The 57,671-nt window shown below is 35.1% G+C and carries 50 protein-coding genes, 3 tRNA genes and 1 riboswitch (1 of these 54 running past the window's edge); of the genes, 28 read left to right on the forward strand and 25 right to left on the reverse strand.

Translation table 11 applies throughout. From position 1 onward, the window contains the following. Together C8P70_RS03985 and C8P70_RS03990 are read left to right on the forward strand one after the other, a co-directional pair. Positions 1-2,826 (forward strand): MBG domain-containing protein (locus C8P70_RS03985; RefSeq protein WP_133712050.1); only part of this gene is annotated, 2,826 nt, incomplete at its 5' end. A 136-nt stretch (positions 2,827-2,962) separates the two neighbouring features. Then, entirely contained in the window at positions 2,963-3,841 is an 879-nt protein-coding gene (locus tag C8P70_RS03990) for an outer membrane beta-barrel protein (protein WP_208293378.1), read from the forward strand. Here the strand turns inward: C8P70_RS03990 and C8P70_RS03995 are convergent. Both C8P70_RS03995 and C8P70_RS04000 read right to left on the reverse strand, forming a co-directional pair. Continuing rightward, entirely contained in the window at positions 3,838-4,326 is a 489-nt protein-coding gene (locus C8P70_RS03995) for a PH domain-containing protein (RefSeq protein WP_133712052.1), read from the reverse strand. The genes C8P70_RS03990 and C8P70_RS03995 overlap by 4 nt on opposite strands. After that, complete coding sequence (locus C8P70_RS04000; protein ID WP_133712053.1) at positions 4,316-5,551, reverse strand: BaiN/RdsA family NAD(P)/FAD-dependent oxidoreductase; 1,236 nt, start codon at positions 5,549-5,551, stop codon at positions 4,316-4,318. Before C8P70_RS04000 ends, C8P70_RS03995 begins: the two co-directional genes overlap by 11 nt. Before the next feature lie 122 nt (positions 5,552-5,673). Here C8P70_RS04000 and C8P70_RS04005 point away from each other — a divergent pair, with 122 nt between their 5' ends. Then, a complete protein-coding gene (locus C8P70_RS04005; protein ID WP_133712054.1) occupies positions 5,674-6,222 on the forward strand; it encodes a hypothetical protein in 549 nt (182 codons plus the stop codon). A 40-nt stretch (positions 6,223-6,262) separates the two neighbouring features. Here the strand turns inward: C8P70_RS04005 and C8P70_RS04010 are convergent, their stop codons facing one another. Then, positions 6,263-7,168 (reverse strand): GYDIA family GHMP kinase, encoded by a 906-nt coding sequence (locus C8P70_RS04010; RefSeq protein WP_133712055.1) that lies wholly within the window; start codon positions 7,166-7,168, stop codon positions 6,263-6,265. Positions 7,169-7,173: 5 nt separating this feature from the next. Next, the gene (locus C8P70_RS04015; protein WP_133712056.1) at positions 7,174-8,490 is read right to left on the reverse strand and encodes a hydroxymethylglutaryl-CoA reductase, degradative; all 1,317 of its coding nucleotides are present in this window, start codon (positions 8,488-8,490) and stop codon (positions 7,174-7,176) included. Positions 8,491-8,702: 212 nt separating this feature from the next. Here C8P70_RS04015 and C8P70_RS04020 point away from each other — a divergent pair, with 212 nt between their 5' ends. The 3 genes from C8P70_RS04020 (at position 8,703) to C8P70_RS04030 (ending at position 14,256) form a co-directional block, all read left to right on the forward strand. Then, positions 8,703-10,868 (forward strand): S9 family peptidase, encoded by a 2,166-nt coding sequence (locus tag C8P70_RS04020; RefSeq protein WP_133712057.1) that lies wholly within the window; start codon positions 8,703-8,705, stop codon positions 10,866-10,868. Positions 10,869-10,933: 65 nt separating this feature from the next. Then, positions 10,934-12,700: a peptide MFS transporter gene (locus C8P70_RS04025; RefSeq protein WP_133712058.1), complete on the forward strand. Its 1,767-nt coding sequence runs from the start codon at positions 10,934-10,936 to the stop codon at positions 12,698-12,700. 71 nt (positions 12,701-12,771) lie between these two features. Beyond that, on the forward strand, positions 12,772-14,256 hold the full coding sequence (locus C8P70_RS04030) for a peptide MFS transporter (RefSeq protein ID WP_133712059.1): 1,485 nt from the start codon (positions 12,772-12,774) through the stop codon (positions 14,254-14,256). A gap of 356 nt (positions 14,257-14,612) precedes the next feature. Here C8P70_RS04030 and C8P70_RS04035 read toward each other — a convergent pair whose 3' ends face one another. Next, the gene (locus C8P70_RS04035) at positions 14,613-15,179 is read right to left on the reverse strand and encodes a hypothetical protein (RefSeq protein ID WP_133712060.1); all 567 of its coding nucleotides are present in this window, start codon (positions 15,177-15,179) and stop codon (positions 14,613-14,615) included. A gap of 658 nt (positions 15,180-15,837) precedes the next feature. Here C8P70_RS04035 and C8P70_RS04040 point away from each other — a divergent pair. Genes C8P70_RS04040 through C8P70_RS04050 form a run of 3 tightly spaced genes read left to right on the forward strand, consistent with a single transcriptional unit; the run spans position 15,838 to position 20,140 of the window. Next, positions 15,838-17,493 (forward strand): MFS transporter, encoded by a 1,656-nt coding sequence (locus tag C8P70_RS04040; RefSeq protein ID WP_133712061.1) that lies wholly within the window; start codon positions 15,838-15,840, stop codon positions 17,491-17,493. A gap of 60 nt (positions 17,494-17,553) precedes the next feature. Then, positions 17,554-19,659: a peptide MFS transporter gene (locus tag C8P70_RS04045; RefSeq protein ID WP_133712062.1), complete on the forward strand. Its 2,106-nt coding sequence runs from the start codon at positions 17,554-17,556 to the stop codon at positions 19,657-19,659. A 28-nt stretch (positions 19,660-19,687) separates the two neighbouring features. After that, complete coding sequence (locus C8P70_RS04050) at positions 19,688-20,140, forward strand: thioredoxin family protein (protein ID WP_133712063.1); 453 nt, start codon at positions 19,688-19,690, stop codon at positions 20,138-20,140. 6 nt (positions 20,141-20,146) lie between these two features. Here C8P70_RS04050 and C8P70_RS04055 read toward each other — a convergent pair whose 3' ends face one another. From C8P70_RS04055 to surE, 6 genes are all read right to left on the reverse strand, one after another. Next, positions 20,147-22,165, reverse strand: a complete 2,019-nt coding sequence (locus C8P70_RS04055) for a ComEC/Rec2 family competence protein (protein WP_133712064.1) — start codon at positions 22,163-22,165, stop codon at positions 20,147-20,149. A gap of 76 nt (positions 22,166-22,241) precedes the next feature. Beyond that, positions 22,242-22,907 carry an ATP-binding cassette domain-containing protein gene (locus tag C8P70_RS04060; protein WP_133712065.1) on the reverse strand — a complete coding sequence of 222 codons (666 nt, stop codon included), beginning with the start codon at positions 22,905-22,907 and terminating at the stop codon, positions 22,242-22,244. A gap of 359 nt (positions 22,908-23,266) precedes the next feature. Further along, entirely contained in the window at positions 23,267-23,935 is a 669-nt protein-coding gene (locus C8P70_RS04065; protein WP_243832660.1) for an NlpC/P60 family protein, read from the reverse strand. Between the two features lie 26 nt (positions 23,936-23,961). Further along, on the reverse strand, positions 23,962-25,083 hold the full coding sequence (lpxB, locus tag C8P70_RS04070; protein WP_133712066.1) for a lipid-A-disaccharide synthase: 1,122 nt from the start codon (positions 25,081-25,083) through the stop codon (positions 23,962-23,964). After that, complete coding sequence (locus tag C8P70_RS04075; RefSeq protein ID WP_133712067.1) at positions 25,084-25,368, reverse strand: hypothetical protein; 285 nt, start codon at positions 25,366-25,368, stop codon at positions 25,084-25,086. Further along, positions 25,365-26,135 carry a 5'/3'-nucleotidase SurE gene (gene surE / locus C8P70_RS04080; protein ID WP_133712068.1) on the reverse strand — a complete coding sequence of 257 codons (771 nt, stop codon included), beginning with the start codon at positions 26,133-26,135 and terminating at the stop codon, positions 25,365-25,367. The genes C8P70_RS04075 and surE overlap by 4 nt, the downstream gene beginning before the upstream one ends. 180 nt (positions 26,136-26,315) lie before the next feature. On the opposite strand from surE, the gene C8P70_RS04085 reads away from it, so the two are divergent. Together C8P70_RS04085 and C8P70_RS04090 are read left to right on the forward strand one after the other, a co-directional pair. Continuing rightward, positions 26,316-28,547, forward strand: a complete 2,232-nt coding sequence (locus C8P70_RS04085) for a carboxy terminal-processing peptidase (protein WP_133712069.1) — start codon at positions 26,316-26,318, stop codon at positions 28,545-28,547. 3 nt (positions 28,548-28,550) lie between these two features. After that, on the forward strand, positions 28,551-29,636 hold the full coding sequence (locus tag C8P70_RS04090; protein WP_133712070.1) for an ABC transporter permease: 1,086 nt from the start codon (positions 28,551-28,553) through the stop codon (positions 29,634-29,636). A gap of 8 nt (positions 29,637-29,644) precedes the next feature. Here the strand turns inward: C8P70_RS04090 and C8P70_RS04095 are convergent, their stop codons facing one another. From C8P70_RS04095 to C8P70_RS04105, 3 genes are all read right to left on the reverse strand, one after another. Next, entirely contained in the window at positions 29,645-30,538 is an 894-nt protein-coding gene (locus C8P70_RS04095; RefSeq protein WP_133712071.1) for a GH25 family lysozyme, read from the reverse strand. Positions 30,539-30,591: 53 nt separating this feature from the next. Next, on the reverse strand, positions 30,592-31,431 hold the full coding sequence (locus C8P70_RS04100; RefSeq protein WP_133712072.1) for a mechanosensitive ion channel family protein: 840 nt from the start codon (positions 31,429-31,431) through the stop codon (positions 30,592-30,594). A gap of 104 nt (positions 31,432-31,535) precedes the next feature. Beyond that, positions 31,536-31,617, reverse strand: a tRNA-Leu gene (locus C8P70_RS04105). Between the two features lie 120 nt (positions 31,618-31,737). On the opposite strand from C8P70_RS04105, the gene C8P70_RS04110 reads away from it, so the two are divergent. Further along, entirely contained in the window at positions 31,738-33,126 is a 1,389-nt protein-coding gene (locus C8P70_RS04110) for a dipeptidase (protein ID WP_133712073.1), read from the forward strand. A gap of 23 nt (positions 33,127-33,149) precedes the next feature. Here the strand turns inward: C8P70_RS04110 and C8P70_RS04115 are convergent, their stop codons facing one another. Beyond that, positions 33,150-34,412, reverse strand: coding sequence for a glycosyltransferase (locus C8P70_RS04115; RefSeq protein WP_133712074.1), 1,263 nt, complete (start codon positions 34,410-34,412; stop codon positions 33,150-33,152). A 90-nt stretch (positions 34,413-34,502) separates the two neighbouring features. Here C8P70_RS04115 and miaE point away from each other — a divergent pair, with 90 nt between their 5' ends. Further along, positions 34,503-35,084, forward strand: coding sequence for a tRNA-(ms[2]io[6]A)-hydroxylase (gene miaE, locus C8P70_RS04120; protein WP_133712075.1), 582 nt, complete (start codon positions 34,503-34,505; stop codon positions 35,082-35,084). Between the two features lie 56 nt (positions 35,085-35,140). Here the strand turns inward: miaE and C8P70_RS04125 are convergent, their stop codons facing one another. Then, on the reverse strand, positions 35,141-35,671 hold the full coding sequence (locus tag C8P70_RS04125) for a hypothetical protein (RefSeq protein WP_133712076.1): 531 nt from the start codon (positions 35,669-35,671) through the stop codon (positions 35,141-35,143). A gap of 147 nt (positions 35,672-35,818) precedes the next feature. Between C8P70_RS04125 and C8P70_RS04130 the strand changes: the two genes are divergently transcribed. Genes C8P70_RS04130 through C8P70_RS04145 form a run of 4 tightly spaced genes read left to right on the forward strand, consistent with a single transcriptional unit; the run spans position 35,819 to position 38,632 of the window. Continuing rightward, positions 35,819-36,241, forward strand: a complete 423-nt coding sequence (locus tag C8P70_RS04130) for a hypothetical protein (RefSeq protein WP_133712077.1) — start codon at positions 35,819-35,821, stop codon at positions 36,239-36,241. Then, positions 36,238-36,606: a BlaI/MecI/CopY family transcriptional regulator gene (locus tag C8P70_RS04135; RefSeq protein WP_133712078.1), complete on the forward strand. Its 369-nt coding sequence runs from the start codon at positions 36,238-36,240 to the stop codon at positions 36,604-36,606. Before C8P70_RS04130 ends, C8P70_RS04135 begins: the two co-directional genes overlap by 4 nt. Before the next feature lie 3 nt (positions 36,607-36,609). Continuing rightward, a complete protein-coding gene (locus C8P70_RS04140) occupies positions 36,610-37,845 on the forward strand; it encodes a M56 family metallopeptidase (RefSeq protein ID WP_133712079.1) in 1,236 nt (411 codons plus the stop codon). Beyond that, positions 37,838-38,632 carry a hypothetical protein gene (locus C8P70_RS04145; RefSeq protein WP_133712080.1) on the forward strand — a complete coding sequence of 265 codons (795 nt, stop codon included), beginning with the start codon at positions 37,838-37,840 and terminating at the stop codon, positions 38,630-38,632. Before C8P70_RS04140 ends, C8P70_RS04145 begins: the two co-directional genes overlap by 8 nt. Before the next feature lie 45 nt (positions 38,633-38,677). On the opposite strand, the gene C8P70_RS04150 is transcribed toward C8P70_RS04145, so the two are convergent. The 4 genes from C8P70_RS04150 to ruvC are packed head-to-tail and all read right to left on the reverse strand — an operon-like array spanning position 38,678 to position 41,506. Beyond that, positions 38,678-39,043, reverse strand: a complete 366-nt coding sequence (locus C8P70_RS04150) for an MmcQ/YjbR family DNA-binding protein (RefSeq protein ID WP_133712081.1) — start codon at positions 39,041-39,043, stop codon at positions 38,678-38,680. A gap of 3 nt (positions 39,044-39,046) precedes the next feature. Next, positions 39,047-39,814, reverse strand: a complete 768-nt coding sequence (locus C8P70_RS04155) for a cyclase family protein (RefSeq protein ID WP_133712082.1) — start codon at positions 39,812-39,814, stop codon at positions 39,047-39,049. Positions 39,815-39,818: 4 nt separating this feature from the next. Beyond that, positions 39,819-40,952 (reverse strand): radical SAM family heme chaperone HemW, encoded by a 1,134-nt coding sequence (gene hemW / locus C8P70_RS04160; RefSeq protein WP_133712083.1) that lies wholly within the window; start codon positions 40,950-40,952, stop codon positions 39,819-39,821. After that, on the reverse strand, positions 40,952-41,506 hold the full coding sequence (gene ruvC / locus C8P70_RS04165; RefSeq protein WP_133712084.1) for a crossover junction endodeoxyribonuclease RuvC: 555 nt from the start codon (positions 41,504-41,506) through the stop codon (positions 40,952-40,954). The genes hemW and ruvC overlap by 1 nt, the downstream gene beginning before the upstream one ends. A 62-nt stretch (positions 41,507-41,568) precedes the next feature. On the opposite strand from ruvC, the gene C8P70_RS04170 reads away from it, so the two are divergent. Next, positions 41,569-42,555: a hypothetical protein gene (locus C8P70_RS04170; protein WP_133712085.1), complete on the forward strand. Its 987-nt coding sequence runs from the start codon at positions 41,569-41,571 to the stop codon at positions 42,553-42,555. Here C8P70_RS04170 and C8P70_RS04175 read toward each other — a convergent pair. Continuing rightward, positions 42,506-42,991, reverse strand: a complete 486-nt coding sequence (locus C8P70_RS04175) for a hypothetical protein (protein WP_133712086.1) — start codon at positions 42,989-42,991, stop codon at positions 42,506-42,508. The two genes, C8P70_RS04170 and C8P70_RS04175, sit on opposite strands and share 50 nt — an antisense overlap. A gap of 49 nt (positions 42,992-43,040) precedes the next feature. Between C8P70_RS04175 and C8P70_RS04180 the strand changes: the two genes are divergently transcribed. The 5 genes from C8P70_RS04180 (at position 43,041) to C8P70_RS04200 (ending at position 47,655) form a co-directional block, all read left to right on the forward strand. Next, positions 43,041-43,541, forward strand: a complete 501-nt coding sequence (locus C8P70_RS04180) for a DUF456 domain-containing protein (protein ID WP_133712087.1) — start codon at positions 43,041-43,043, stop codon at positions 43,539-43,541. Positions 43,542-44,028: 487 nt separating this feature from the next. Beyond that, positions 44,029-44,997, forward strand: coding sequence for an ABC transporter permease (locus tag C8P70_RS04185; protein ID WP_133712088.1), 969 nt, complete (start codon positions 44,029-44,031; stop codon positions 44,995-44,997). Further along, entirely contained in the window at positions 44,990-45,940 is a 951-nt protein-coding gene (locus C8P70_RS04190; protein WP_133712089.1) for an iron chelate uptake ABC transporter family permease subunit, read from the forward strand. The genes C8P70_RS04185 and C8P70_RS04190 overlap by 8 nt, the downstream gene beginning before the upstream one ends. Next, positions 45,937-46,695: an iron ABC transporter ATP-binding protein gene (locus C8P70_RS04195; protein ID WP_133712090.1), complete on the forward strand. Its 759-nt coding sequence runs from the start codon at positions 45,937-45,939 to the stop codon at positions 46,693-46,695. Before C8P70_RS04190 ends, C8P70_RS04195 begins: the two co-directional genes overlap by 4 nt. Positions 46,696-46,704: 9 nt before the next feature. Continuing rightward, positions 46,705-47,655: a siderophore ABC transporter substrate-binding protein gene (locus tag C8P70_RS04200; RefSeq protein ID WP_133712091.1), complete on the forward strand. Its 951-nt coding sequence runs from the start codon at positions 46,705-46,707 to the stop codon at positions 47,653-47,655. A 659-nt stretch (positions 47,656-48,314) separates the two neighbouring features. Here the strand turns inward: C8P70_RS04200 and C8P70_RS04205 are convergent. Beyond that, on the reverse strand, positions 48,315-48,923 hold the full coding sequence (locus C8P70_RS04205; RefSeq protein ID WP_133712092.1) for a hypothetical protein: 609 nt from the start codon (positions 48,921-48,923) through the stop codon (positions 48,315-48,317). Positions 48,924-49,114: 191 nt separating this feature from the next. Between C8P70_RS04205 and C8P70_RS04210 the strand changes: the two genes are divergently transcribed. From C8P70_RS04210 to C8P70_RS04230, 5 genes are all read left to right on the forward strand, one after another. Then, positions 49,115-50,845 carry a helix-turn-helix domain-containing protein gene (locus C8P70_RS04210; protein WP_133712093.1) on the forward strand — a complete coding sequence of 577 codons (1,731 nt, stop codon included), beginning with the start codon at positions 49,115-49,117 and terminating at the stop codon, positions 50,843-50,845. 92 nt (positions 50,846-50,937) lie between these two features. Next, positions 50,938-51,118: riboswitch (cobalamin riboswitch) on the forward strand. A gap of 114 nt (positions 51,119-51,232) precedes the next feature. After that, positions 51,233-53,299 (forward strand): TonB-dependent receptor, encoded by a 2,067-nt coding sequence (locus C8P70_RS04215; protein ID WP_133712094.1) that lies wholly within the window; start codon positions 51,233-51,235, stop codon positions 53,297-53,299. Continuing rightward, positions 53,296-54,441, forward strand: a complete 1,146-nt coding sequence (locus C8P70_RS04220) for a YncE family protein (protein WP_133712095.1) — start codon at positions 53,296-53,298, stop codon at positions 54,439-54,441. The genes C8P70_RS04215 and C8P70_RS04220 overlap by 4 nt, the downstream gene beginning before the upstream one ends. A gap of 5 nt (positions 54,442-54,446) precedes the next feature. After that, positions 54,447-55,670 carry a cell surface protein gene (locus C8P70_RS04225; protein WP_133712096.1) on the forward strand — a complete coding sequence of 408 codons (1,224 nt, stop codon included), beginning with the start codon at positions 54,447-54,449 and terminating at the stop codon, positions 55,668-55,670. Positions 55,671-55,697: 27 nt separating this feature from the next. Continuing rightward, entirely contained in the window at positions 55,698-56,789 is a 1,092-nt protein-coding gene (locus tag C8P70_RS04230) for a DUF4465 domain-containing protein (protein WP_133712097.1), read from the forward strand. 220 nt (positions 56,790-57,009) lie between these two features. Here the strand turns inward: C8P70_RS04230 and C8P70_RS04235 are convergent. The 3 genes from C8P70_RS04235 to trxA all read right to left on the reverse strand — a co-directional run. After that, a tRNA-Asp gene (locus tag C8P70_RS04235) sits at positions 57,010-57,086 on the reverse strand. An 83-nt stretch (positions 57,087-57,169) separates the two neighbouring features. Beyond that, positions 57,170-57,243 (reverse strand) — tRNA-Asp (locus tag C8P70_RS04240). A 229-nt stretch (positions 57,244-57,472) separates the two neighbouring features. After that, positions 57,473-57,671: the 3' portion of a thioredoxin gene (gene trxA, locus C8P70_RS04245; protein WP_133712098.1), read on the reverse strand. 119 nt of this gene lie beyond the right edge of the window; the window shows 199 of its 318 coding nt (coding positions 120-318); its start codon lies beyond the right edge, outside the window; it ends in the stop codon at positions 57,473-57,475.

Here is a 57,671-nt window from a genome sequence, read left to right on the forward strand (position 1 = left end):
TTAGATGACAACAGCATCCTAAGCGGAGCGTTGAGCAGAACCGCCGGAGAAAACGTCGGTACTTATCCGATCACTCAAGGCGATTTAAGCGCAGGATACAACTACGAGATTGACTTTACAAGAGCAGACTTTGAAATTACCAAAGCCACGCTTACCGTTATTGCTGACAGCGGACAAAGCAAAGTGTACGGCGAAGCTGATCCCATGCTGACCTATACCGTTAGTGGTTTCCAAGGCGCAGATGACGAAACTGTCCTGACGGGTTCTCTAAGCAGAACTGTAGGAGAAGACGTCGGTACCTATCCGATCACTCAGGGTGATTTAAGCGCAGGGGCGAATTACGTGATTGACTTTACAGGAGCAGACTTTGAAATTACCAAAGCTACGCTGACCGTTATTGCCGATGACAACCAAGGCAAAATATATGGCGAAGCTGATCCCGTATTGACTTATACCGTTAGCGGTTTCCAAGGCTCGGATGACCAGACTCTTTTAATCGGTGCATTGAGCAGAACCGCCGGAGACGATGTCGGTACTTATCCGATCACTCAGGGTAATTTAAGCGCAGGAGACAACTACGAGATTAACTTTACAGGGGCAGACTTTGAAATTACCAAAGCCACATTGATCGTAATTGCCGATAGCGGACAAAGCAAAGTATACGGCGATGCCGACCCAATAGTTACCTATACCGTTACAGGCTTTAAAGGTTCGGATGATGAGAGCATCTTAACCGGAGCTTTGGACAGAACAGCAGGCGAAGACGTCGGTACTTATCCAATCACTCAGGGTGATTTAAGCGCAGGAGCAAATTACGTTATTGACTTTATAGGCGCAGACTTTGAAATTACCAAAGCCACATTGATCGTTACTGCCGATGCAAATCAAAGCAAAGTGTACGGCGAAACCGATCCAGTGCTGATATATACCGTTTCGGGTTACCAACGTTTAGATGACAACAGTATCCTAAGCGGAGCGTTGAGCAGAGCCGCCGGAGAAAACGTCGGTACCTACCCGATTACCCCAGGCGATTTAAGTGCAGGAGCGAATTATGAGATTGACTTTACAAGTGCGGATTTTGAAATTACCAAAGCCACATTGACCATAACTCCACATAGCGGACAAGGCAAAACCTATGGCAGCACCAACCCGGTATATCCATACGATATTTCAGGTTTCGTGCTTGGGGATACGGCAGCAGTTATCAATGGGGCACTTGGACGTCAATCCGGTGAAAATGTGGGCACATACCTGTATAATGCAGGGAGTTTAACAGCACAAAATTATACTTTTGTAATAATAGAAGAATACTTTGCCATTACCCCTGCTCCTATTGAAGTGCACGTTAACTCTGGGCAGAGTAAAGCTTACGGAGCAGCTGATCCGGTATTGACTTACACCGCAAACGGTCTGGTTAACGGTGATGCGCAGGCAAACGCCTTTACGGGAAGTCTGCATCGGGTTCCAGGTGAAAACACCGGTGTGTATGCCATTAAGCAGGGAACGCTGCAACCAAATGCAAACTACCAGCTGACAAGTTTTACCGGTGCTGACTTTGAAATCAAAAAGGCAGTAATAACGGGAATCAAACTCGAAAACGCCGCTTTTGTGTACGATGGAACTCCTAAATCGCTGTATATAACCGGAAATATTCAGCCAGGGGCGCAGGTCTCCTATACCGGCAACGGACAAACCGAAGCAGGAGAATACACTGTAGCCGCAACCGTTGATTATGGCAGCAATTACGAAATATTGGTTTTGACGGCCAAACTAAAAATTGTTCCGGCAGAACAAACCATTGTTTTTGAACTGGAATCTCCTCTGACTTTAGAGGATACGCCTGCTGTTCAACTCAGTGCAACAGCTTCTTCCGGATTGGCAGTTTACTACTCCTTTACTTACATTGAAAATCATCCGGCAATGGTCAGTTCTGACGGACACGTAGTACTGATGGAACCGGGAACGGTAGAAATAACGGCCCATCAGGATGGAAACAACAATTATAAAGCAGCACAGTCCGTAACGCGTACCTTGGTGGTAGAAAGCAGAGACAGCAGAATCTGGGAGCTGTACATAGACGGAGAAAAATACGAAAATCCTTCACAGGAAACACGGGTTATCAAAGGCTGTGACGACACCGACAGTCCGTTTGTTGAAATACAAGTGGAAACGCAAGCAGGTGCTACGGTATCTCCTTCGGAAGTTATTGTTGTGCCAACACCGGAATACGGTACTTATGAAGTGGAAATGATTGTTACTTCTCCGAACGGCAAACACAGTCAGACCTATAAAATTATCATCGAAAAACGTTTACCGTGGGAAGGAGTACTGATGCAAAAATACGACAATCTGGTATTTGTAAACAACAATCCGGCAACAAACGGCGGGTATAAATTTGTCAGATATCAGTGGTATAAAAACGGGATGAAAGTAGCTGACCACAAAGTTTTTTCAGAAGGAGCTGCTATGGATGATCTATTGGATCCTGAGGCAGAATACCACGCCGTACTCTACACGCAAGACGGGCAAGTGTTAACAACCTGTACAATGGGAATCCGGCTCAGACATGATTATGCGCTATCGGTATATCCAAACCCCGTGGCAAAAAAACAATCTTTAAACGTGAGGGTAGACGATCCTGAAAAGGGGTTTGAACAGAGTGATTATTCCATTTATTCTCAAACCGGACAGCTGATTCAAAGGGGCAAATTAACACAGGCGTTGTCTGCAATAGCGCTTCCTCCAACGATACAGGCGGGAACTTACATTCTGGTGTTAAAGATTGACGGAGAGTACAAGTCGGTTCACTTTGTAGTCAAACCATAGCCAATAGCAACAAAGAAAAATAACACAAAAGAGAGAACGCCTTAAGGCTATAACGAATATAAATTGGGTTGGTATATTCAAGGTTCTCTCTTTTTAAGTTTAGACAAAATAGTTTATGAAAAAATACGCTTTTAAAATGACAGCAAAAAAAACATATACATTAATCTTGCAAAACCTGATCGTTATAACGGGATTGTTCTGGTCTTCGATAGCGCAGGGACAGCACAGCCAGTTAAATCAAAAGCATCAATTTGGGATTGCAATCGGAGCCGGGATATACAGCACAGTCGGAAAGCTGCCTCTGGAGATGGAAAAAAAAGGACAGGCAGGGTTTTCTCTGGAGGCAGATTACCAGTATAACCTGGCGCCCAACTGGGGAATCAGTTTGGGGATCGGTTACGAGTATGCCCAAATTCAATACGGCAAAAAAGCACTGGAAAACAGAGAAGAGTATATTGATTTGGACGGGGAATCGTTCACTTTTCAGTATCATACACAAAACTATAGGGAAACCTGGAGCATGCAACAAATCAACCTGCCGGTGATGATAGAATACAGTGGTGCAGGAAAAACAGCCTTTTACGCAAAAACGGGAATTAAGTATTCCATGCAGCTTAAAAATGAAGTGGAAATGCATTACAGCGCTTTGCAAACCTCGGGGTATTTTCCGCAATGGCAGCTGGAACTGACGGAGCCTGAATTTGCAGGCTTTGGAAAGTTTGACCGTTTCAGTGCTGCCAAAGAAATAAAGCTTCATAACAGATGGGCGTGGATCGCAGAAGCCGGAATTAAACAGGAACTGACCTCTAAACAAAAGCTGTATATAGGACTCTATCTGGATCTGGGATTAAACGACCAATCCAAAGCAGTTGATAAATCTCAAAGCGATCTGCTAATCTATAACCCCGAACCCGGAAATGCCTTAAAACCCATGAGCCTGGCACAAACCAATAGAAAATACAAATCACAAATAAAAACATATGCCCTGGGAATCAAAATAAAATATGCCTTTTAAGTAGCGGAGAACATGAATTTATTTAACAAAATACCAATCTGTTTTCTGTACTGTATGCTTATATAATTTTCTCCGATTAGTGCACTAAACATAAACATCGGATTTGGAGGAAACTCATCCGTTGTTCTGAACAGCAAAAAATAGTTTTTACCCTCATAGCCTGCTTGTATCCAATCCCGGTAATTATAGTAATCCGGCGCCGAACGACGTTGGCGTACTACTATCAATATATCTTTTACCTGATTCCAGCTAATATGTTTGCTATAAAACAAACTTTTGTATGTAACTCCTTCTTCATCCATAGCAATACTAATAAAGGTACATTTATACAAAAACACCAAAAACAAAAATAGCAGAACAACGCCTAAAAAAAGGGTTATAGGACTACCTATCACAAGAAACAAGACACTCGTAGATAAAAATGGCAATAAACAAAATATACACAGCAATATTCGGTTGGTGCGGTTATAATAATTAAATTTCATCTTTATTATTTTGAGCATTTTCGACAATAGCCTGGGCAGCAATAAATCCGGTTGTCCAGGCATTTTGAAAATTAAATCCTCCGGTTATGGCATCAATGTTTAAAACTTCGCCTGCAAAATACAAATGCTGAAATAGTTTGCTCTGCATCGTTTTAAAATCTATTTCCTTTAATTCTATACCGCCTGCTGTCACAAATTCTTCTTTAAAAGTACTTTTACCATTTACCTTAAACTCAGCTTCTGTAAGTTGTGATACCAGTTGATTGAATTGTTTAGCTGATAAATCTGCCCACTTTGTGTTTCTTTCTATATTTGCAGCTTCAACAATTTTATCCCACAAACGACTGGGCAGCGTAATTTCTGTTCTTTTGCTGACTGCTTTTTTACCGTGCTCTTTTTTAATCGTTAGCAATTGTTCTTTTACCGCTTCTTTTGTAGTATTTGGTAGCCAATTGACCTGAATAGCAAACTGATAGTTTTTTTGTGCTAATATTCTGGCTCCCCATGCAGATAGCTTCAATATTCCCGGACCGCTCATTCCCCAGTGGGTAATTAATAAAGATCCCTCTGCTGTTAACTTTTCTCCTTTTACTTCAACCAAAGCCGGGGTAGAAACGCCCATTAACTCTTCAAGCCGTTTATCTTTTATATTAAAAGTAAACAAAGACGGAACGGGCTCTACTACCTTATGTCCTAAATGACTGAGCATTTCCCACGTCTTGGGGCTGCTGCCCGAAGCAAAGACAAGATATTGACATTGAAAGCTTCCTTTTTTTGTTTCTACTTTCCAGCTATTTTCTTTTTTAAATATGCTCTGTACAGCAACTCCTTTTAGTACTTCTACATTATACTTTTTAGCAGTACCGGTTAAACAGTCAATAATAGTTTGTGAAGAATCTGTATCTGGGAATATGCGATTGTCTTCTTCTATTTTCAAGTTAACCCCATGCTCCTCAAACCAAGAAATAGTATCGCCTGAACAGAACCGATGAAAAGGTCCTAACAGCTCTTTTTCTCCTCTGGGATAAAAAAGCGTAAGCTCCTTGGGATCAAAACAAGCATGTGTAACATTGCACCTGCCTCCTCCGGATATTTTTACTTTAGACAGTACCTCAGACCCTCTTTCTAAAATCGCAATCTTCAGCTTTTTCTGGTGTTCTGCTATGTTAACTGCTGTAAAAAAACCGGCTGCTCCACCGCCAATAATAACTACATCCCAATTCATATTACATGACTTTTTTAAACTTTTAAAGCTTGTACACTTTTTTATTCGCTCGTAAAAAATTAACTTTACCGCACAAAGATACTTACTTACGACCGCATCCCTATCATCGTTAATTTAAGAAAATGAAAAAAATACCCTTTTTAGCATTAATCGTTTTATTTTCTATGTGTAAATCGGCTTCACATATCTTCGCTCCCGAAAAAAAACTTACCATAGAAGAAAAAATCGAAAAGATTAAAGAAGAAGATCGGCTGCCGGAAGAAAAAGATGTTATTGATTTACCTGACTATGCACAGGTAAGAGATGATTTCAGATCCGTTTCTGACAAAACTAAAGAAAATTATCTCCAAGGCATGAAAGCTACCGGAGACGAATACTCTGTTGTAATTCTTACACAAGGTTACAAGGGCGAGGACATAATTATTAAAAATGCTGATAAAAATTTCTTTAAAGGCATGACGATGAGTGATCTTCAAACAGGCATTGCAAAATCAGTACGGGTAGAAAACGGACAAGATTTTATAATTCGAGACAACTACACTGACAGCGAAATTACCATTGAAAGCGATTACGCAAAAATGTTTAAATTTATCTATATCATGAAAACCAGCACTAATAAAGAAAACCCTTTTAAGGTTACTTTTAGCAATACGCTGCGTCCTGTAAGATAATAAGCGGTTAGAATTTTTTAGTTTTAAATAACCTTATTTATTACAATATCATCTCTTCAAACGTAAATAAGGTAGTGTAACCTCTTTCTTTAAAATAGGCAGCAGGATTTTGGTGACTCGCTACCATTACAAAGTCTCCTCCCCAACCGCCGAGACTTTTTACCAATCCATCAAAATCAGAAAAAAGTTGTTTTTGAACTGTTGGAGTTTCCAGTACCTTACTCAGCTTTTCCTCATATTGCTTAAAAAAAACCATGAAAGTTTCTAAGTTCTGAATATCTAATAACTCATTCGTCATTTCAGATACTTCTGCAACTTCCCGGGTTAAGTCTTTTTGTTTTTTCCTAAAGTTAGCAATAGCCTCTTTACTGTCTCGTTTTTGATTCAAATAAACGAAATAAATTTTCTCTTTAAATTCCGGACTAAATACAACTTGTTCCACAACCGGCTTTTTATTCTGAAGCTGATAAGTTATAGGAAAATCATTTTGAGCACATGCAATATCATATCCGCTTCCGCCAAATGATTTTTGTAATAATTCAAAAGCATCAATTTCAAACCATTGCGCAATATTATTAATTAATGTGGAGGAAGAACCTAATCCCCAGTTTCTCATAAAAGTAAGCCGACATTCTACAGCAAATCCGCGTTTAGATAAAATATCGGGATTCATTAAATGTGCTTCATGCAGAATAGTAATCAAGGTAGTTCGCACTTTATCAGCTGACTTGCTGTTGTTGCTGATAATATCTTTTAGCTCAATTTCATCCTTGTACCAGATTGAACCATCCGCATCGTAGCTTTTCCAAGATAAAACAGAAGTTTTTACAGGATATACGTTGAGATATTGTCCAAATTTAGTAGGCAAAGCAAATACTTTTGCTCCTTCCAGAACATAATATTCACCTAGAATAAATAGTTTTCCATTACTGTAAAACTCTGCCATAGCTTTTACTTTCTTAAACTTTCCAATAATTCGACAACAGCATTGTGTGAAACTATTTCTTTTTCAAAATGAGCGGCTACAGCGACCTTTTCTTCATCTGTAGCTTTAAATTGATTAAGAATATTCATCAAGTGCATTTTCATATGTCCTTTTTGAATTCCGGTTGTAGTAAGCGATTTCACTGCAGCAAAATTCTGTGCCAATCCGGCAGCAGCTATAATCTGCATCAGCTGTTCTGCCGATGGTTTTTTTAGGATTTGCAAGGCCATTTTCACCATGGGATGCAATGACGTTAATCCGCCTACTGTTCCCAATGCTAGAGGCAGGTCTACCCAAAATTTGAATATTCCGTCTTCTATTATGGCATGCGACAAACTGCTATACACCCCGGATTTAGCTGCGAAAGCGTGAATTCCCGCTTCAACAGCTCTAAAATCATTTCCGGTAGCTACCACCACTGCATCTACTCCGTTCATAATTCCCTTGTTATGCGTTACAGCTCTAAAAGGCTCTATTTCCGCTATTTTAACTGCCTGTACAAATTTTTCTGCAAACAACTGCGGGTCTTCTATATCTTTAGATTTTAATTCTTCTACCCGACAACTTACCTCTGCTCTTACTAAACAGTTTGGCACATAATTAGACAGAATACTCATCACAACGTCTATTTGATTCTCTTCATCTGAAAAAGACGGATTTTGAACAGCTTGTTTTTTGAGAATCTCTGCTATTTGTTCTAAACACGAGTTGATAAAATTAGCCCCCATGCTGTCTTTGGTATCAAAAGTAACGTGCAATTGGTAATAATCCGGCAAGACATCCGTTTTGTCTCTCAGCTCTACTTCTTGTATCCCGCCTCCCCGTTTGCGCATATTTTGTGTAACAACAGCGGTCTCATCAAAAAACAATGGCTTTATCTGATTTATAAACTGGATCAGCTTTGGCTTTTCTCCTTTAAACAAAAAGTGAACCTGCCCTATTTTCTCCGTTCCTATAACTGTTGTTTTAAACCCGCCTCTGACAGACCAGAATTTAGCTGATTTAGCCGCAGCAGCAACTACTGAACTTTCTTCAATAACCATGGGTACTGTATACCACTCTTTGTTAATCAAAAAATTAGGAGCAATACCAAAAGGCAGATAAAAATTGGTAATCGTATTTTCTATAAATTCATCATGTAGCTTTTGTAATGCTTCATCCGCATTCCAATATCGCTTTATCATTTTGACTGCTTCATCGGCATCCGAAAAAAAGTTTTGTGCTATCCAATTGATTTTTTCTTGTTTATCCAGTTTTGAAAATCCATTGATATTCTCTTTCATTTGTACTTTTATTTATGCCACAAAGATAAACCTTTCTTATAAGCCTAAAAAAACTAAAAAAAAGCTAAATCATATCTTTTTTTTAAATTATTAGGATTTTTGTTATCAAAAACGCCTCAATAAATTTAATCTTTTCTTAGCTGAATCGAAAAAAAATTAGCTCAAATCATATTTTTTCATTAAAATTGGAAGTTTTTTCGACTAATACAATAATGAAACACCTAAAATTTACCCTTCTTATTTGCCTTTTTGCAGCACAAACAGGTTTTGCTCAGAAAAAGATTGAACTTAACGAAATTTGGGATGGAACATTTAAAACTCAGGTAATGCAGTCTGCAAATGCCATGCCCAAGTCTAACCAATTCAGCAGGATTGAACAATTGCCTAGTGGAGCACAAGTCATTAATATTTATGATTTTAAATCTTTAGAAAAAACAAAAACTGCCTTTGACAATTCTTTATTTAAAGATATTGAGTCAATAGATGATTATTCTTTTGACAAAAAGGAAGAACAACTGCTAATAGGCACAAACAGTCGTCCTATTTACCGCCGTTCTTTTTCAGCTGATTATTACATTTACAACATCAAAACAGGAAAATTAACCCCTGTTGCCAATCACTCTGTAATGGCTCCGTCCTTTTCCAATGATGGAACCAAAGTAGCATATGCATACAAAAACAATTTATTTATTTATGACATTACCAACCAAAAAACAACACAAATAACGCAGGACGGCAATAAAAATCAAATTGTAAACGGCATTTCAGACTGGGTTTATGAAGAGGAATTTGGAATTGTAAGAATGTTTGAATGGAGTAAAAACGGAGATAAAATTGCATATATAAAATTTGATGAATCTCAGGTTCCTGAATATTCTATGGATGTTTACGGCACTGATCTTTATCCTTCACAAAATAAATTCAAATATCCAAAAGCAGGAGAAAAAAACGCTGAAGTATCTCTTTACATTTACGATATTCAAAACAGCAGCTCCCATCAAGTTGATTTATCGGAGTTTAATGATTTTTATATTCCGAGAATCAAATGGACTAATGACAACCAATACCTCAGCGCACAAGTCATCAACAGACATCAGAATGATATAAAATTATATTTTATTGACGGCAATACACAAGCTAAAACACTAATACTAAACGAAACAGACCAAGCATATGTAGATATTCACGACGTTAATTTTTTTGATGACAATCAGTTTATTTGGACGAGTGAACGAGATGGTTACAATCACCTTTATCACTATGACAAAAACGGAAAACTGATTAATCAAGTTACAAACGGATCGTGGGAAGTAACTAATTATTATGGCATTGACTCTAAAACAAAAACCTTATTTTACCAGTCAGTAGAACGAGGTTCTATTTACAGAGATATCTACGCAATAAATCTAAATGGAAAAAACAAAAAACAGTTAAGCTCAGCCTTGGGAACTAATAATGCTGTTTTCAGTCCGGATTTTGACTTGTATATCAATACCTATTCCTCTGTCAAGACAGCTCCTGTTTACACGTTAAACAAAGCTCAATCCGGTAAAATAGTCAAAGAAGTTTTAAATAACAAAAAGCTGGAAAACACTTTAAAAGAATACCAACTTCCCGAAAAAGAATTTATTGAGATTCCTGCCGCGGACGGCACTCTTTTAAATGCCTGGATCCTAAAGCCATCAGATTTTGACACTAACAAGGAATATCCCGTGTTTATGTACCAATACAGCGGTCCGGGATCACAACAAGTAGCTGATAAATGGCTGGATTCAAATGATTACTGGCATGCAATGCTTACTCAAAAGGGATATATTATAGTTACAGTAGACGGAAGAGGAACCGGATTTAAGGGAGCTGATTTCAAAAAAATCACACAGTACGAATTGGGAAAATACGAAGTAGAAGACCAAATTGAAGCTGCTAAATACTTGGGAAAAATGCCTTATGTAAATGCGGACAGAATAGGTATCTGGGGGTGGAGTTATGGCGGTTTTATGTCGACCAACTGTATTTTAAAAGGAAACGATGTATTTAAAGCAGCTATTGCAGTGGCTCCGGTTATCAATTGGCGGTATTACGACAGCATCTATACCGAGCGCTATATGAAAACTCCTCAGGAAAATCCCACAGGGTATGACAGCAATTCGCCTTTCTTTTTTGCAGATCAGCTTAAAGGTCGTTTTTTGCTTATACACGGAACAGCTGATGACAATGTACACGTTCAAAACAGTATGGCGATGATAGAAGCGCTGGTACAAAACAACAAAAATTTTGACTGGTTGATTTACCCGGACAAAAATCACGGTATATATGGCGGAAACACTCGCCTTCAGTTGTATACCAAAATGACTGATTTTATTCTAAACAATCTGTAATCTTCTCTAATTTGTTAAAAAACTTACACAATACAACATCTAACAATCATTTCAAACATTATTAAATGACAGCAGAACAGACCACTCACTCGGATCTTTTTAATTCTAAGATACTGGGACATCCCGCAGGCTTATTCGTTCTTTTCTTCACAGAAATGTGGGAACGGTTTTCCTTTTATGGAATGCGCGTTTTACTAATTCAATTTTTAACCGCAAAAGTTTTATTTGGCGATCCGTTTTCCGGTTGGGGATGGAGTGCTGAACAAGCAGGAGCTCTATACGGTACTTACGCCATGCTTTTGTATCTGACTCCTATTTTGGGCGGAGTTATAGCCGACAAATACATTGGTTCGCGTTGGGCTGTAATAGTTGGCGCTATAGTAATGACTTTCGGACATGCTGCCATGGCTTTTGACGCTAAATTCATGTTTTTTATAGGATTGGCATGCCTGGTTATCGGAACTGGTTTTTTTAAGCCTAATATGCCTTCTATTTTAGGAGAAATGTATAAATATCTTCCTGAAAAGAAAGATGGTGCTTATACCATTTTTTACATGGGAGTAAACTCTGGAGCTTTTTTCGGAATGATGCTTTGCGGCTATTTGGCAGAACGCATCGGCTGGCATTATGGCTTTGGACTTGCCGGAATATTCATGTTATTAGGTACACTTCAGTTTTGGTTAGCTAAACCGCTTTTTGGCAAAATTGGAGAACTGGATAAATCAAAAACAGAAATACAGCTGACCCCAGAACAGGAAGAAGAAGAAAAAGAATCAAAAAACCCTTATACTTTAGCAGATTATATTCTGATCGGAATAGTATCGGTTATTGGTTTACTGTATGCTTTTAACGATCCGCTTTCTAAAAATGGAGTGATTGACATTTTTCAGTTTTTAGATACAGCAGCTTTACGAGGTCAGAATATTATTGCTTTAATCGCTTTACTCGCGTTCTTATATTTAGTTATATCCAGAATTTTGCGCTACGGTAAAATAATCAGAGACCGGATGTTTGCCGTTATTTTGCTTGCCTTTTTCCTTATGTTCTTTTTCATGAGTTTTGAACAAGGTGCTACCTCTTTGGTATTAGTAGCAAGAGATTATGTAAACAGAGGATTAGAAGGATCTGCCTTAACAGCCTTTAATATTGTAAATACCTGTTTGACTATTATTCCTCTCATTATCATTACCGTTGTACTGATTATGCTGGCAAAAGCTACCTGGAAAAAGATTGCCCTTTCCAATATTATTTTATTTGTTTGTTTTGGTGCCATCTGGGCATGTGCCATCTGGATGTTGTACAATGAGTTTACCAAAGAAGTTTCAGAAATTACCGTATCGTGGTTTTCAATCCTGAACTCTTTCTTTATTATAGCTCTGGCTTCAACTGTGTCAAAACTATGGGATTCAAAACACAATCCTTCAGCTGCTTTTAAATATGGCTTTGGATTGATATTGGTTGCCATAGGCTTTTTGATCTTAGGATTGGGGTCCTTCGGACTTGGAGAAGGAGTTAAAATGTCGATGATATTTCTAATATTAACATATTTATTCCATACATTAGGCGAATTATTTATTTCTCCGGTTGGTTTGTCTTACGTCTCTAAACTGGTACCGGCAAAAATGCTTGCCTTTATGTTTGGTATGTGGTATTTAGCTTTGGCAATTGCTCAAAAATTTGCTGCAATTATGGGAGGACAAATTGAAATTATTAAAGAAAATCACTCTTTAAGTCATTTCTTCTTTTTGTTTACCCTTATACCTGCCGCTGCCGGAATATTAGTAATGCTGATTAACCCGTTATTGAAAAAACTGATGCACGGAATCCGATAGATTTCGCATAAATAAACTTCTCAATATTACTTAGCAAGCTAAGTAATATTGATTAATTCATTAAGTAAATTATGAGTAAAGAACTGACATTAGAAGAAATTCAAAATTTTGAAGGAAAATATCCAAAACAGCTTTGGTATTTATTTTTAGTAGAAATGTGGGAGCGCTTCTGTTTTTACGGAATGCGGGGTGTATTGGCCATTTTTATGGTAGATATGCTTTTATTATCAGACAAAGAGGCAAATTTAAAATATGGCGCTATTCAAGCATTTGTTTATGCTTTTACCTTTATTGGTGGTGTTTTTGCCGATAAAATTTTAGGGTTTAAAAAGTCGTTATTATTTGGAGGAATCGTAATGATTACCGGAAACTTTTTAATTGGTTTAGATCCTGAGCATTTCTTTTATTACGGAATTACTTTATCTATCATCGGAACTGGTTTTTTCAAACCCAATATTTCTTCCATGGTAGGTGAGCTATACAAAGAAGGAGATTCAAGGCGAGATGCCGGTTTCAGTTTATTCTATTCTGGAATTAATATCGGTGCCTTATTGGGAGGTGCTTTGTGTGTTTATTTAGGTAAGTTTCACGGATGGAATCTTGCGTTTTTTGCTGCTGCCGCAGTTATGGTTATTGGAATAGTTATTTTCCTTGCAACGAAAAAATCATTGGCTCCTATTGGAAACTCTCCGCTTATGCATTTGGAGCCTAAAAAAAGAGGTACTCGCGAGATAGCTGTATATATTGGGGCAGCTTTGTGTATTCCACTAATTCACGCTATGATTGAGAACACAGATTACACCGACTACTTCATGTATGCCATAGGACCTGCTGCTTTAATTTATTTCTTTTTTGAATTGTCTCGACAAGAATCAAGCAAAGTTAAAAAGAAACTGATTGCAGCCCTGTTATTTATTGCATTTTCAATCATTTTCTTTGCATTTTTTGAACAAAGCGGAGGATCGCTGTCTCTATTTGCAAAAGGCAATCTTACTGATAAGCTTTTATTCTTCACCATTGATCCTAATATTGTAAACAATGTTTCCAATGCATTTTTCGTAATTTTGTTTGCTCCTGTTTTGGGATTAGTTTGGGTAGCGTTAAGCAAGAAAAAATTAGAGCCCAATACAGTAATAAAATTCGGATTAGGATTTTTATTTCTGGCTGGTTCGTTTTTTATTCTGTATTCAACCAAGTTCTTTGCAGGTCCGGACGGAATAACCTCACTAAATATTTTTACTTCCGCTTATCTGATTATGACTTTAGGAGAATTGTGTTTGTCTCCTATCGGTTTGTCCATCATTACTAAATTATCTCCTAACAGACTGGTTGGAATGATGATGGGATTGTGGTTTTTAGCTTCAGCATACGGACAGTATGCCGCCGGCTTATTAGGGGCTAACATGGCTTCACCTAACGAAAATGCTACCAATCTGGAAAAACTAAACTTATATACTGACGGGTACTATCAATTAGCTATTTATGCTTTAATTGCCGGTGTTGTACTTATTCTTATCTCTCCAATCATTAGAAAACTAATGCAGGAAGTAAAATAATTGTCCTCACCCCAGCGCCACTCTGCATCCCGATAGCTATTAGGAGAAAAGGAGTCTGAAAACGTTTATAATTATAAGCCACGGATTATTATAGATAAAATCTTATAATCCGTGGCTTGTTTTTTTAACTCACGGTTAAAACCGAAAGCTATTTGTAATCAATAACTAATTGCTGATATTTTAAACCCACGATTGAAACTGTGGGCTATAAAATGTACAGACTGACTGCACCGACCGTAGCAGAAAATCCTTTGCTACGTAAAGTCTCCTCACTTTGAGTAAGTGTTATTTGCTATGCTCCGAAATTGGAAGTTTCGGAGGGGAGGCTTGGTCTTTTATCTTAATTTTATATGGTTTTAATTACCAATTTCTACAAGACGCTCCCAAGTCAATACATTACACCCCTGTTCAGATTGATAGCTTGCATAAACAATCGATTTTGAATTAAGTTCGGTAAACTCAAAAATCACACTTTCTCCATCGCTTGGTGTAATGCGAACTTTTAGCTTTGCATCATCCACCCAAGCCCAGCCGTGGTGTGCTATAGGTGTGCCCGTTACTCCCATTTTATAATATATTCTTCCGTTTGGGTAAAAGGCATAATACATTCCGTCTTCTTCTATAGTATCTTTTTCAGTCTCGCCATCACATTCATATTCAAAATAAGCTTCTGCATATTTCCACCACTTTTGGGTATCAGCAGCAAGCGTTGATGTAGAATTTGTCGATACGGCATTTTCCGCATGTCCGGTTAGCGTTTCAAAACGTTTTTCAACAGATACAATTTCTCCTTTTGGTACATTCTTAAAATGATCAAAATTTCCACCGCCTCCATTGTTATCATCGCTGCTGCTACATGCCGAGATTGTTATTCCTAAAAAAAGAGCCAGTCCAATGTTTTTTAAATGTTTAAGTGTTTTCATGATATTATAAATTTAATTTTGCCTACTCTTTGCGGTTTTCGGCTTTCCCCGTTTATATTAATGAATGATTGTCTTTGCATTTTATTTGCTTCAATACCATCAGTTTTTGTATGCCAAAAGCCGTATACATGTAAAACAGCACAACAAAATAGTGTAAATAAAATAATTTTTTATAATTGAATCGTTTGCTAATTATTATAAGGTTAAACTCAAGCGTAAATTGCCGTTTGGCTTTGTTTAAGAAACAACAAGAGTTAAATTTTTCACAAAATTAATAAGCGAATAAAGACGAATCAATACCTATTTAGGGGTATTTTTGGGGTAAAAACAGGCTTCAAATGTTAAAAAAACAGCTTGTCCGGACTATTTTTCTAACCAGAGGTAATTAGTCAAGTAACGAATGAGAGAATGCTGATTATTTTAGCCCATGAATTCATTCATGGAAAATTAGTTGAAGCTAAAAAAGCCACGAATTACAGGATTAAACAGATTTCCTAATCCTAAAAATCTTGTAATCCGTGGCTAATAACTGCAATCTTTCTCAAACTCCTTCTCCTTCTCAGAGGGCTGGGGAGAGGAAAAAACTTTCAACCTAAAACCTCTCAACATATAAACTTTTTATGTAATTTGGGCTGTTTTTAAAATTACATCACAGATAATGACAGAAAATAAAAAATCATTCGGAAAAACACTTAGCTCTTTCAATAAAAACTTCTGGATTGCCAGTTTTATGGAATTGATGGAACGCTGGGCATGGTATGGAATTTATACTTTGTTAGGACTATACCTTGTCGGATCAACCGATACCGGAGGATTGGGGTTTGACCACGTACAAAAAGGAAATATCATGGGAAACATTGTCGGAATCCTGTATTTTCTGCCTCTGATCTTTGGAGTAATAGCGGATAGAATTGGTTATAAGGTATCTTTAACTATTGCTTATCTAATCATGATTTCAGGATATTATCTTCTAGGAGAAGTCAATACATATTGGAGTGTATACATGGTTTTTCTGTTGGTGGCTATAGGAGCCGCATTCTTTAAACCTGTAGCATCGGCTATTGTTGCGCGAAATACGGATGAAACTACCGGCACACTCGGGTTCGGAATTTTTTATATGATGGTAAATATCGGAGGGTTCATCGGACCAGCTATGTCATCAGGATTGAGAAGCACCTACGGTTGGAAAATCATTTTTATTCAGGCAGCAATCGTAATCGGTATCAACCTCGTTGTTTTACTGTTATTCTACAAGGAACCAAAAGTTGAAAAACCAAAAGATTCTATCGGAAAAGCAATCAAAGAATCTATTCTCGGAATTTTTGAGGCACTGAAAGATATTCGCTTGGGAATTTTGCTACTGCTGATGATTGGTTTTTGGACGATGTTTAATCAATTATTCAATACACTGCCTAACTTTATTGAAGATTGGGTAAATTCCTCTTCATTAAGCAACTGGCTCAACAATAATATTCCTCTGTTGGGAAGATTAATGACACAAGACGGACAGGTAAAACCAGAATGGTTTACCAATATCGACTCCTTTATGATTATCTGCTGCCAAGTAACTATTTCTTATTTTGTAACTAAAATACGCCATATTAATGCGGTTATAAGAGGTGCTGTTATTGCAACTATCGGTGTTGGTCTTACCTTTTACACGCATAACCCTGTATTCACAGTTATTGGAACTATGATTTTTGCCATTGGCGAAATGATGTCAAGCCCTACAGTGTCCTCGTTCATCGCCTTGATTACTCCAAAGGGAAAAGAAGGGTTGTATCAGGGAACTTATTTTTTACCTGTTGCTGCCAGCTATTTTGTTACAAGCTTTATTTCTGGAAGTTTGTATCAATCCTGGTCAGATAAACTGTCTTTACTCAAAAAAGAAATGGCTGGCAGAAATATAGAAATGCCGGAAGTAGTAACCAATGAACAGTTTATAGAACAAGGTTCTAAGGCGCTTAATATGTCTATTTCCAATTTTGAAAAACAATTTAATTTAAAGGCTGAATCTGTTGACTGGCACTTGGTGTCGCAATCTTTTAAAGACTTTGCCACTTCTAAAAGTATTGACATCAGCCAGGTCCACTTACCTTTTTCTAAAAATGAATACTTTGCTTTAGCAGAACAAAAACTAGGCATGTCACATTGGGAAATGGCAGATATGCTCTGGAATACTTATAATCCCAATAAAATATGGTTTGTTATTGTTGGTATAGGATTGTTTTCCATTGTTTCTTTAACAATTTATGACCGATTTATCATTAAACCTTTGGAAAAGAAGACCCAAACTAAAAATGATTCTTTTTAAAAGATGGTTAATTAAATAATTTAATTATCTTTCTCAACCTAAAATAAAAACACACTATATATGCAGACAGGTTCAAGCTCACAACCGAATTTTTTCGATACAAAAGTATTAGGTCATCCGGCAGGTTTATTTGTTTTATTTTTTACAGAAATGTGGGAACGCTTTTCTTTCTACGGAATGAGAGTGTTGTTGATTCAGTTTTTGACAATGTCTGTAATTGGACTAAATCCGGGATGGGGATGGGAAGTCGCCGATGCAGGTGCATTATTTGCCACTTATGCTATGTTGCTGTACATCACTCCTATTTTTGGAGGAATTCTCGCCGACAGATATATCGGTTACCGTTGGGCAGTAGTCATCGGATCATTAGTAATGACACTTGGTCACGCTTTTATGGCATTGGAAGGAGAGATGTTTATGTATCTTGGGTTAGCTTGTTTAGTTGCAGGTACTGGTTTTTTTAAGCCAAACATGACCTCCATTCTTTCTGAAATGTACAAATCAGTTCCTCAAAAAAAGGACGGTGCTTATACTATCTTTTATATGGGAGTAAATGCTGGTGCTTTTTTTGGAATGATGCTTTGTGGTTATTTGGGAGAAAGAGTTGGATGGCATTATGGTTTTGGGTTAGCTGGAATTTTTATGTTGTTGGGAACTCTTCAGTTTTGGTTAGCTAAACCTATCTTTGGTTCTATTGGGAATGTTCCTAAAAAAGGAGAAAAAACGATTGACAACGACCCTGAATTGGCTGATTTAACACAAGAAGACAAAGACGCCCTTAAAAAAAATCCATTTACAACTGTTGATTATATTTTAATTACGGTTTCAACAATTATCGGTTTACTATATGCGTTTGATGATCCGTTCAGAATCATCGCTAAATTCAGATTATTTCCGGAAACTATTTTAGGATATGACGGAAAAGTCGTAGGGATTATATTTGGCTTAATCGTATTTTTATATCTGGTAATAACCCGTATCTCTCGCTATACAAAAGTTGTTAGAGATCGTATGATTGCTGTGATCATTTTTGCTTTCTTTACCATTTTCTTTTGGATGAGTTTTGAACAAGGAGCTACTTCGCTAGTGCTTTTTGCCAGAGATAATACTCAGCGTATGATGATTGGAAACAGTGCTCTGCTCTTTAATATTTTCAACACGCTGCTCACCGTTATTCCGCTTTTGATTATTACATGGGTTTTATATCTGTTGGCCAAACAAACTATCAAAAAAGCATTTGCTTCCAATATTATTTTAGCCATCACTTTTATAGGCGTATGGGGTGCTGCTATCTGGATGTTAAACAGAGACTGGTCTTCTCATGCTTATGAAGTAAGTTATTCTGCGGTAAAAGAAGCTGTTCTGACAGAAGACGGAACTCATAAAATCGATGAAAGCAACAACCCTGTATTTAAATTTACTCCTATTTCCGAAGCTTTCTCAGCAAAAGAAGGCGATGAAATTGTGGAAGTAACTACTATTATTACGGATCGAGTGGAGATGGAAGCGGGTACGTCAATAAAAATATACGAAGAATTAGAGCGTTTTCACGTTTTAACCTCAGATATAGAACACCCGTTGCGAGAAGGTTACTCCAAGCAAGGCAAAACACCTCATATAATTGAAGCCCGAGTAACAGAGTTAAAAGACGGGCAAGTAGAAATTACTGCTTCTTGGTTTTCTATCCTGAACTCTTTCTTCATTATTGCCTTTGCATCTCTGGTTTCTAAATTATGGGACTCTAAATACAACCCACCTGCTGCTATAAAATATGGTTTAGGGCTAATTATTATGGCAATCGGTTTCGGAGTATTGGCATACGGGGCAAACGGTATCTCGGAAGGAACAAGAGTTTCAATGATGTGGCTAGTATTTGCCTATCTGTTTCATACCCTTGGAGAACTATTCTCTTCTCCAGTGGGATTATCCTACGTATCTAAATTAGTACCGGCCCGCATGATCGCCTTTATGTTTGGAATGTGGTATCTGGCCATTGCTATCGGAAACAATCTTGCTGCACAGGTTGGAGGACAAATCGAAAATATTACAGAGAAGTACTCACTGTCCACTTTTTTCCTTATTTTTACGGTCGTACCTATTGTAGCGGGACTTATCGTAATTGCGCTTAACCCCTTAATGAAAAAATTAATGCACGGCGTTAAATAATTTTACAGACCAATTAAAATGATTAAACATGAAAAAAATCTTATTAGTATTTGTTTTTACCTTAATAGGAATTGCTGCACAAGCACAGGAAATTAAGTGGATGACTTTTAATGAAGCTATTGCAGCTCAAAAAAAAGACCCAAAACCTATTTTTATGGATGCCTACACAGATTGGTGTGGTCCTTGTAAAATGTTAGATAAAAACACATTTACCGATCCAAAAGTAATTGAGCATATCAACAAAAATTATTATGCAGTTAAATTCAATGCAGAAGGAAATGAAGAAATCAGCTATAAAGGCAAAGATTTTTCTAATCCGGGTTTTAACGAAAACAGAAAAGGACGCAATGCAACACATGAATTCACAATGTTTTTAAGAATTCCGGGATATCCTTCGATGGTAATTTTCAATGAACAATCAGAAGTGTCCAATGTAATTGTAGGGTATAATACACCAACACAATTATTAGAAAGACTATAAAGTATATTAATAACTCAACCTGAAATATCCCTTTTTGCTCATATCGTGAAAAGGGATATTTTTATGGATACAGCTTTCAATAATTTTATCTTTTATCCATTTAGGCGTTCTGTTATGAATAATTACCTTTTTAGGAAAGTGATAGTCCAATAAACGACTATAATTAATTTTTATGTTTCCGCTTATCAAAATCATATCCGCGCATTCTCCAATCATGTACTCCTTATATTCTTCAGTCAAAATCAGCAAAACACCTTCTTCTGTCGTATTATAAAAATATTGCAGTGTATCGTAGTGTGTATTTTCTATTCTGTAATTTCTTTTGTAATCTTTTAAAAAAGCACTGTCAAATACAGAATCTTTGACATGAATCCATAAATTATCCTCTATTTTTTGTATAATAGCTATCCCTTCTTTATATGTATATGGAATTATCAATTCGCTAGTTTTTTCTATATTCTTTTTTGTATAGAATAGATCTAACTGAAACACAATCAGCAAAGAAAAAATAAGTAGAAGTTTACCTGTTTTTTTATTATTTAAATAGCTTCCTAACCCTATCAGGAATAAAATCAATAAAAAAGACTGCCTTGAATTTAAATTAATGTCATTGATGATCAAGAAATCCCATTGCTTTAAAGACTGAACCCAAACAAATAATAAACCTGTAAAAAAATTCACAACAAACGAAATAATTCCTGCAACGGGACTAAAAATATAGGTAAACAGCAAAAAACTAATCCCCGTAACAATCAAAACGGTTATAAGCGGGATCACAACCAAATTTGCCAGCAAAAAATGCAAAGAGAACTGATGAAAATAATATATCTGTAGGGGTAAAACACTAAGTTGTGCTACTAATGACACATAAACAAGTCCCTGTATATAATGAATCAGCCTGTTTTTTGAATATTTATTTATAAATAAAGGCATCCCAAGCACAATGCCTATGACAGCACAATAACTCAGCTGAAAACCTACATCATAAAGCCAGATAGGACAGAAAAACAAACTAAGAAATAAGGCGAGACCAATAATATCCAAAAGATTTCCACTTCTTTTCATTCCTCTGCTAATAGCTACAATTGAAAACATCAATACCGCCCGGAAAACGGAAGGAGAGAATCCCGACAGAAAAACAAATAACCAAAGCAGTAAAAGGATTATTATCGTCTGAAAAACGGGTGGCAAAAAACGAAATACAAATGCCAAAAACAAATATATGATTCCAATGTGCAGTCCCGAGATTGCAAGGACATGCATTACACCAATATCTTTAAAAGAAGTAATCACTTCCTCTTCAATATAAGTACGATCACCCAATAATAAAGCCGATAAAAGTGATCTCGAATCTTTAGAAAGCAATTCAGATCTGGCAAGCTTATTCAATAAAAGCTTTCTCAAATGCAATATTTTGTATTTAATAGATTTTTCAGTTCCAATAACTTCAAAGTCCCGAATATAGATCTGCCCTTCTACTTCCTGAATATACATATATTTTTTATAGTCAAACTGTCCGGGATTGCGTATCGGACTAAATTCTAAAAACTGTCCTCTGCACAAAATAATATCCCCCGCAATCAGTTTATCGTGGTCAAAAGAAGTCAGATGTATCAAAATTTTTCCATGCGATAAATACTCTCCAACCTGCTTTACTTTTCCCACATATTTTAGACGATCTTTATAAGGCGATTTTAAAGCTTCATCAATTACAATTTCAAATAGATCTGCTTTTTCTTTTTCCGCTATCATAGAAAAGTTATGGCTATCTCTCCTGATTTCGTACATATGCATTGAAAAGCAACCTGATAAATAAAAGATAACAGACAAAAGAAAAATAAAAAAATAAAAGGTTTCAGGCTTTGGATTGAATAATCGAAAGTGCTTTAAACTAAATACGAATAGTAAAAGTAAAGTGAAAGCAAGTAAAATTACTGCACCTAATAAAGGAATGTGTTTATAGCTAAAAATACCTGCAATAAGCCATAAACAGTAATATAAAAAAGAAATTTTTAATGCTTTCATAATCTGAAAGCATCAAAATGTTAGCCAAATCGAACAAAACAACACTTTAATTAAAAAGTAAGATTCAAAATTTCATCTACTTATCCGCAGGCAGATAATTTCTAAAGATCAGTTCTTGTTTATCTTTCACTGGTTTTAAACTTCCACTGTGCATCAGATACATTTTATTAGCTATCTTTTCTAAATCTGAATAATTATGATCCGTGATGATGATTCCCTTTTCTGTAGAAGCTTCTAGAATTAACCCGCCTATTTGTTCCCTCAATTTTGGGGATAAATGATTAAAAGGCTCGTCTAATAAAACAAACTTAGACTTGGTTTTCAGAAGCAATTTGACTTCTAAATATTTCAATTCTCCTCCGGACAATTCAAAAATTTTATTGTTGATAATTTTTTGGATAATTTCATCATTGCTAAAATCTTTAAATTGAATAGATTCCAGATAAAACCTGAGGACTTGTGTCACTTTCAAATTTGCAGGAATAAATGAATGTTGAGGTAAGTAAGCGATTAATCCTGTTCTTTTATACAATTTGGAAAACCGCTTGTTGTTGATTTGTATAAATTGATGTTCAGCTTTTTTTACACCAAAAATTATTTTCATCAACAGGGATTTTCCTGAACCGTTTCTTCCTACAATCCCCACGATATCCCCCGTTTCGCATTTTAAATAAATATCCGATAAAACAAGTTTGGAACTTACAAATTCGTAAATACTATCAATTTCCATTACGTTTTGCATAGTGCTGAAATAAAAATTAATAATATTGCCAGAGCAAGATTAAATACAAAACTAACAAGTATTAAATTAATTTTAGAAATCCCGGCATTGTAATAAAAATAATACTCTTGCTGTTTAGTGAGCTCTTTATAAAATAAAGCCATTAAAAAACCTACTGATATTAAAGCAAATGCAAAATGCAGAAAACTGAAAAAGAACATAGATACCGCAAAAGAAACTGCTCCGTTAATTAATAAAGTAGTCTTATAAAAATTGAAGTATATTGCTATTTTTTGGTATTGCATCATTTTTATTCTTTGTATTACAAAGACGCAGAGATTTTGAAAATTCTATAAGGAATATATAAAGTGGAGATCAGGTTATATATTTCCGTCAACCACACGGTTAATTTGAACAAATCTGCGGTTGTAATAATCTTCTTTAGTAGAAGATATAATCACTCCCTTAGTAGTAGAGGAATGAATAAACTTAATCTCATCTGTGAGAACTTCAGTAATAATGCCAACATGACTGATTCGGTTACCTCTACCCGTTCGAAAAAAAATCAGATCTCCTTTTTGTGCCTCATCTTTGTGAATTTTCTCTCCTCTTTGTGCCATAGCGCTTGAATTACGAGGCAATGTAATATCCGTATCTCCAAAAGCAGTAATTACCAAGCCCGAACAATCTATTCCTTTTCTGGAGGTACCGCCAAATCTATAACGCACTCCTTGATAATCATATGCGGTATTTAAAATTTGTTCAGTCAGCAATACATTTGTTTCTTCACTTCTTTCATATTCTTCATTTTTAGAAGTACTCATTTCTTCAAGCAAAGCGTCCAAATCGGCTTTAATAGCCTCATCCACTGTTTTGCTCTCTTCCAAAACAATAGTTTCTTTCTTTTTTTTCTTAATCGGATTGTTTTCCAATACTTTCAGAGTACTATCAGCAGTAAAAAATTCAGCCGATGCATTATTAGCATAAGAAAATGTTGATTTCCCAGAAATCATTCCCATTAAAACCAAAAATGTCACTAAACACCTCATTAAACTGTATTTCAACCAATTAAAAACTATTTTTGAAGGCTATTTTTTATTATTTCATCTGCTGCAAATTCACTTGCCTGTTGCTCGCCTAATTTACAAATTAATTTTTCATATTTCAACAATAATTTTTCACGATTATCTCCTTTCATAATTTTTTTCAATTCTTCCTCTATTCTAACCGCATTACAATCATTCTGAATTAGTTCCACAACTACATCACCATCCATAATTAAATTAACAAGTGAAATATACTTTAGAGTTATTATTCGCTTTGCTATTTCATAAGAAATCCTATTCCCTTTATAAAGAACAACTTGCGGAACTTTAAACAAGGCTGTTTCCAGCGTTGCCGTTCCGGAAGTTACCAAGGCAGCATGAGCTACATTGAGTAAAGAATAGGTTTCATTGTAAACAACAAAAATGTTGTTTCCTTTAATAAACTGCTGATAAAAAGCAGGTTCTTGTCCCGGAGCACCGGCAATAACAAATTGATAATCTGAATATTTATGAACTACTGAAAGCATCTCCGAGAGTAACTTACTAATCTCCTGTTTTCTGCTACCGGGCAGCAAAGCTATAATTGGTCTGTCGTCTAACTGGTGCTTTTGCCTAAAATCCTCACCGCTGTGATTAGCTCTGAATTCTTCTATAGCATCAATTAAAGGATGACCGACAAACGCGACAGGATAATTGTGTTTTTTTTCATAAAAATCTTTTTCAAAAGGGAGAATTACATACATAAAATCAATGTCTCTCTTGATGGCTTTAATCCGATTTTCTTTCCAAGCCCATATCTGAGGCGAAATATAATAATGCGTAGGAATTCCTTTTTGTTTTGCCCATTTTGCAATCCGCATATTAAATCCCGGATAATCTATAAAAATCAAAACATCGGGTTGAAAAGCCAAAATATCTTTTTTACAATGTGCAATATTTTTAAAAATTGTTCTCAAATTTTGGAGTACTTCAACAAACCCCATAAAAGCAAGATCTTTGTAATGCTTCACCAAAGTTCCGCCTACTTTTTGCATCAAATCCCCTCCCCAAAAGCGAATTTCTGCTGCGGGATCTTTACGGTAAATTGCTTTCATCAGATTAGATCCGTGCAAATCGCCTGATGCTTCTCCTGCTATGATATAATATCTCATTTATATAAATTGAGTTGCCAAAGTAATAATTATTACCGCTAAAATACAGCCTCTTGCCATATAATCTTTAGACCTGTTAATTAAAAAAGTAAATACACCTAGGTTTAATAAACTCCCTATTGCCGCTACTCTTCCCATAATGCCCGTATTTTTGATAAAATCAAAATTAGTGAACAAATCAAAATTGGTAAAAATCCTCAAGTATAATTCTGCTCCGATTATCGTAGTGACTAAACCAATTACCAACCCTGCTAGCAGTTGTGTTAAGCGATTGTTTTGTTTCATAAATCCCAGTTATTAATTCTTTTGATGGCCTGATGAGCCGTTAAATCAAAGTGTACGGGAACCACGGATACATAGCCGTTTTTTAATGCCCATTCATCCGTATCTTCTCCTTTATCCTGATTGACAAATTCTCCTTTCAGCCAATAATATTCTTTGCCGTGAGGATTCAATCGCTTGTCAAAATTTTCCATCCAGGTTGCTTTTGCCTGCCTGCAAACCTTTATCCCTCTAATTTCATCTGTCTTTAACTTTGGAAAATTGACATTTAATACAACATCCGTCGGAATAACATTTTTTAATGCTTCGTCCGTAATTTTTTTTACAAATGGTCTGATTTGTTCAAAATCAGCATTCCAGCTAAAATCTAAAAGAGAAAAACCAATTGCCGGAATACCGCTCATACCCGCCTCTAATGCGGCACTCATGGTTCCGGAATAAATCACATTAATGGAAGAATTAGAACCGTGATTAATACCCGAAACACACAAGTCGGGCTTTCTGTCCAAAATTTGACTCAATGCAATTTTCACGCAATCAACAGGCGTTCCCGAACAAGCATATTCATTTGCCAAATCGGGATCTATAGAAACCTTTTCCAGCGTCAGTGTATTATTTATGGTAACCGCATGTCCCATTCCTGATTGTGCACTGTCAGGCGCCACCACAGCTACATCTCCAATTTCTTTCATAATATCAACTAGCATTCTAATTCCCGGTGCTGTAATACCGTCGTCATTAGTTACTAATATCAATGGTTTTTGCTTCATTTTATTTTTTTATTTACTTTCGCTAAAGTAATAATATTTACGCATATCATTTGAGTAAGTAAAGTTATAAAAATTTCAAAAAAGAGTATTGTATTCGTTTATTTTTTGATTTAACAAATAATTATCGATTGTAGCGAAGGTTTATTTACTTTTTTAACTACTTTAGTTGAAAACTAATTAATGAATAGTATTTGGTCATTTATGAAAAAGAATTATAAAGTAATTTTGCTTTTACTGGCAATCTCTGCCATATTGTGGAGTTTTATACCTAAAAAACCCGACAATAGTCCGGAGAAAGATCAACTTTTGTTAGAGCTGGTTACTTATCTGATGGAACGCACGCACTATGATCCGCCTAAATTAGACGATAAGTTTTCTGAACACGTTTACAAAGAGTATATCAACGCACTTGATCCGATGAAAAGATATTTTTTGCAATCTGACATTGACGAGTTTGCAAAATACGAATATCTGATTGACGATATGATTGAGCTTAAAGAGTTGTCTTTTTTTGATATTACTTATGAGCGAATAACTCAGCGAATGGAAGAAGCAAAAAATATTTACACAGATGTTTTGAGCCAGCCGTTTAACTTTACCGAGGAAGAAGATTTTGACGCTGATTATGAAAACCTTCCTTACGCTAAAGACGAGGCAGAACTTAAAGACAGATGGAGAAAGCAGCTTAAATTAAACACACTTTCTACACTGACAGATAATTTAAAAATTCAGGAAGGAACAGATATCATAGATGCAGACGAAGATGAGTATGACGAATTCGACAATCCGGTTGAAAAAAAGGATCCAAAAGAAAAGGTAAAACCGACGGAGAAAAAATCGGAAGAACAACTGGAAAAAGAAGCCAGAGAAAGTACAAAGAAATCATTGGACGAATATTTTGACAATTTAAAAGATCTCGAGCGAAAAGACTGGTTTTCTGTTTATCTGAACGCAATTGTGGAGCGCTTTGATCCGCATTCATTTTACTTTGCCCCAGAAAACAAAGAAAAATTTGATGCCAGCATGAGCGGCAGTATTGAAGGTATTGGAGCTGTTTTACGCAAAAAACCAGAAGGGGTAGAAATTAATGAACTTGTACCAGGAGGTCCGGCGTGGCGTGGAAAAGAAATTGAAACCGGCGATATCATTTTAAAAGTTGCCCAAAGCCCTGACGAAGAACCGATGGATGTAGTAGGTATGCGTTTAGACAATGTGGTTAAACAGATTAAAGGAAAAAAAGGAACTACAGTTTACCTGACTATCAAAAAAATAGACGGAAGCATAAAAGTAGTTGCCATTACCAGAGAAGTAATAGAATTTGAAGAAACATATGCAAAATCAAGCGTCATAAAAGACGGCGATAAATCGTACGGATTAATTCAGCTTCCCAAGTTTTACATTGACTTTGAAAACAAAGATAACCGCAATGCTTTTACGGATGTTGCCAAAGAAATTAAAGAGCTTAAAAAGCAAAACGTTGACGGAATCGTGATGGATTTGCGCAACAACGGAGGAGGATCTTTGCAAACAGTTGTGGATATGGTAGGATTATTTGTAAAAGAAGGTCCTGTTGTTCAGGTTAAATCCTCAAAAGGCAAACAACAAGTTTTAGACGATAAAGGTACAGCTGTGGTATGGGATGGTCCATTAGTGGTTTTAGTCAATAATTTTTCAGCTTCAGCATCTGAAATCTTTGCCGCTGCCATTCAGGATTACAAACGCGGAGTTATTATTGGAAGCAAACACACGTATGGCAAAGGAACCGTTCAAAATCTGGTAGATTTAAACGAATTATTAAAAAAACAGCCTTTTGGAGATTTAGGAGCTTTAAAAATTACACTTCAAAAATTTTATCGTATCAACGGGGGTTCTACCCAGAGAGAAGGCGTTTTGAGCGATGTTGTTTTACCAGATCGCTATTCATACATAGACATGGGAGAGAGAGATATGGATAATGCTATGCCGTGGGATAAGATTGACAGAGCGAGTTACTCTCCTTATAACAACAATTTTGAACCAGCAATCCGAAAAAGCCGACAAAGAATAGCTGAAAACGAACAATTTAAATTAATTGATGAAAATGCAAAGTGGATTAACGAAAGAAAAGACGAAAAAAAATTTTCGCTAAACCTTGAACAATATCGAAAACGCCTAGAAGAAAACGAAAAGAAAATAAAAAAATTTAAAGCTATTTCTAAATACAATAATAATTTGACCTTTTTATCCCTTCCAAGTGAAATAGAAAGAATCAAAACAGATACAATTCTGGAAAAGAAAAGAGACAGATGGCATGAAATGCTGAATTCGGATGTGTATATTGAAGAAGGAATCAATATCTTAAAAGATTTAGAAAATAAAAAAATGGCTAACAAACCCATTGAAAACCAAATACAAATCGTTAATCAACATTAAACAATGTCGATAAACAGTAAATCAAAGACTCAGATTGCGCTCCAAAAATTCAAAAAAGATTTTTGGGGCGTTTTGTGTTTTTGGATTATTATTTTAATGAGTCTAATCTCAATTTTTGCCTATTTTATTATCCCAGATAATTCACGCAATGCCAATACAGGCGACTTATCTTTACGATCGCACCCCCCCGGTTTTACTGTGGACATGATTGTTATTCCGCAAAGCCAAAAAACAACGTGGAATCAATTTTGGTCAGGAAAGAAGGAAACGCTTAACCAGATCCCTATCAGTGAACACTTTTTTAGAAATGATACACTATTTTATAAAAGTTATAGTATTGATCCTGAATCAGAACCTCTTAAATCTATTCCGACAAGTAGATTTGACCATATTTCAGAACAAGACATAGTTCAACCAAACACTTTTTGGTTGGGAACAGATAATCAAGGACGTGACTTTTTAAGCAGACTGGTTCTCGGTTCAAGAATATCTCTATCCATTGGGTTTGTAGCTGTATTTATTTCTTTAATTATCGGAATCTCCTTAGGAGCTATAGCCGGTTATTTTGGCGGTACGATCGATAGTTTTATTCTGTGGATTATCAATATTTTTTGGTCTATTCCGACCCTTTTATTGGTCATTGCCATTACCCTTGCGCTTGGAAAAGGTTTTTGGCAGGTTTTTATTGCCGTGGGTTTAACTATGTGGGTTGAAGTTGCCCGAGTAGTGCGAGGACAGGTTATCAGCATTAAAGAACAACAATATATAACTGCAGCAAGAGCTTTAGGTTTTTCAGATTTTCGGATTATTACAAAACACATTTTACCGAACTGTATGTCTCCTGTAATTGTAATATCGGCCGCCAACTTTGCATCCGCTATTTTGATGGAAAGCGGGTTGAGTTTTTTAGGTTTGGGAACTCAAATTCCTACGCCAAGCTGGGGGGCAATGATCAAGGAGAACTATAACTACATTTTATTAGGCAAGCCTTATTTAGCATTACTACCCGGATTTGCCATGTTCATACTTGTTACTTGTTTTATGTTGTTGGGAAATGCTTTACGAGATGCCTTAGATGTGAAAAAATAACCTTTTAATCACTTCATCAACAACTTCCTAATTTCTGATTTGTTACCGTTATAAATATTGAGGTCTACTTTTCCATCTATTCCTGAAACAATTCCTTTTTCTGTAAATTGCCAAAAATGCCATTCAGGTTTTATTTCTTCAACAAAAAAATTGTAGTTAGCAATCCACAAAATATGATCTGGAAACCAGTCTTTTAAATGATTGGTATAATAATTTTCGCCCGAATACAATATCGGTTTTGCATTATAGTGTTTTTCAACAGCGTCAATCCATCGTTGTAATCCAAGTCTTAAACTATCCATAGATTGACTTTTAGGTCGTTCTTCTATATCGAGTATTGGTGGAAAATCGCCTTCTGTGAGTTTTACTGTTTCTATAAAGTTTTTTGCCTGTATTAAAGAATTTTCATTTGGTCGATAATAATGATAAGCACCTCGCAAAAAATGATTTGCTCCGGCGCCTTTCCAATTTAATTCAAAAGCTTTATCTTTTCCGTCTGCCCCCATTGTTGCACGAATAAAAACAAATTCCAAAGGTTTTTGAGAGTTAACGGAATCTATCCTATCCCATTCAATTATTCCCTGATAGTGAGACACATCGAACCCAATCATCTTGTGTTGATGCCTTTGAATAACTTCCGCTGTCCTGAAATCAAAAATGGATTTATCGTTGGCTTCTTTGCGTTCGCTGCTAAAAAAATACTTTAACCCGTCCTTAAAAGTAATTCCAAACCAAATACCTATTCCTACAAATAAGACAATAATTACAGTCCACTTTAATCGTTTCCAAAATACATTTGACGAGTTTTTTTTCTTTCTTTTTGAAGGTGTTCTCTTTTTTCGGGGAGTATTTACTACGGTTATCGGATTCTTGTTAGGCGTTCTTTTTTTGGTTGCAGTCATAATACTTAGAAGAAAGCACAAAAATAAGGTTTTTCTTGTTAAACAAAGTTATTTCAACTTTTCTGGTCTTGTGAATCTAAACGCAACACAGGAACCGGTAACGGAATATTGTTAACTTTAAATAACCGATCTATTTCGTATCGGATATCACTAGCTATCCTGTCATTATCAAAAGCATTATCTATAAAATAATGCAAGATAAAACGCACGGAAGATTCCCCGAATTTATCTAAAAAAACAAGTGGTTTAGGATTTTTCAGCACCTCCTTATTTTCTGATACGCTTTCTATCAAAATAGACTTCACAATATCTGTATCCGTACCAATATACACCCCTACTTCTATCCTTCCTCTAATAATTTCGTTACCATATGTCCAATTGTTAACTACATCATCTATCAATTTTCTATTAGGAATAACAAATACTTTTCTATTTCTAGTTTCAGCAATAGTACACCGTAAATGGATAGTCCTTATAATAGCAACTTCGTCCTGAATCAGTACTACGTCACCTACATTCAGCGTTTTATCAACCAATATATAAATTCCGGCTATCAAATCCCTAAAAATATTTTGCAAAGCCAGTCCTAATCCTACAAACAGCGCGGCAGATGTAGTTAAAAACATGCTAATATTTATCCCTACAGCATTTAGGATAAAGAAAAACATGATGAGATAAACAAAATAATTTACAAAATTAAAAACACTTCCCAAGCGGGCAGAAACTTCGGGAGAAGCCATCTTCATAAAGCCTTTTCGCAAGACTCTCAGCCCCACCTTCGTCAACAAAAGTGTAAAAGCTACAAACAATAATGTACCGATAGTAATCGTAATTGATTTGCTGGCATACAGCTCATATTCCAAAAGTTCCGATAAAAAATCTTTTAACCCCATAGCAACAAATTAGCGAAACACATATAACTAAGACATACAAATTTATAAAAGTCATTCAAATATATACAATAAAAAAAGCCCCTCTGTTTTGAGGAGCTTTTTTGTGCGGGTGAAAGGACTCGAACCTTCACACCGTGAGGCACCAGATCCTAAGTCTGGCGTGTCTACCAATTTCACCACACCCGCTTGGTAATCTTTGTTATTACGGGTGCAAATATACGATGTGTTTTTTAATCCGCAAGAAAAAAATAATTTTTTTTTATTCTTATGTTTGTAAAGAATAATATAACTGTATCTATATATACTATGAAAGATTCAAAACAATTTGTTCAAGAAAACAAACAACGTCTTATAGATGAGTTAATTGAACTACTTAAAAAGCCTTCTATCAGTGCTGATAGTGCTTATTCTCAAGATGTAATAAACACAGCTGAAGCGGTAAAAGAAAATTTAATAAAAGCGGGATGTAACAATGTAGAGTTATGTGAAACTCCAGGATATCCTATCGTATATGGAGAAAAAATCATCGATCCTGCTCTTCCAACGGTACTGGTTTATGGTCATTATGACGTACAACCAGCAGATCCAATTGAACTTTGGACCTCTCCACCGTTTGAGCCTGTAATTAAAACAACGCCGATTCACCCAGAAGGAGCAATCTTCGCTCGTGGTGCATGTGATGACAAAGGACAAATGTTCATGCACGTGAAAGCGGTTGAATATATGATTGCAACAAATACTCTGCCTTGTAACGTGAAATTCATGATTGAAGGAGAAGAAGAAGTTGGATCAGTAAGTTTAGGATGGTTTGTAAAAAGAAACCACGATAAATTGAAAAATGACATAATTCTGATTTCCGATACTGGAATGATTTCTAATCAACAGCCTTCTATCACAACAGGATTGAGAGGATTAAGTTATGTTGAAGTTGAAGTAACTGGACCGAACCGAGATTTACACTCTGGATTATATGGTGGAGCGGTTGCTAACCCAATCAACGTATTAACGAAGATGATTGCTTCCTTACATGATGAAAACAATCATATCACTATTCCAGGATTCTACGATAAAGTAGAAGAGCTTTCTCGTGAAGAAAGAGATGAAATGGCAAAACGCCCATTCTCTTTAGACGATTACAAAAAAGCATTGGATATTGATGAAGTATACGGAGAAGCAGGATATACAACTAATGAGCGCAACTCTATTCGTCCAACATTAGACGTCAATGGAATTTGGGGCGGTTATACAGGTGAAGGAGCCAAAACGGTTATCGCTAGTAAAGCATTCGCAAAAATCTCGATGCGTTTAGTTCCAAACCAAGAGTGGGAAGAAATTACGGAATTGTTCAAAAAACACTTTGAAAGCATTGCACCAGCAGGGATAAAAGTAGAAGTAAAACCTCATCATGGTGGACAAGGCTATGTAACACCTATCGACTCTATTGGATATCAAGCGGCTGCAAAAGCGTATGAAGATACGTTTGGTGTAACGCCAATTCCAGTACGTTCAGGAGGAAGTATTCCAATTGTCGCTTTATTTGAGGAAGAATTAGGATCTAAATCAATTATGATGGGATTCGGATTGGACTCTGATGCAATCCACTCTCCGAATGAGCACTTTGGTGTATTCAACTACCTAAAAGGAATTGAAACTATTCCATTGTTCTATAAATACTATATGGAATTAGTAAAATAATAAAAAAAAGCGAGTAAAGATTTTTACTCGCTTTTTTTATGTTTATTTTTTTCTTCAATCCAAAGAGCCATATACTTTGTACTTTGTGCACTGTGGTGTTTGAATACTTCTTTTAAAAAATGGGTCTTGCGGTACTGTTCTAACATCGCATCCAAATTAATTATTTTCTTTTTAAATGCAGCCGTATAGTGTGTTTTGCTATAATACTTTTCAATTAAATCGATTCCTTTTTGTTGTTTGACTTTCCAAAGGGCTTCATCTTGATAAAGTTCTACTGCTTTTGAAACAAATTCCTCTACTTCATCCGCACAAAATCCACACCATTCTTCCGAAGTGGCCATGGCTTCGATGCCAACCTTAGTGGTTACGTTGGGTGTGCCAACGCGCATGGCATCAATAAACTTCCCTTTAATTCCTGCACCAAAAGGAATAGGAGCCAACAGCACTCGGGCTTTTGCAATTACTGTCAAAGCATCTTCTGCTCTACCGTGAATGAAGAAATTTTCTTGCTCCTTGTGTAGCTGTAACACTTTAGCCGAGGGATAGGCTCCATAAATATGCAATTTTGCTTTAGGTAATCGCTTGCGCAAAACAGGCCAAATAACGGTCTTTAATTGCAACACAGTTTGCCAATTGGGTTCGTGTATAAAGTTTCCGATAAAGACAAAATCTTCTTTTTCTTCGAAGGTCAACCAGTTCTCTTGTTGTTCTGTTGTTATTTCTTCTTCTAAAAAAGGCAAAACAAATAGGCCTTCCGCGGGTAGTTGAAAAGTTTCAGTCAACAGATGAAATTCGAAACTAGAAATCAACAGCGTCAAATCACATCGCATAATACTACCTAGTTCTCGTTTTGTTCTGTCACGATACAAATAATCTTCTAACACTCCCTCCTCTTTTTTATATAACTCTTGACGCGCATATCGCAGAAAGTGTAAATCTTCTGTATCGAGTATAGTTAAAGCATTTGGACATTGTTTGCTGACCCTCCATCCAAATTGTTCTTCCATCATAAAGCGGTCATACATGACCCAATCGGGCTGTAAATCGGCTAACATTCTATCAGTACGCTCGTCATTGAGAAAAACCTGAAGTTCTACGACTTCAAAAGGTGTCAAATCATCACTATAAGAAGACTTTTGAGCCGTTGAACCAAAATAGATTTTCATTTCCCACAACTGAAAAACCTCTAACAGCTGCAACATTCGCTTGCCTGCTGCAGATGATCTCGATTCTGGCCAGACCTGGCCAATAACCAGTATTTTCTTTCCTTTAAATGAATTCTCCATAACGCAAAAATACAGTTTCTACAACAGTATTGCTCCATCATTTTTAATCTGTATTATATTTAGTATTTTTGCTGCAAACGAAAAGGAATTATGTTAGGACTTAAACTTTTAACTGATCCAAGATGGGCTAATATTGCGGAATCGAATATTGAAGAAATCTTGACTGATCATTGTTGGTGCGAGCAAAAAGCAGCAACTAATGCTATTACCTTAATTACAAATAATTCGGAACACGAAGATCTAGTAACTGAATTAACAGCAATAGCCATTGAAGAAATGGAACATTTTAAAATGGTTCACGATATCATTAAGAAAAGAGGCTATACCTTAGGGCGTGAACGCAAAGATGATTATGTTAATCAATTATATAAATTCTGTAAAAAAGATGGGAGCAGAAATGATGCTTTCATTGACCGGCTTCTCTTTGCCGCGATGATCGAAGCAAGAAGCTGCGAGCGTTTTCGCGTTTTATCACAGAACATTCAAGACGATGAACTTTCTAAGTTTTACTATGATTTAATGGTGTCTGAAGCCAATCATTATACTACTTTTTTAAAATTTGCAAAAAAATACAGCGAGCGCGTAGACGTAGACAAACGCTGGAAAGAATGGTTGGAATTTGAAGGAAATCTTATTCAAAGTTACGGAACAAAAGAACACATTCATGGCTAAATAAACAAAAAATGCGGGTAGATAACCCGCATTTTCTAACCTCAATCCGAGGTTATTTATTCCTTATTGATTACTTTCAGTAATTTACGTGCTTTACTTTGATAAGCAGGCGTTTTTTTAGCAAAGTTTACCTCAATTAATTCTGCAATTAATCGGGCTTGTTCCGGATATCTTTTATACAGCACCATAACAAGATGCATAGCATTAGCTTCAGTGGCCACCTTGGTATTAGACGTTAACCAAACTAAACTTTGATTCCAAAGTTGTTCTACTAAAGCTTCATCAAATAACTCTTTTCTCTTTTCAAACAGCAAAACAGCCATTTTACTTGTCAATCGCTTAACGCTTTCGTCCTCTGCCAACGGCAATTTCGCTACAAAATCCCCTATATATTTATCTAACAAAACAGGATTACCCTGTAGCAGATCATCTAAAATAATACTCGCCAACACCTTGACTTTACAGTTAGGATCAAAAGTAAAATCCAATAAAACCGGTATTAAGTTCGGTTGTTGCCTAATTAATTCAATTATTTTTTTTCTACTTGCTAAGCTTGTATTTCCTAAAGCTAATACGCTAAAAATCATCGGATGTCTTGCTATATATTTTCAATGTAAATTTATTACAGTTGTAAATATAATTAGTTGTTTTCAAATAAAATTACTTTAATAATTTGTTTATTACAACATTTGTTCTATATTTGTAGAACACAATCTTCAATTGTAGATTTCATCATGAAAAAAAACTATCTGACAATCATATTGCTACTCCTTCTTTTTACTTCCTGCAGAGTCAATCAAAAAAAATATGGAGAAAAAGTAGGAAGATGGGTTTTTAAAACAACTATTGATAAAGACAAAGATGTTCATCGCGGAAGATATGATCAAAAGGGATTTCAAAAAGGCACTTGGAGATACAGGCTAAACGGAAAAATTTACAAAAAAGAACAATTTAACAATAAGGTAGCATACGTTACGGAATATCACAAAAACGGAACAATTGCTGCTCTCGGACAAACCCGGCTGGAAATAGTAGGTGACGGACTTCACTGGTATTATTTTGGTTCGTGGTTTATATACAATACAAAAGGAGAACTCACAGACGTAAAACACTACGAATTAGGCATAGAAAAACATCACACAAAAGTAAGACCATGATAAAATTACCACAGACAGAAGAACAATTAATGGAATACATCTGGGAATTAAAAGAAGCTTTTGCAAAAGAGCTAATGGATAAATATCCCGAGCCAAAACCGGCGCAAACCACTTTGGCAACCCTGCTTAAAAGATTAGCAGATAAGGGATTTATTACTTACAAAACCTTTGGCAATTCCCGCGCTTATACACCTTTGATAAACAAAGAAGACTATTTTTCGGAACAGGTAAGCAAAATGGTTGAAAACTTTTTTGGAAACTCTGCTTTAAAATTTGCTTCTTTTTTTACCCAAAAAAGCAACATGACAAAGAGTGAACTAGAACAACTCAAAAAAATAGTAGAAAATCAACTTAAAAACCAATAAATTATGCTGCTATACCTGACCAAAATATCAATCAGTCTGATTTTGACTTATCTATTGTACAAATGGATACTGGAAGACTTAAAGATTCACCGCTTTAAACGATTTTACTTGTTGTTTTCAATGATTTTTTCTCTTATTCTACCTCTGATTTCGATTCCTAATCACAGTCTTGATCTAGTTTTTGACAGCAAAATATCTGAAATTAACGAAATTATCATCACACCTTCTGCGATGAGAGAAACAACTCAATCTTCTCCGTTTTTAACCTTACAAACTTTACTTTACCTCGTTTATTTGGTAGGGTTTGCCATTGCCTTTTTTAAATTCTGTAAGGGAATTTATGATTTAAACAGACTGCGCAAAAAAGGACAATCTGTTCAAAAACATCAATACCATTTTGTATTGCTTCCTTTTTTGAAAACGCCTTTTACGTTTGGAAAATATATCTATTTACCACAAGATACTGCTATCGATTTTTCGGATACCATTATTCGCCACGAACTGGTTCACGTTAATCAACGGCACACGATAGACATCCTATTGACAGAACTGCTGAAATGTATGTTTTGGTTTCACCCGATGTTTTATCTTTTCAAAAATTCAATTGCACTCAATCACGAATTTTTAGCCGATAACCAAATTATACGCAACCAAAGTGAAGCAGATAACTATTTACAGCTTCTATTACACCAAACCTATCAACAAAACGAAATGTCTCTCAGCAGCTCGTTTAATTTTAACTTAACTAAAAAAAGATTTATTATGATTTCAAAAAACAACAATCCGTTAAAAAATGCTTTGAGCATTGTACTTGCCTGTGTAGTAATAATTTTTACCGGAATTATTTCGACTCAGGCACAAGAAAAGAAAACAGCAACTACTCAGGTTCAAGAAAAGCCTTTGATCGCAGTAGAAAAACAAGCAGAATACGTAGGCGGAATGGATGCTTTTCAAAATTATTTTATCAATAATTTTAGAATAGATGAAGCTACTGAAGGAAAAAACATTGGTAAAAAAACAACGATTATAGTTCAGTTTATCATTGAAAAAGATGGAAGTGTTAATGATATAAATATCTTGAGAAGTGAATTATCCGAACAAGGGAACCAAAATATTATTTCTATTATGAAAAACTGTCCGAAATGGATTCCTGCCAAACACCATGACAAAGTAGTCAGAAGTCAGTTTACATTACCAATTACAATTCAGGTTCAAGATGATGTTAAAAAAGATGCGTAAATTTTTAGTTCTAAAATGCGTGGCGTTTTTTGTAATTTTCACTATTGGAATTATAAAAAGTACAGCCCAAACCAATGTACAATTATTTGATGATTACAATAACCTTATACAGATAAACAGATTTGATCTTCCAAACGGAAAAGTTACCTTATCGCAAACTTTTAAATCTGTAGACACTCAAGTTACAGGAGCATATTATATCAACCGTCAAAAGCAGTTCTGGGATTATTTACTGCTTCATTTTTCACAGCGGCTGGATTATGATGAGCTGGCAAAAATAACTGACACGGTTTTATTGCAGAAAAAGTTTATCAGTAATCTTACAAAAGACACTGTTTTTAATCCGATTATAAGAGAATACACTCAAAAGGCAATCGTAAAAAATCAATCCAAAGACAGTATTTCTATGGACGCCCTGCTCAATATTGCTGTAAAGTTTTTGAATGTGGAAAAAATTACAGATGAAGATTATTACACTGCCCGGATTTGTACCAGTTTAAATGAAATTAAAAATACCGAAAAAAACAGAAAACCGTTTCCAGAAGCCTTTTGTTTTGGTGCCATTATAGAAAACATCAACAACGAAAAATACAACTTATATCCGTATTTTGTAGAGTCCGTCAAAAATATTTATAAATTAAATCTGGGTATTGACAAAAAAGATCGGCTGTTAAGAGCTCAGGGCGCTATTTTTATACAAATGTTTCACTATGATAAGCTCAAAGAACTGCTTAAAGACGAGTATGAAAAAAACAAAGATATTCTTCCCTTTATTTTATCGTCTTAACTTTATACATTCATTCTGAAAAAGTTGTCAAAAATGGCAACTTTTTTAATCTTGTTCTATTTCTTTTCTTATTTTTTTAGACAGACTTTGCCAAACCAAATCATACGAATGGTCAATCAATTCTTTTAAAAGCTGAAAATTTACAGCATTTTTACAAAAAACTGTATTCCAGTGCTTTTTGTTCATATGATATCCCGGCATTATTTCTTCATAACGTTCCCTAAGCTCTTCCGCTCGCTCAGGATCACACTTCAAATTTACAGATCGCTTTCCTGCTTCCCAATCTGAAAGGGATAACAGAGTAAATATTTTTCCGCCCACTTTAAAAGTCAACGTATCTTTATCAAACGGAAAATCTTCTTTCGCTCCTTTTTTTGAAATACAATAATCGTATACTACATCTATTTCCATGGATTACATAATTTTATATAAAACAGGTTTACTCGGCGAGGCATCGTTTTCAAAAGGAGCAATCTGAAGGTTTAAAATATACAATCCGTCGGTTACTCTATTTTCAACATAAATCATTTCGGTAATGGTTGCATCCAAACGCGCATCACTGTTTAAATGTTGTGTATCTTGTACGTTCCAGAACGCTTTGTGTGCCAAAAGTTTCCCTTCGTCTTTTTCCTTATCCACGCTGGGTAAATCTACTAAAAGATGTTTTATGCCTTTTTCTCTTAAAAAAACAACTGCTTCAGCAGACAGATAAGGCGGATTGGTATGAGAATACTTTCTGTTTTTTTTATCGTTTTCGTTGGATAAAGTACGAATTACAAAAGCATCCTGACAGTTACTTTGCCAAACACTTTCAATTTGACTCAACGTTATTATGCTATCATCTTCATGGTCCTCAGGTGTTATAGTTACCAACTGAGCTAAAAAGAAAAACTGCTTCAAGTGCTGGTTGACACTAAAAAAATCACGGGTAATATGTCCTAAACATTCTGTATGCGTACCGTGTGCATGCGGATTAAAAATGATAGTATTAAAATTAGTTGAAGACTCTCCTTCACTTACTTTTCCTACCCAATCTCCCATACGTACAGGTTCTATCTCCGGCTTACTGAGATACCACGCTACAGGATTATCTTCCGATCCGCGCAACGGAATAGAAATATCGATAGGCTGGGTTAAGTCAATGGCAAACTCGCGTTGGTTTATATTTAAAGTTGCTTTCACTTTTTTATTTCAAATCTAACCAAAATAAATCAGATGAAATTCCATCACCTAAAAATTTTCCTCCATCAGTAAGGATATAAATATTTTCTTCTTGTTTGACCAGTTCTTTTTCGACGTATTTCTTTACTCGTTTATCCAGGTAATCCAAAAACTGCTCTCCAAATTTTTCACCTACAACCTTCCGGTCAACCCCCCAGATTGTTCGAAGTCCGGTCATAATATATTCATTATACCGATCAAACTGGGTTAATTTTTCAGTTTCAAAAACCAATTGCTCTGACTCAACTCCTTTTATATACAGCGTGTTATTTGCAATATTCCAGCTTCTGTTTTTTCCGTCAAAACTATGTGCTGAAGGTCCTATGCCCAAGTATTTTTTACCCAGCCAGTAAGCCGAATTATTTCGGGAAAAAAAGCCGGGTTTTGAAAAATTAGATAATTCGTAATGAATGTATCCGTTTTTTTTCAATACTTGTGTCAGCAAAACAAAATGTCTCTGGGCTGATTCTTCCTGAGGAGCGGGAACAACGCCTTTTTGTATCAATCTGTTCAGAGTGGTCTTTTCTTCAACAGTTAAGGCATAACACGAAATATGAGGAATATTTAAATTAATCATTTTTTGTACATTGCTCAGCCAACGTTCATCACTCATATTGGGAACGCCATAAATCAAATCTGCCGAAATATTTTCAAATTTTTTGCTGGCATATTGTAGTGATTTCAGTGCTTCTTCTGCATTGTGGACTCTATTCATCATTTTCAAATCTTCATCGTAAAATGATTGAACACCAATACTCAACCGATTTACTTTTGACAGCGCCAATTTGTTGATTGTTTCTCGATTTAAGTCATCTGGGTTCGCTTCAAGCGTAATTTCTGGGTTTTCTGAAACCTCAAAAATGCTGTAAACTTCTGCTATCAAATCATTTATTTCTTCAAACGTCAGAATGCTTGGGGTTCCTCCTCCAAAGTAGATTGTTTCTATCGGCTCTCCGAAGAGTTCATTTCTTCGCAAATTTATTTCTTTTTTCAGGCAGACAAGCAACTGTTCTTTCTTTTTCAGAGAGGTTGAAAAATGGAAGTCGCAATAATGGCAAGCCTGTCTGCAAAACGGAATATGAATGTAAATCCCTGCCATTATTTTTTAATCCGTTCCTGATTTTGTTTTACAAAAGATTCCCATCCCGAATAGCTTTTACCCACAACCGTTTTTCCGGAATTAAAAAAGTGGCATACGGCAGCTGCCAAACCATCTGTACTATCCAGGTTTTTAGGCAATTCTTTTAATTCTAATAGCTGTTGAAGCATTTTAGCGACTTGTTCTTTACTGGCATTTCCGTTTCCAGTAATTGCCATTTTTATTTTTTTGGGTTCATATTCCGTAATAGGAATACCCCGTGATAATCCGGCTGCCATCGCCACACCCTGCGCTCTACCCAGTTTGAGCATAGACTGAACATTTTTTCCAAAAAAAGGAGCTTCTATTGCTATTTCATCAGGCAAATGTGTTTCTATCAGTTCAATCGTACGTTCAAAAATACGGCGTAGCTTGGTATAATGATCGTCATACTTTGACAACTGCAATTCATTTAACTGTATAAACTGCATTTTTTTATTAACCACTCTGATTAATCCGAATCCCATAATCGTTGTTCCCGGATCAATTCCCAAAATCACTCTGTCTATTGTCAATGTTATAACTTTTTGATGCGTTTTTCCTAAACCTCAGCAAAATAATACTTTAATTTGCAGGCATGAAATTTCTGTCTGACAAAGCTAAGCAATTCCTCACACTTCTGATAAAAATATCTGTTGTATGCGGCGCTTTTTACTTTATCTATAACCGCTTGTCCAGCAGTCCGAATTTAGACACTGATTTGTTGCTAAAGGTAGTAACAACGAATGAAAATATGCCTGCTTTATTTCTTTTAGTGCTGCTTACTTTTTTAAACCGCTTCGTAGAGATTTTAAAGTGGAAAAATCTGGCTTCGTTGATTTGTCCTGTCAGTACTTATGAGGCGGCCGAACAGGTTTTAAGTGCTTTGACGCTTGGCATTTTTACTCCAAATGGTATCGGAGAATATGCGGGAAAAGCGCTGTACTTTGACAAAAATCAAACCAGTAGGGTTATTTTTTTAAACCTGGTTTGCAACGGTATTCAGGTAATTTATGCTTTGACTTTTGGAATTTTAGGTATTACGATTCTCAATCAGTTTGTCACCCTGATTCCCAGTCTATATCTTTTACTAACTTACATTTTGATTCTGTTCACAGGTATTTTGTTATTTCGAATAAGAAATTTCTCTATCAAAGGATATTCGCTGCAAACTCTTTTTAGATTGTTAAACGAAATACCGAAAAAAAAACACCGAAAGAACATTTTTCTTGCACTGATTCGCTATCTTTCTTTTACGCATCAATACGTTATTTTATACTATCTTTTTGGTGTAGAGTTACCTTATTTTGAATTACTTTGTGCCATTTCTGCTATTTATCTGCTCGCTTCTTCCCTACCCAATTTTCAGTTTCTGGAATTTGCTGTAAAGGGGAGTATTGCTCTTTATATTTTTTCTGTATTAGGAGTAAATCAGTGGGTAATTATATTGGTAGCTACGCTAATCTGGTTTTTAAACATCGTTATTCCGGTAAGTATCGGAAGTATTTTTGTACTGACTTATAAAGTTAAAAAAATCAATGCGGCTGACGATTCAATATCAAAGGAACAAGAAACTGCGACTTAACGGGTAATCCTCTTTTTATTGCCGGCTGAACAACCGGAAAGTTGCGTTCTTTTGCCTTTAATAAGCTATCTATTGTCATAGTTTGCGTTTTGAGGCTATCAGGAAAAGAATAAAGTTCAAGCTGTATGCGAGAATCAGCTTGTACGGTTACCAAAACTTTTAGTGTATCTAATTGTTCAAATCGACCAATTAGTGTATCCAAACTTAATTCTTCTTGTAAATTTTGGGTTATAAATTCAAAAAAACACTTTTTTCTTTCGGTTTCATCAAATAGCGAATCACATTGTTCAACACTCGGATACGAATCTACTTTTGTCCAATCTATTTTGTCTATTTCTTCCTTTAGAAGACGGTTTTCATCAGGCAGCTTTTTAGCTGTCCACTGGCAGGAAGTCATCACAATCGATAAAAAGACAAACAGTGTTAGTTTATTCATATCCAATAATATCGTATTTTTATTTCTCAAAAGTACAAAAAAATTAAAGATGGAGTATTTCCTGTTATTTATCAGCCTTATTTTATTAATTCTCGGAATTATAGGAAGCATTTTACCTGCTTTACCAGGTTTACCTCTTAGTTGGTTAGGGCTACTGAGCCTTTTTTTAATTGATGAAATTCAATTTAGCTCTTTTATGCTTTTGATTACGCTATTTATTACACTGTTCATCTCCGTACTGGATTACCTTATCCCTGCACAGGGAACAAAGCGTTTTGGAGGAAGCAAATATGGTATCTGGGGTACCAATATAGGACTTGTTATAGGGATTTTCATTCCTGTACCGCTCGGATTTTTGATAGGACCTTTTGTGGGTGCACTAATTGGTGAACTTTTATTTGATATCAAAAATGTAAAAAGAGCATTTAAAGCCGCAACAGGTTCTTTAATTGGTTTTCTTGCTTCTACCTTTATCAAACTTGTTACCTGTATTGCATTTGTAGGTGTAGCTGTTAAAGTTATTTTTGTCAATTTAAAAATCTGGTTTTAGATTCTTTACACATTATATACTCCTTTCAACAGGATCATCCGAATCTTTCTGCATTTTGTTCTATTAATTGCGGATATTTATCTTCAATAAATATAATTACTGTTCATTGTTGTTAAAGCAGTAAAAAGTGACAAATTTTATTTTATTGACTTAAGCAAACATACCTTCTGTATGATGTGCTTTGAGTATACTCCAAAGTAACATGTTTATCAAGTAATTCTAAACATTGCTCCATTGTCACCTCTGAGAGTTGGGAAGTTGTCTAATACTATCAAAACTCCTTTTATGGAATTTTTCAGATTTTATAAGGCAGATAGTAAAACCCAGATAAAAATTATTTCTGTAACAAATAATAGTTTTTTATTCAGCAAAATAAAATTACCAGAGTCAAAAGTATGTTTTTATTTAGATTTATTTTAAATAGAAAAAAGGATTTTGTAAGTTTGCTGTCTATCAAAAAAATCACACCAAACAGAAGAAAGATAATATGACGAAAAATTCCTTTTATATAAAACCTTTTCTATTGTTTGCTTTAATTATTTTAGCATTCTTTTCGGTCTTTATAGGAGTAAGGGATATATCATTAAGTGATATACATCAATTAAACGAAGATGACATGTTAGTTATTGCGGTTAGTCGAATTCCACGGCTAATTTCCATCTTGATTGCAGGCATTGGAATGAGTATTTCTGGTCTTATAGTACAACAGATTGCGTTGAACAAATTTGTATCGCCCACTACGATGGGTACACTGGATGCCACTAAACTAGGAATTCTTCTTAGTATTATTATATTTCCATCAGCAAGTATGTTTACTAAAATGGGATTTTCTTTTACGATTGCACTTCTTGCAAGTATTATTTTTTTAAAAACTGCTTCTCAAATAAAATATAGAAGCTTGATTTTTGTTCCACTTATCGGAATCGTTTTTGGTAATATTATTAGCGCTATTGCCACTTATTTTGCATACAAATACAATATTGTACAAAATATGGAGAGCTGGCTTATCGGAGATTTTTCTTATATCATTAAAGGTAATTATGAAATACTATACTTAGCAATTCCGGTAGTAATTATCAGCTATATCTATGCTAACAAATTTACTATTGTTGGTTTAGGTGAAGATACGGCAAAAAGTTTAGGATTAAATCATAAACAAATTGTTTATCTGGGACTTTTATTGATTTCTATCACCGCTACAGTAGTTGTTTTAACTGCCGGAGTTATTCCATTTTTAGGACTTATTATTCCAAATATCGTTAGTCTCTTGTTTGGCGATAATTTAAAAAAGACACTTCCTTATACAGCTTTATTAGGTGCTATTTTTTTATTAATCTGCGATATGATCAGTCGGGTTGTAATATATCCTTATGAAATTCCAATAGGACTAACTGTCAGCATTATTGGGGGTATTATATTTTTAATATTAGTTTTAAAAAAAGTGAAATATGTTTAAAAACAAAATTTCCCTTGTCATGGCAGCTTTGCTGATACTGTGCATAAGCATATATATGTTCACTTTTACGGGTAAAAATTTAGATTTTGTATTACCGCGACGAGGATACAAAATATGGGCAATGATTCTTATTTCATGCGCTATAGCCTATTCTTCTGTCGTGTTTCAAACTATTTCATCTAATCGCATATTAACGCCCTCTATAATGGGGTTTGACAGTTTTTACTTATTAATTCAATCTGTATTAGTATATATCTATGGCGACAAAACCTTCCAAGTACTTTCCAGCAGTAGCAATTTTGCTTTATCAGTTGGTTTAATGCTCCTATTTTCTATAATAATGTACATTTTCGTATTTAAAAAAGAAACAAAAAGCATTTACATCCTATTACTAGTCGGACTATTGTTAGGAACACTTTTCAGAAGTATTTCTTCGTTTATTGCCATATTATTAGACCCCAATGAATTCTTAGTTGTACAAGCTTCTATGTTTGCTAGTTTTGAAAATATAAAAATAAACCTCCTCGGAATAGCTACCGTTGTTTTAATTGGGGCAATGTTTTTGGGATTCCGTTATTTCCGCCCACTTGATGTCGTAAACCTAGGCCGTGAAAACGCCATTAGTTTGGGGGTAAACTACAATAAATTGGTACGTAATAACCTAATGCTAATTTCCGTTATGGTTGCCGTATCCACAGCTTTGGTTGGACCAATTACCTTTCTTGGATTGTTGGTTGCCAACTTGAGCTATGAACTCTTTAAGAGTATAAAACACAGTCATCTTATTTTTGGATGTTGTTTACTAACTTCTGTAGTAATAATCGGCGGACAATATCTGGTAGAACATCTTTTTAACATGTCTACCACGATTAGCATCATCATCAACTTTGTTGGTGGGATATATTTTATCTATATATTACTAAAATCGAATAAAAAATCATGATAGAAGTCAAAAATGTATCCAAAACATATGGAGAAAAAGTCATATTAGACGATATTTCAGTTAGTTTTCCAAAAGGTAAGATTGTCGCCTTAATAGGAGGTAATGGAACAGGAAAAAGTACACTTTTATCTATTATAAGCCGACTAGTCAAAAAAGATGAAGGAGAAATTAATCTACTCAATCAAGACATTTTTGAAATGACAAATCGAGAATTTGCTAAAAAACTCTCTATTCTCAAACAAACTAATCACCCTAATGTGCGCCTAACTATACGTGAACTAGTTTCATTTGGTCGTTTTCCACATTCTCAAGGACGCCTCAAAGCCATCGATGAACAAAAAATAGATGAGAGTCTTGATTTTATGCGGTTGACTGAAATACAGCACAGTTATCTTGACGAACTGAGTGGCGGACAACGTCAACGCGCTTTTTTAGCCATGCTTTTAGTTCAGGATACAGACTATATTCTGTTAGATGAACCTTTGAATAATCTGGATTTGCGCCATTCCGTTGATATTATGAAAACGCTCAAAACACTGGCTAATGAATATGGGAAATCTATAATCATTGTGGTACATGATATTAATTTTGCTGTATCCTATGCAGATTATATTGTTGCATTAAAAAATCACAAAATTTTATATCACGGTCCTACCGAAGAGATTATTCAGGAAAAAAAGCTAAAAGATATTTTTGATTTAGATATGAGTATCATCTCCCATAACAATTGTAAATTTTGTATATACTTTAAATAATAATTAATTATGAACAAGTCGATTTTAAATGGCTTAGTTGCCATAACTGTGCTAGTTGCATTATCATCGTGCAACAATAAAACCAAAAAAGAGCAAACATCTGATAGTGAAACTACCGCAATCTCAATTGATCACTTATCAGGAACAACTGATATAACTCTGAATCCTGAAAACGTTGTAATTCTGCATTACGGAGCACTAGACACTTATCGGGAACTTGGGCTTCAATCTCATATAAAAGGGATACCAGCGTCCAATACTCCAGAATACCTTTCTGACTTTACTAAAGAAAAAAGCATTGCAGATGTAGGAACGGTCAAAGAAGCTAATCTTGAAAAAGTAAATGCCACCAATCCTGATCTGATTATTATCGGTGGACGAATGGCTGCAAAATATGATGAAATGAGTAAAGTTGCCCCAACTATAAATTTTGACATTGATACAAAAAATTATTGGGAGTCTTTTAAACATAACCAGCAAATAATTGGCAAACTTTACAAGGTAGAAGAGAAAGTAGAACAAGTGTTAAAAGACATGGAAGAACGCATTACTGAAATAAAAGAAAAAGCAAGTGGTTCAGAAAAAAAAGCTTTAATTATTTTGACCAATGAAGGTCGCATGAGTGCTTATGGAAAAGGTTCCCGGTTTGGGATTATTCACGATGTCTTTGGCATACACCCTGCTGATAGCAATATAGAAGTTTCAACGCATGGTCACCCTGTCTCTAATGAATTTATAAAGGAATTAAACCCGGATATTCTCTTTGTCATTGACAGAGGAGCAGCAATCAAAAGAGAAACAGTCGGATCAAAACAATTTGCTAATCCATTAATAGAAAAAACCAATGCTTATAAAAATAATAAAATCATCTTTTTAAATCCTGAATTATGGTATTTATCAGGCGGAGGTCTTCAGTCATTTAAAATGATGCTTGATGAAATAGAAAGTGCTATCAATTAAAGCTGATATTATATTTAGAAATATAAAGTAGGCTACCTTTTGGTAGCCTACTTTGCTTTAATATAAAATTAATTAACAGGAGAAGATTAAGAATAAATACAAAAAATTAAATACAAAAAACAGTGCTAAAGACAATCTATTAACACTGTTTTACAAATTAAACAGTAACTTCTTATTCATTTTCCATATTAAATATATTTACTAAATTTTAACATGCTTAAGCAAATGTTTTTAAAAATTCACATTTAGTAAATATATTCATGTGCATTTACCTTATTATATACAGTTTTTATTCTTTTTTTTAGAGTCTTCTGATATTATATTGTCCTCAAAAAATGATTCTATCTCTAGCCTATGGATAAAAAAAATGAAAATGTTTATTTATTGTTTCAGTTATCTCCACACTTGTTTATCCTAACTATCTAAATTTGTTTTCGAACTAATTCCTTTTTTTAGAGACTCAAAACCAGAGATTAAGAGTAAAAATCACACGTGGTTTGTGCGATACCACGTGCGATTAAAAAACAAACCAAACAAACATAAATAATATAAAAACTCTTTTTCTAGATGGAATACATATATAAAAAGATTGTTTATAATTTATACTATATAAAACTTATTGAAACTATAATCAAATTTGATTACGTATTTTACTATCACTATTCTTGACAAATTTTGATGAGAGCTGCATTAAACACTGCCTGAGCCGGACTATTTTGATAACCTTTCACAATCCCTACAATATTTCTTTTGTCCCAAGTTGGATCATGATATCCCAATTCTACCCTCACTCTGTCTAAAATAAAAAACAACGTGTTTTTTTCTAAATCAGTCAAAAATGTATCGTGATCTATGTCAGAGCGCAACATAAGAAAGCTATAATCTTTACTTAAAATTATATTTAAATATGAATTCATCTTTTCAGAAATATCCAACTGATTATATTCCCACTCTGCATTAGTTAAAAATATTCCTGCTTCTTCTGCAGTAATTTTTGTGTAATTAGATAAATTAAGCATTAGGAAAGTATTATTTTGTAAAGCGATACTATTTAACAAATTAATCTTGTGCTGCAAAGTTACAGTCCCTATTGGAATTTGATTTTCATATTCTAAGATTATCTGTTCACATATATTATTCAATGTAACTGAATTTAAAATGGTATTTTGTAGATTTGCTGTATCAGAATAGCTTTCTGAAAGCTGATTGTCCTGACTGCAGCCAATCACCAAAGAAATAATAGCAAATAAAAAAATGTATTTTTTCATAACGTTAGTACGAGTTTGATTTAGTAACTAATCTGTTTTCCGAAATTATACATCTTTTTTCAATTGTAAAAAACATATAAGTACGAATTGGTAAATACGTTGCTTGTTTAAATACAACCACCTGATTTACAGAGTATATTTTTTTAAAAATAAAATATAAAACACAAATTCTCCCTCTTTAAAAGATAAAAATGAAAGCGAAATTGGGTCTTATTTTACTTTTTTTAGCTTGCTTTTATATAAAAGCGCAGAAGATAACTCCTAAAGATAATATTGATGATTCTCTAGAAGCTTACTTAAATGTACTTCAAAACACCTCATCTCAGGACAGTTTATATCAAAAAACAGTTGATCATTATTTACAAAAAGCAAAAAAAGAGGATAACTATGAACATCTCTTTCAGGCTTATATCTATAAAGCTATTATAGAAAAAAACGTAGCAAAAATGCATTTGTACGCAGATAGTTTATTTATTCTAAACAAGCAATATCCTAATATTGCTAATAAAATTAAAGCTCTTCAAATTAAATCAACCGTTTATTATGTAGAAAAGGATTATCCAAAAATGTTAGAATATGAACTAAGCGCATTAAAACTAATTGAGAAAGAAAAATCTCCTTACGAATATTACAAAAGTATCTACAGCATAGGGCAAGTTTACTTTTATATGCAGCAGTATGCAGATGCTAAAGATAATTTTAAAGATGCCCGAAATTATTTTTCGGCTTTTAAAGATTATAATAATCAAAGAGGTTATTTTAACTCTATTCGGTATGAAGCCTTGTGTGAATACTACCTCCAAAATTACCAGAATAGCTATAAATTAATACAAAAAGCACTTAATGAAGTGACTATCTTAAAGCACTATGCAAATTTTGAGAGGGGATATCTGGAACTGGTTTTAGGCATGAATCTTTATCAGCAAAAACAATATAATAAAAGTCTTGAACAACTAAAAGCAGCTCTTCCCACCATTCAGAAAAACGAAGATTATGCGAACGAAAGTGTTATTTATTATTATACGGGACTTAACTATACTGCTGTAAATAATATTTCTGAATCGATAGAGTATTTTAAAAAAGTAGATCTTTTATTTCAACAACGCGATTATATTAATTTTGAAGTACTGCCTGCTTATAATTATTTAGTTGAATATTTTAAAGATGTAAATAATACAGAACAACAGTTGTATTATACCAACCGACAGCTTTTAGCAAGTGTTCATCTGCAAAAATCTTATAAATCGTTAAGCAGTACTCTACATAAGAAATTGGATATAGAAGGATTACAAGCAGAAAAAGAGCGGTTGGAAAATAACTTAAAGCAAAAAAATAATAGACTGTTTGTCATTTTATGCATAGCTATTCCTGGCTTTCTTATCTCCTTGTATTTTTGGATATATAACAATAAGAAAAAAAAAGAGTATCACAAACAATATAAGGCATCGGAACAACAAAGGGAAATCGATCGACAAACGAGAATCAATCTTAAGACAGTTGAAGATGACAACAAAAAGAAAACTATACCGACAAAAGTCACTAAATCCCGTTCAGTTATAGTTAACAAAGATATTGAACAAATGATTTTAAATGAGCTTCAAAAATTTGAAGAACAACATCTCTATCTTGAAAGCAATCTGGATATTTTAAAACTGGCTAAAAGATGGAATACAAATCGTACTTATCTTTCTAATTGCATCAATAAACACAAGGGAAAAACTTTTTTAGATTATATAAATTCTCTTCGGATCAATTATTTTATGGAAATGATTGAGAAGAACAAGCATTGGAAATCATACAAAATAAAAGCAATTGCAGAAGAATTAGGTTTTAGTGGAGGTCGAAATTTTTCTGATGTATTTATCAAACAAATGGGATTTCCACCTTCTTATTATATACAGCAAAAAGAAAAAGAAAAATAGTTTTTTCACACGATTTAAACTGTTTACAAAGTATTGCAGAACAACCAATCAAAAACTGCTTTTATACTTTTTTTATTTATCTTTGCCTGTAAAATATCAGCACATAAATCGGTTAATAATAATTTATTAAAAAGGGAATCAGGTGTAAATCCTGAACAGACCCGCTGCTGTAAGCTCTAAGTAAAAGCAACAAACCTTGCTGTCCACTGTTAATACGGGAAGGACGTTTGTTGTTGAGTAAGTCAGAATACCTGCCGATTTATAACAGTTTGATGCTTTCGGGTATAAGGCAAAAGACGCGCAAAACCATTCGGTTGCAGACAAAGGTCATTCGCGTTTGTATTTTACACTCTATCAAGCATCCAAGCTTGTGCGCTAACAAACGTCATGAATAACTTTTATCCTTTTTATCTACTTTTTTTATTTCTCTTTTTAGGGACTCAGTTACGGGCACAAGCAATCAACGACACCATTGCCTTAGAAGAAATCGTTATAGCTAAAGAAGCTTTTAAAGATTTAATTCCGGTACAAACCCTAAGCGGTACTGAACTAGAAAGATTAAACAGTTACAGTGTCGCAGATGCACTGCGTTATTTTGCAGGAGTTAAAATCAAAGATTACGGAGGAATGGGCGGACTTAAAACCGTAGATGTCCGCAATATGGGAACACACCACGTGGGAGTATTCTATAATGGAATACAAGTAGGCAACGCACAAAACGGAGTTGTTGATTTAGGCAAATTTTCATTAGATAATGTGGAAGAAGTAAAATTGTACAATGGTCAGCGAAGTACCATCCTCCAATCAGCCAAAGAATTTGCTTCAGCTTCAACTGTCTACATTCAAACTAAAAAACCTGTCTTTAAACACGGACAAGACTACAACTTCTCTGCCAAATATAAATCAAGCTCCATACAACTTTCCAACCCTTCTGTAAAAGCAGACTATAAAGTAACCGATAAAGTAAGCAGCAGCATTAGCGCAGAGTACATCCACTCTAACGGAAAATATAAATTCCGTCAGACCCGGCACAATCTCGATGGCTCAATAGCATATGATACCATCGGCTATAGACAAAACAGCGATATTGAAGCTTACCGAATAGAAAACAACTGGTATGGTAAAGATGAAAAAAACAGTTGGCAGGCAAATCTATATTATTATCAATCTAACAGAGGATTGCCCGGAGCTGTCATCAAAAAAAGTGATATTACTCTAGAAACAGAAAATATAAACGAGCGACAACAGGATAAAAATGTAATGCTGCAAACAGAGTGGACAAGATTTGCTTCTGACCATTATCAGTTTTTGCTCAAAGGCAAATTTGCCTATGATCTAACTCATTATCTGTCTCGAAAAACCGTAATATTTGAAGGCGAAGAAGTAACTTATAATCCTCAATTTGACAATACTTTTTATCAACAAGACTGGTATATTTCTGCTGCCCACCTATATAAAATCAATCCGGTTTGGGCATTTTCGCTTTCTACTGACTTGCAATACAACAAACTCAATGCTTCTCGCAAAGGACAGGGAACGCCATTTACTTATCCTGAAAGATATACTTTTCTTACCGCTGCTGCCGTTTCTGCTAATTGGGGAAAAATAAAAGCTCAGGGTAATGTTTTGGGTACTTTTACACATGAAAAAGTAAGAAATAACTATAAAGCTCTGGACAAATCTGTGTTTGCTCCCGCTACTTTTTTAAGTTTTAAGCCGTGGAACAATCAAGATTTTATTATGCATGCTTTTTACAAACACATTTTCCGCTTACCCACTTTTAATGATTTATACTACACCCAACTGGGAACAGCTAATTTAAAGCCAGAAGTATCCCGACAAATAAATTTTGGTTTTAATTACAGCAAGAATCTTACAAACAAACACTTTACAGGTTTCCATCTTTGCATGGAGACATATTACGCTAATATTACAGATAAAATTATAGCTTCGCCTACATCCAGCATGATGCGCTGGATGATGTCTAATCTTGGAAAAGTGGAGAATTACGGTATCGAAACTACTCTAGGAACCTCTCTTAGTCTGCTCTCTGATGTTATTTTAAATACTGATATTACTTACGAATATACCGTAGCAAAAGACCTAAGCCAGACTCCACAAGGCAACCCCTCGTATTACGGCGACCAGATTCCGTATGCTCCTTGGCATTCAGGATCTGCTATTGTTAATGTAAATTATAAAACCTGGAATCTGAATTACAGCTTTATTTATGTAGGAAAACGCTATAACGGCAATAAAAACAATATTAAACGCAACGAAATTCAGCCTTGGTACACACATGATGTATCGCTGCAAAAAGAATTTGTTTGGAATGGACACCTGATTAAAGTATCTGCAGAAGCCAACAATCTTGCGAACCAGTATTATGAAGTCGTCACCAACTTTCCAATGCCCGGAAGAAACTTTCGTTTTACTATAAGTTTTGAATTATGAAATTAAGAAACCTAATATTACTATTTACTTCATTAATACTATTGTCTTCATGCAGAAAAGACGAAGTAATTTACACATCAGGAAACAATCAGGTTACCCCACCTGTCGATGGCAAAGAATATATTGGATTTTATTTGCTCAATGAAGGAAATATGGGAATGAATAGCGCTACAATTGATTATTTCAATTATGAAGACGGAACATATACAACAGATGTATTTTCAGAAAGAAACCCCCAGATTACAAAAGAACTCGGCGATGTTGGTAATGATATCCTCATTTATGGCAATAAAGCTTATGCTACAATCAATGTTTCTAACTTTGTAGAAGTTTTTAATGTGTATACTGGCAAGCACATTGCACAAATTCACGTACCAAACTGCCGTTATCTCATTCCCCATAACGGAAAGGTATATGTGAGTTCTTATTCAGGTCCGGTAGAAATTGATCCAAACGCCGAAAAAGGATTTGTAGCGGAAATCGACACCCTCTCGCTTAAAATAAATAGAACCGTCACTGTAGGGTATCAACCAGAAGAAATGGCAGTTTACAACAATAAACTTTATGTTGCTAACTCAGGCGGGTATCGCGTACCTAATTATGATACCACTGTTTCAGTAATCGATTTAAAATCTTTTACCGAAACTAAAAAAATAGAAGTTGGTATTAATCTTCATAGAATAAAGGTTGCCCGAAATGGAGATATTTATGTGAGTTCAAGAGGAGACTATACCCTTGCAGACCCCAACTTATACGTAATTGATCCGATAACAGATACTGTCAAAAGGCAATTAAATCTCCCCATTTCCAATATGGCGATAGATGACAACAAACTATATTATTATGCTTCATCTTACAAGCACAATACAGGTAAAGATGAAATTTCATATGGTATATTAAATACGGACAATTACCAGATAATAGCCGATAAAATAATTACAGACGGAACAGATAAAAAAATTTTAATTCCCTACGGAATCGCCATAAATCCTGAAACTAAAGAAATATTTATTACTGATGCTCAAGATTATGTAGGTTCGGGATACATCTATTGTTTTGCCCCCGACGGAACCTATAAATGGAGTACACTTGCCGGAAATATTCCGGCACATTTAGCTTTTGTAAAAAATAAAATAAATTAAACAGCATGAAAAAAAACACTTTTAAATTACTATCCGGTATATTTATTGCATCCCTTATAATTACGGGTTGCTCAAATGATGACAGTTCTGCTTCACCTAACGATCCGGATAAGCCTACGGATAACATTATCAGCATCAAAGACAGCTATCAGATAGATCGCAGCAAACTTTTGACTATTATTCCTGATTTAAAATCGTTCCACTCTCCGGAAATTTTATGGACAATAACAGGAATAAACGGCAATAACAAAGATTCTTTAATAAGCAAAGATGAAAAATTGCACTTTATAACTCTTAATGAAGGGAATTATAGCCTAATTATCAATGTTAAAGATGGTAACAATACAGTAGAAAAAGAATTTTCTATTCGAGTTGATAAAGAAAAAAAGCCCTACAAATATCACATTGCCAAAGTATTTGACTTTTTACCCGCCTACGGTCAATTCACAAATGAAATGCCTAAATACGAAGAAGGGGATACAAGTGAAATCATGCGTAAAAAAGCTGAACAAGCAATTGCATCTGAAAACCCTTCGATGATTTCATTAGGCGGATTTGGCGGCTATGTTACTTTCGGATTTGACCATACAATTGTAAACGTTCCCGGCAAAAGAGACTTCAGAATTTTAGGAAATGCTTTTGCAAATAGTTCTGAACCCGGAATTATTATGGTAGCTTTTGACAAAAACGCAAACGGAGTTCCAGATGAAGATGAATGGTACGAAATTGCCGGCAACGAACACAGTAATTCACAAGTCATCAAAAATTATGAAATCACTTTTTTTAAACCTACAGCAGAACTGGACGCTACAACGGGAAATATAGAGGAATATATCCAATGGAAAGACAATCAGGGAAATGAAGGCTGGAAACCTAAAAATCAATTCCATTCTCAAAGTTATTATCCGCTGTGGATAACGCAGGAATCCATGACATATAGAGGAACATTATTACCCAATAACGCAATTGAATCAAACGGTATCTGGCAATTAAAAGAATTTGAATGGGGATATGCAGATAACTATCCAAACACTCACGACGAATCAGCAATTGACATTGCCTGGGCTGTGGATCAAAACGGCAATAAAGTATTTTTACCCGGTATTGATTTTATCAAAGTTTATACCGGATTAAATCAAGAAGCCGGGTGGCTGGGAGAAACCTCCACAGAAGTTTCCGGTGCAATAGATCTCCATATCAAACAAGAAACAATTCCGACAAGAAAATAAGTATACTAATTTTTAACCTAAATAATAATGAAAACAAATTTTCTAAAACACTTTGCAGTATTATTTTTGTTCATAGGAACCTCTACTGCTTTTCTGACTTCGTGTAGCAGCGATGATGGTAATTCTACCATTTATCCGCAACAAAAAGGGGAAATCAACGCTATTTCTGAACAGGATTTTTCTATCAATCCTGAAATAGAAACACCAAACACTCTTTTCTATTGGTTTGATACAACAGTAAATAGCACCCAGATTTCTACTGAACCAATTTTAAGTCACAAATTTGATGAACCGGGGAAATATGAAGTCACTTTAAAAACATTTGTAAATGAAATACCTACCAATATATATATTTACAAAGTTAACGTTGTAGATAACGATTATGTAAAATTAAATTTATCTGATTTTGATTTGACAAATGGTATTGAAACTACCGGAGGAAAAGTTTGGTCAGATACATATACTGAAGATGCTGTTTTGCAATCAAGCATTTTTAAATTTAGTCATCTTGCCGTTCCGGACTGGTATTTTTGGACTGGTTTTACAGTTTCTAATGCGGCAGACAACGAAAATCATCTTGAAACTACAGGAGATTGGGTAGCCAACCAATGGGGAACTATGCCAAAAGGAGGTTTTGACAGTGTTGGAAGTCCATTTTTAGTAGCTTTTGCAGACCACAAGCCTGCAGACGGAATTTTGACCCCTAACCAGCCTATTGACATCACTGAGTTTAGCTGTTCAATAGAACTAGCAGATAACGAAAACACATATGAAGCAATTAGTACAAAAGTTGCAATCAGTCCATGGGCATACTATGGAATATTAAATGGAGATTCATTTGCCAGAAAATTTGAAAAAGGAGACTACTTTGCCCTTCACGTTTATGGTGTGGACAAAGATATGAAGTTAACTTCCGAAGCTCCAGTAACTCATTATTTCGTTGATTTTAGAGACGGAATAACTCCTATCTCTACTAATTGGAATGAAGTCGATTTATCTTCCCTTGGAGAAGTTAAATATCTTTTATTCTTTTTAGAAACAACAGATGTTGGCGAATGGGGAGCAAATACTGCGCTATATTTTACAATGGATAAACTTATTGTAAAAAAGACACATTAATTTTCTAAAATTATACTTTTTTAAAAGAAGCAGTCCTTGTTTTCGAGAGACTGCTTTTTTAATTTAATTTAATAAAAAAAGCTCTCCTGATTAGGAAAGCTTTTCATTGGTCTAACTACTAAACCTCAGTGCTTGCGCACTTAACAACACAACTAAACTTTAATCCCTATGTAGAGGGCAAAAAAAACCTCTCATATACGTTGAGAGGCTTTCTCTTTACTGGCGGTCTGGACGGGACTCGAACCCGCGACCCCATGCGTGACAGGCATGTATTCTAACCAACTGAACTACCAAACCAGTATCTAACCAAAAAAATCATTACTCCTGACAAAGTGATACTCAAATAATATTTGAGTTCAACTCTCTTGCGAAAGTTTTTGCGGTCTGGACGGGACTCGAACCCGCGACCCCATGCGTGACAGGCATGTATTCTAACCAACTGAACTACCAAACCTTTGTCATTACTTCTGTAATGCGGATGCAAATATACAATCATTTTCAGAACTTCCAAACATCACTAAAAGAAAATCAAATCTTTTTTTAACTCTGTTTTCGATGGTTCTGATTTACAACAAGATATTTTTTGATATAAATTTAACCCATGCGTTTTTATTAATTAAAAACTAAAAAGAGGAAATACTTTTATTGCACTTCCTCTTTTTATATCTACAAATTTCTATTCTTTACAATAAAGAATCTACTGCCTCTTTATAAGTTGCTTTCGGAGCTACTCCCACTTGTCTTCCTACTACTTCTCCGCCTTTAAAGATTAGAACAGTAGGTATGTTTCTGATTCCGTATTTCGAAGCAAATTCCTGATTTGCATCAACATCTACTTTACCAACAATTGCTTTTCCTTCATATTCATTGTGCAATTCCTCT

It is taken from the genome of Myroides indicus (genome assembly GCF_004364575.1).
GTDB lineage: Bacteria > Bacteroidota > Bacteroidia > Flavobacteriales > Flavobacteriaceae > Flavobacterium > Flavobacterium indicum_A.

Bases quoted from the DNA above. Each gene is read 5' to 3' on its own strand.
- C8P70_RS04095 (WP_133712071.1), bottom strand. From the start codon at position 30,538: ATGACTGCAACCAAAAAAAGAACGCCTAACAAGAATCCGATAACCGTA.
- C8P70_RS04075 (WP_133712067.1), bottom strand. From the start codon at position 25,368: ATGAAACAAAACAATCGCTTAACACAACTGCTAGCAGGGTTGGTAATT.
- C8P70_RS04000 (WP_133712053.1), bottom strand. From the start codon at position 5,551: ATGAATTGGGATGTAGTTATTATTGGCGGTGGAGCAGCCGGTTTTTTT.
- C8P70_RS04125 (WP_133712076.1), bottom strand. From the start codon at position 35,671: ATGATTTTTAGCGTATTAGCTTTAGGAAATACAAGCTTAGCAAGTAGA.
- C8P70_RS04180 (WP_133712087.1), top strand. From the start codon at position 43,041: ATGGAGTATTTCCTGTTATTTATCAGCCTTATTTTATTAATTCTCGGA.
- C8P70_RS04085 (WP_133712069.1), top strand. From the start codon at position 26,316: ATGAATAGTATTTGGTCATTTATGAAAAAGAATTATAAAGTAATTTTG.
- miaE (WP_133712075.1), top strand. From the start codon at position 34,503: ATGTTAGGACTTAAACTTTTAACTGATCCAAGATGGGCTAATATTGCG.
- C8P70_RS04230 (WP_133712097.1), top strand. From the start codon at position 55,698: ATGAAAACAAATTTTCTAAAACACTTTGCAGTATTATTTTTGTTCATA.
- C8P70_RS04225 (WP_133712096.1), top strand. From the start codon at position 54,447: ATGAAAAAAAACACTTTTAAATTACTATCCGGTATATTTATTGCATCC.
- C8P70_RS04030 (WP_133712059.1), top strand. From the start codon at position 12,772: ATGAGTAAAGAACTGACATTAGAAGAAATTCAAAATTTTGAAGGAAAA.
- C8P70_RS04220 (WP_133712095.1), top strand. From the start codon at position 53,296: ATGAAATTAAGAAACCTAATATTACTATTTACTTCATTAATACTATTG.
- C8P70_RS04025 (WP_133712058.1), top strand. From the start codon at position 10,934: ATGACAGCAGAACAGACCACTCACTCGGATCTTTTTAATTCTAAGATA.
- C8P70_RS04140 (WP_133712079.1), top strand. From the start codon at position 36,610: ATGCTGCTATACCTGACCAAAATATCAATCAGTCTGATTTTGACTTAT.
- C8P70_RS04020 (WP_133712057.1), top strand. From the start codon at position 8,703: ATGAAACACCTAAAATTTACCCTTCTTATTTGCCTTTTTGCAGCACAA.
- C8P70_RS04190 (WP_133712089.1), top strand. From the start codon at position 44,990: ATGTTTAAAAACAAAATTTCCCTTGTCATGGCAGCTTTGCTGATACTG.
- C8P70_RS04145 (WP_133712080.1), top strand. From the start codon at position 37,838: ATGCGTAAATTTTTAGTTCTAAAATGCGTGGCGTTTTTTGTAATTTTC.
- C8P70_RS03995 (WP_133712052.1), bottom strand. From the start codon at position 4,326: ATGAAATTTAATTATTATAACCGCACCAACCGAATATTGCTGTGTATA.
- C8P70_RS04175 (WP_133712086.1), bottom strand. From the start codon at position 42,991: ATGAATAAACTAACACTGTTTGTCTTTTTATCGATTGTGATGACTTCC.
- C8P70_RS04195 (WP_133712090.1), top strand. From the start codon at position 45,937: ATGATAGAAGTCAAAAATGTATCCAAAACATATGGAGAAAAAGTCATA.
- surE (WP_133712068.1), bottom strand. From the start codon at position 26,135: ATGAAGCAAAAACCATTGATATTAGTAACTAATGACGACGGTATTACA.
- C8P70_RS04135 (WP_133712078.1), top strand. From the start codon at position 36,238: ATGATAAAATTACCACAGACAGAAGAACAATTAATGGAATACATCTGG.
- C8P70_RS04210 (WP_133712093.1), top strand. From the start codon at position 49,115: ATGAAAGCGAAATTGGGTCTTATTTTACTTTTTTTAGCTTGCTTTTAT.
- C8P70_RS04015 (WP_133712056.1), bottom strand. From the start codon at position 8,490: ATGAAAGAGAATATCAATGGATTTTCAAAACTGGATAAACAAGAAAAA.
- C8P70_RS04205 (WP_133712092.1), bottom strand. From the start codon at position 48,923: ATGAAAAAATACATTTTTTTATTTGCTATTATTTCTTTGGTGATTGGC.
- C8P70_RS04185 (WP_133712088.1), top strand. From the start codon at position 44,029: ATGACGAAAAATTCCTTTTATATAAAACCTTTTCTATTGTTTGCTTTA.
- C8P70_RS04100 (WP_133712072.1), bottom strand. From the start codon at position 31,431: ATGGGGTTAAAAGATTTTTTATCGGAACTTTTGGAATATGAGCTGTAT.
- C8P70_RS04200 (WP_133712091.1), top strand. From the start codon at position 46,705: ATGAACAAGTCGATTTTAAATGGCTTAGTTGCCATAACTGTGCTAGTT.
- C8P70_RS04060 (WP_133712065.1), bottom strand. From the start codon at position 22,907: ATGCAAAACGTAATGGAAATTGATAGTATTTACGAATTTGTAAGTTCC.
- C8P70_RS04035 (WP_133712060.1), bottom strand. From the start codon at position 15,179: ATGAAAACACTTAAACATTTAAAAAACATTGGACTGGCTCTTTTTTTA.
- C8P70_RS03990 (WP_208293378.1), top strand. From the start codon at position 2,963: ATGACAGCAAAAAAAACATATACATTAATCTTGCAAAACCTGATCGTT.
- C8P70_RS04090 (WP_133712070.1), top strand. From the start codon at position 28,551: ATGTCGATAAACAGTAAATCAAAGACTCAGATTGCGCTCCAAAAATTC.
- C8P70_RS04045 (WP_133712062.1), top strand. From the start codon at position 17,554: ATGCAGACAGGTTCAAGCTCACAACCGAATTTTTTCGATACAAAAGTA.
- C8P70_RS04215 (WP_133712094.1), top strand. From the start codon at position 51,233: ATGAATAACTTTTATCCTTTTTATCTACTTTTTTTATTTCTCTTTTTA.
- C8P70_RS04005 (WP_133712054.1), top strand. From the start codon at position 5,674: ATGAAAAAAATACCCTTTTTAGCATTAATCGTTTTATTTTCTATGTGT.
- C8P70_RS04115 (WP_133712074.1), bottom strand. From the start codon at position 34,412: ATGGAGAATTCATTTAAAGGAAAGAAAATACTGGTTATTGGCCAGGTC.
- C8P70_RS04065 (WP_243832660.1), bottom strand. From the start codon at position 23,935: ATGAGGTGTTTAGTGACATTTTTGGTTTTAATGGGAATGATTTCTGGG.
- C8P70_RS04040 (WP_133712061.1), top strand. From the start codon at position 15,838: ATGACAGAAAATAAAAAATCATTCGGAAAAACACTTAGCTCTTTCAAT.
- C8P70_RS04055 (WP_133712064.1), bottom strand. From the start codon at position 22,165: ATGAAAGCATTAAAAATTTCTTTTTTATATTACTGTTTATGGCTTATT.
- C8P70_RS04150 (WP_133712081.1), bottom strand. From the start codon at position 39,043: ATGGAAATAGATGTAGTATACGATTATTGTATTTCAAAAAAAGGAGCG.
- C8P70_RS04050 (WP_133712063.1), top strand. From the start codon at position 19,688: ATGAAAAAAATCTTATTAGTATTTGTTTTTACCTTAATAGGAATTGCT.
- C8P70_RS04110 (WP_133712073.1), top strand. From the start codon at position 31,738: ATGAAAGATTCAAAACAATTTGTTCAAGAAAACAAACAACGTCTTATA.
- C8P70_RS04130 (WP_133712077.1), top strand. From the start codon at position 35,819: ATGAAAAAAAACTATCTGACAATCATATTGCTACTCCTTCTTTTTACT.
- hemW (WP_133712083.1), bottom strand. From the start codon at position 40,952: ATGGCAGGGATTTACATTCATATTCCGTTTTGCAGACAGGCTTGCCAT.
- C8P70_RS04170 (WP_133712085.1), top strand. From the start codon at position 41,569: ATGAAATTTCTGTCTGACAAAGCTAAGCAATTCCTCACACTTCTGATA.
- lpxB (WP_133712066.1), bottom strand. From the start codon at position 25,083: ATGAGATATTATATCATAGCAGGAGAAGCATCAGGCGATTTGCACGGA.
- C8P70_RS04010 (WP_133712055.1), bottom strand. From the start codon at position 7,168: ATGGCAGAGTTTTACAGTAATGGAAAACTATTTATTCTAGGTGAATAT.